The 57,671-nt window shown below is 46.1% G+C and carries 45 protein-coding genes and 1 tRNA gene; 13 read left to right on the top strand and 33 right to left on the bottom strand.

The window, feature by feature from the left end:
* Positions 1 to 136 precede the first annotated feature (136 nt).
* Positions 137 to 1,069 (top strand): ribonuclease Z, encoded by a 933-nt coding sequence (locus QUA83_RS13300; protein WP_333293603.1) that lies wholly within the window; start codon positions 137 to 139, stop codon positions 1,067 to 1,069.
* Between the two features lie 550 nt (positions 1,070 to 1,619).
* A complete protein-coding gene (secA, locus tag QUA83_RS13295) occupies positions 1,620 to 4,436 on the top strand; it encodes a preprotein translocase subunit SecA (protein ID WP_333293602.1) in 2,817 nt (938 codons plus the stop codon).
* 79 nt (positions 4,437 to 4,515) lie between these two features.
* Here the strand turns inward: secA and QUA83_RS13290 are convergent, their stop codons facing one another.
* From QUA83_RS13290 to QUA83_RS13275, 4 genes are all read right to left on the bottom strand, one after another.
* Positions 4,516 to 4,809, bottom strand: coding sequence for a DUF3288 family protein (locus QUA83_RS13290; RefSeq protein ID WP_333293601.1), 294 nt, complete (start codon positions 4,807 to 4,809; stop codon positions 4,516 to 4,518).
* Positions 4,810 to 4,960: 151 nt separating this feature from the next.
* Positions 4,961 to 5,869, bottom strand: a complete 909-nt coding sequence (locus QUA83_RS13285; protein WP_333293600.1) for a hypothetical protein — start codon at positions 5,867 to 5,869, stop codon at positions 4,961 to 4,963.
* Between the two features lie 55 nt (positions 5,870 to 5,924).
* Positions 5,925 to 6,494 carry a tetratricopeptide repeat protein gene (locus tag QUA83_RS13280; RefSeq protein WP_333293599.1) on the bottom strand — a complete coding sequence of 190 codons (570 nt, stop codon included), beginning with the start codon at positions 6,492 to 6,494 and terminating at the stop codon, positions 5,925 to 5,927.
* Positions 6,495 to 6,881: 387 nt separating this feature from the next.
* Positions 6,882 to 8,951 (bottom strand): serine/threonine-protein kinase, encoded by a 2,070-nt coding sequence (locus QUA83_RS13275; RefSeq protein WP_333293598.1) that lies wholly within the window; start codon positions 8,949 to 8,951, stop codon positions 6,882 to 6,884.
* A gap of 501 nt (positions 8,952 to 9,452) precedes the next feature.
* Between QUA83_RS13275 and msrP the strand changes: the two genes are divergently transcribed.
* Together msrP and QUA83_RS13265 are read left to right on the top strand one after the other, a co-directional pair.
* Positions 9,453 to 10,436, top strand: a complete 984-nt coding sequence (gene msrP, locus QUA83_RS13270; protein ID WP_333293597.1) for a protein-methionine-sulfoxide reductase catalytic subunit MsrP — start codon at positions 9,453 to 9,455, stop codon at positions 10,434 to 10,436.
* A 189-nt stretch (positions 10,437 to 10,625) separates the two neighbouring features.
* Positions 10,626 to 11,267: a Uma2 family endonuclease gene (locus tag QUA83_RS13265; protein WP_333293596.1), complete on the top strand. Its 642-nt coding sequence runs from the start codon at positions 10,626 to 10,628 to the stop codon at positions 11,265 to 11,267.
* A 121-nt stretch (positions 11,268 to 11,388) separates the two neighbouring features.
* On the opposite strand, the gene miaA is transcribed toward QUA83_RS13265, so the two are convergent.
* Positions 11,389 to 12,291, bottom strand: coding sequence for a tRNA (adenosine(37)-N6)-dimethylallyltransferase MiaA (gene miaA / locus QUA83_RS13260; protein ID WP_333293595.1), 903 nt, complete (start codon positions 12,289 to 12,291; stop codon positions 11,389 to 11,391).
* A 258-nt stretch (positions 12,292 to 12,549) separates the two neighbouring features.
* On the opposite strand from miaA, the gene gyrB reads away from it, so the two are divergent.
* Together gyrB and QUA83_RS13250 are read left to right on the top strand one after the other, a co-directional pair.
* On the top strand, positions 12,550 to 14,490 hold the full coding sequence (gyrB, locus tag QUA83_RS13255; RefSeq protein WP_333293594.1) for a DNA topoisomerase (ATP-hydrolyzing) subunit B: 1,941 nt from the start codon (positions 12,550 to 12,552) through the stop codon (positions 14,488 to 14,490).
* A 232-nt stretch (positions 14,491 to 14,722) separates the two neighbouring features.
* Positions 14,723 to 15,439: a heme oxygenase (biliverdin-producing) gene (locus tag QUA83_RS13250; RefSeq protein WP_333293593.1), complete on the top strand. Its 717-nt coding sequence runs from the start codon at positions 14,723 to 14,725 to the stop codon at positions 15,437 to 15,439.
* 259 nt (positions 15,440 to 15,698) lie between these two features.
* Here the strand turns inward: QUA83_RS13250 and QUA83_RS13245 are convergent, their stop codons facing one another.
* Entirely contained in the window at positions 15,699 to 16,352 is a 654-nt protein-coding gene (locus QUA83_RS13245) for an S-layer homology domain-containing protein (protein ID WP_333293592.1), read from the bottom strand.
* A gap of 232 nt (positions 16,353 to 16,584) precedes the next feature.
* Complete coding sequence (mfd, locus tag QUA83_RS13240; protein ID WP_333293591.1) at positions 16,585 to 20,154, bottom strand: transcription-repair coupling factor; 3,570 nt, start codon at positions 20,152 to 20,154, stop codon at positions 16,585 to 16,587.
* 423 nt (positions 20,155 to 20,577) lie between these two features.
* Between mfd and QUA83_RS13235 the strand changes: the two genes are divergently transcribed.
* Complete coding sequence (locus QUA83_RS13235) at positions 20,578 to 21,906, top strand: hemolysin family protein (protein WP_333293590.1); 1,329 nt, start codon at positions 20,578 to 20,580, stop codon at positions 21,904 to 21,906.
* A gap of 67 nt (positions 21,907 to 21,973) precedes the next feature.
* On the opposite strand, the gene QUA83_RS13230 is transcribed toward QUA83_RS13235, so the two are convergent.
* The 13 genes from QUA83_RS13230 to QUA83_RS13170 all read right to left on the bottom strand — a co-directional run bounded on the left by QUA83_RS13230 (position 21,974) and on the right by QUA83_RS13170 (position 39,193).
* Complete coding sequence (locus QUA83_RS13230) at positions 21,974 to 23,308, bottom strand: hypothetical protein (protein WP_333293589.1); 1,335 nt, start codon at positions 23,306 to 23,308, stop codon at positions 21,974 to 21,976.
* Between the two features lie 6 nt (positions 23,309 to 23,314).
* Complete coding sequence (locus tag QUA83_RS13225; protein ID WP_333293588.1) at positions 23,315 to 24,640, bottom strand: hypothetical protein; 1,326 nt, start codon at positions 24,638 to 24,640, stop codon at positions 23,315 to 23,317.
* Between the two features lie 13 nt (positions 24,641 to 24,653).
* Positions 24,654 to 25,886, bottom strand: coding sequence for an SGNH/GDSL hydrolase family protein (locus tag QUA83_RS13220; RefSeq protein WP_333293587.1), 1,233 nt, complete (start codon positions 25,884 to 25,886; stop codon positions 24,654 to 24,656).
* 4 nt (positions 25,887 to 25,890) lie between these two features.
* Complete coding sequence (locus QUA83_RS13215; protein WP_333293586.1) at positions 25,891 to 26,055, bottom strand: DUF5989 family protein; 165 nt, start codon at positions 26,053 to 26,055, stop codon at positions 25,891 to 25,893.
* Complete coding sequence (locus QUA83_RS13210; protein WP_333293585.1) at positions 26,056 to 26,463, bottom strand: SxtJ family membrane protein; 408 nt, start codon at positions 26,461 to 26,463, stop codon at positions 26,056 to 26,058.
* Between the two features lie 86 nt (positions 26,464 to 26,549).
* Entirely contained in the window at positions 26,550 to 28,580 is a 2,031-nt protein-coding gene (locus tag QUA83_RS13205) for a carbamoyltransferase (protein ID WP_333293584.1), read from the bottom strand.
* A 169-nt stretch (positions 28,581 to 28,749) separates the two neighbouring features.
* Positions 28,750 to 29,235: a hypothetical protein gene (locus QUA83_RS13200; RefSeq protein ID WP_333293583.1), complete on the bottom strand. Its 486-nt coding sequence runs from the start codon at positions 29,233 to 29,235 to the stop codon at positions 28,750 to 28,752.
* A 237-nt stretch (positions 29,236 to 29,472) separates the two neighbouring features.
* Positions 29,473 to 30,393: an NAD(+) kinase gene (locus QUA83_RS13195; RefSeq protein WP_333293582.1), complete on the bottom strand. Its 921-nt coding sequence runs from the start codon at positions 30,391 to 30,393 to the stop codon at positions 29,473 to 29,475.
* 350 nt (positions 30,394 to 30,743) lie between these two features.
* On the bottom strand, positions 30,744 to 32,339 hold the full coding sequence (locus QUA83_RS13190) for a hypothetical protein (protein WP_333293581.1): 1,596 nt from the start codon (positions 32,337 to 32,339) through the stop codon (positions 30,744 to 30,746).
* Positions 32,340 to 32,424: 85 nt separating this feature from the next.
* The gene (cobN, locus tag QUA83_RS13185; RefSeq protein WP_333293580.1) at positions 32,425 to 36,330 is read right to left on the bottom strand and encodes a cobaltochelatase subunit CobN; all 3,906 of its coding nucleotides are present in this window, start codon (positions 36,328 to 36,330) and stop codon (positions 32,425 to 32,427) included.
* Between the two features lie 191 nt (positions 36,331 to 36,521).
* Complete coding sequence (locus tag QUA83_RS13180) at positions 36,522 to 37,382, bottom strand: EamA family transporter (protein ID WP_333293579.1); 861 nt, start codon at positions 37,380 to 37,382, stop codon at positions 36,522 to 36,524.
* Entirely contained in the window at positions 37,379 to 38,116 is a 738-nt protein-coding gene (locus tag QUA83_RS13175; protein ID WP_333293578.1) for an ABC transporter ATP-binding protein, read from the bottom strand. The genes QUA83_RS13180 and QUA83_RS13175 overlap by 4 nt, the downstream gene beginning before the upstream one ends.
* Positions 38,117 to 38,380: 264 nt before the next feature.
* Positions 38,381 to 39,193 carry an ABC transporter ATP-binding protein gene (locus QUA83_RS13170; RefSeq protein WP_333293577.1) on the bottom strand — a complete coding sequence of 271 codons (813 nt, stop codon included), beginning with the start codon at positions 39,191 to 39,193 and terminating at the stop codon, positions 38,381 to 38,383.
* A 202-nt stretch (positions 39,194 to 39,395) separates the two neighbouring features.
* Between QUA83_RS13170 and QUA83_RS13165 the strand changes: the two genes are divergently transcribed.
* Positions 39,396 to 40,190: a Uma2 family endonuclease gene (locus tag QUA83_RS13165; RefSeq protein WP_333293576.1), complete on the top strand. Its 795-nt coding sequence runs from the start codon at positions 39,396 to 39,398 to the stop codon at positions 40,188 to 40,190.
* Positions 40,191 to 40,255: 65 nt separating this feature from the next.
* Entirely contained in the window at positions 40,256 to 42,124 is a 1,869-nt protein-coding gene (locus QUA83_RS13160) for a tetratricopeptide repeat protein (RefSeq protein ID WP_333293575.1), read from the top strand.
* Positions 42,125 to 42,318: 194 nt separating this feature from the next.
* Here QUA83_RS13160 and QUA83_RS13155 read toward each other — a convergent pair whose 3' ends face one another.
* Entirely contained in the window at positions 42,319 to 42,954 is a 636-nt protein-coding gene (locus QUA83_RS13155; protein ID WP_333293574.1) for a L,D-transpeptidase, read from the bottom strand.
* A gap of 670 nt (positions 42,955 to 43,624) precedes the next feature.
* On the opposite strand from QUA83_RS13155, the gene QUA83_RS13150 reads away from it, so the two are divergent.
* Positions 43,625 to 44,125: an autotransporter gene (locus tag QUA83_RS13150; protein WP_333293573.1), complete on the top strand. Its 501-nt coding sequence runs from the start codon at positions 43,625 to 43,627 to the stop codon at positions 44,123 to 44,125.
* 312 nt (positions 44,126 to 44,437) lie between these two features.
* Positions 44,438 to 45,784, top strand: a complete 1,347-nt coding sequence (locus QUA83_RS13145) for a PQQ-dependent sugar dehydrogenase (protein WP_333293572.1) — start codon at positions 44,438 to 44,440, stop codon at positions 45,782 to 45,784.
* 211 nt (positions 45,785 to 45,995) lie between these two features.
* On the opposite strand, the gene QUA83_RS13140 is transcribed toward QUA83_RS13145, so the two are convergent.
* From QUA83_RS13140 to QUA83_RS13125, 4 genes are all read right to left on the bottom strand, one after another.
* Positions 45,996 to 46,562 (bottom strand): DUF924 family protein, encoded by a 567-nt coding sequence (locus tag QUA83_RS13140; RefSeq protein ID WP_333293571.1) that lies wholly within the window; start codon positions 46,560 to 46,562, stop codon positions 45,996 to 45,998.
* 282 nt (positions 46,563 to 46,844) lie between these two features.
* The gene (locus tag QUA83_RS13135) at positions 46,845 to 47,201 is read right to left on the bottom strand and encodes a peptidoglycan-binding domain-containing protein (protein ID WP_333293570.1); all 357 of its coding nucleotides are present in this window, start codon (positions 47,199 to 47,201) and stop codon (positions 46,845 to 46,847) included.
* 130 nt (positions 47,202 to 47,331) lie between these two features.
* A complete protein-coding gene (locus QUA83_RS13130) occupies positions 47,332 to 47,970 on the bottom strand; it encodes a ThiF family adenylyltransferase (RefSeq protein WP_333293569.1) in 639 nt (212 codons plus the stop codon).
* 154 nt (positions 47,971 to 48,124) lie between these two features.
* On the bottom strand, positions 48,125 to 48,970 hold the full coding sequence (locus QUA83_RS13125; RefSeq protein WP_333293568.1) for a hypothetical protein: 846 nt from the start codon (positions 48,968 to 48,970) through the stop codon (positions 48,125 to 48,127).
* A 135-nt stretch (positions 48,971 to 49,105) separates the two neighbouring features.
* Here QUA83_RS13125 and QUA83_RS13120 point away from each other — a divergent pair, with 135 nt between their 5' ends.
* Positions 49,106 to 49,498, top strand: a complete 393-nt coding sequence (locus tag QUA83_RS13120) for a DUF4189 domain-containing protein (protein ID WP_333293567.1) — start codon at positions 49,106 to 49,108, stop codon at positions 49,496 to 49,498.
* A 144-nt stretch (positions 49,499 to 49,642) separates the two neighbouring features.
* Here the strand turns inward: QUA83_RS13120 and QUA83_RS13115 are convergent, their stop codons facing one another.
* Positions 49,643 to 49,984, bottom strand: coding sequence for a hypothetical protein (locus QUA83_RS13115; RefSeq protein WP_015174354.1), 342 nt, complete (start codon positions 49,982 to 49,984; stop codon positions 49,643 to 49,645).
* 472 nt (positions 49,985 to 50,456) lie between these two features.
* Between QUA83_RS13115 and QUA83_RS13110 the strand changes: the two genes are divergently transcribed.
* On the top strand, positions 50,457 to 50,711 hold the full coding sequence (locus tag QUA83_RS13110; protein ID WP_333053568.1) for a DUF433 domain-containing protein: 255 nt from the start codon (positions 50,457 to 50,459) through the stop codon (positions 50,709 to 50,711).
* Positions 50,712 to 50,784: 73 nt separating this feature from the next.
* On the opposite strand, the gene QUA83_RS13105 is transcribed toward QUA83_RS13110, so the two are convergent.
* The 7 genes from QUA83_RS13105 to QUA83_RS13075 form a co-directional block, all read right to left on the bottom strand.
* A complete protein-coding gene (locus QUA83_RS13105) occupies positions 50,785 to 51,978 on the bottom strand; it encodes a hypothetical protein (RefSeq protein ID WP_333053567.1) in 1,194 nt (397 codons plus the stop codon).
* Between the two features lie 63 nt (positions 51,979 to 52,041).
* Positions 52,042 to 53,481, bottom strand: a complete 1,440-nt coding sequence (locus QUA83_RS13100) for a hypothetical protein (RefSeq protein WP_333293616.1) — start codon at positions 53,479 to 53,481, stop codon at positions 52,042 to 52,044.
* 166 nt (positions 53,482 to 53,647) lie between these two features.
* Positions 53,648 to 54,130, bottom strand: coding sequence for a hypothetical protein (locus QUA83_RS13095; protein ID WP_333293566.1), 483 nt, complete (start codon positions 54,128 to 54,130; stop codon positions 53,648 to 53,650).
* A gap of 588 nt (positions 54,131 to 54,718) precedes the next feature.
* Positions 54,719 to 54,919 carry a hypothetical protein gene (locus tag QUA83_RS13090; RefSeq protein ID WP_333209070.1) on the bottom strand — a complete coding sequence of 67 codons (201 nt, stop codon included), beginning with the start codon at positions 54,917 to 54,919 and terminating at the stop codon, positions 54,719 to 54,721.
* A 669-nt stretch (positions 54,920 to 55,588) separates the two neighbouring features.
* Entirely contained in the window at positions 55,589 to 56,551 is a 963-nt protein-coding gene (locus QUA83_RS13085; RefSeq protein WP_333293565.1) for a GNAT family N-acetyltransferase, read from the bottom strand.
* A gap of 227 nt (positions 56,552 to 56,778) precedes the next feature.
* Positions 56,779 to 56,852 (bottom strand) — tRNA-Lys (locus tag QUA83_RS13080).
* A 178-nt stretch (positions 56,853 to 57,030) separates the two neighbouring features.
* Positions 57,031 to 57,561 carry a Uma2 family endonuclease gene (locus tag QUA83_RS13075; protein WP_333293564.1) on the bottom strand — a complete coding sequence of 177 codons (531 nt, stop codon included), beginning with the start codon at positions 57,559 to 57,561 and terminating at the stop codon, positions 57,031 to 57,033.
* Between the last annotated feature and the right edge of the window lie 110 nt (positions 57,562 to 57,671).

The following is a 57,671-nucleotide window of genomic DNA, read 5'->3' as shown; positions in this document are numbered from 1 at the left end:
ATTTTAGCGAAGAGATGTTCGCAGGAACAGCGATTTATCCCGGTTCCTGCCTGCGACTATTTCCTATATGTCGGATTTGTCGCACTCTGGATATATGTAACATATTTTTTAAGACTTAATTGAGGTGATTTGACTCTTGCAGATTACATTTCTCGGAACTAGCTCCGGCGTACCCACGCGATCGCGCAACGTTTCCAGCATCGCCCTCCGCTTGCCCCAGCGAGCCGAACTCTGGCTGTTTGACTGCGGCGAAGGAACTCAGCACCAGTTTCTCCGCAGCGATCTCAAAGTCAGCCAACTAAGCCGCATTTTCATCACTCACCTGCACGGCGACCACATTTTCGGCTTAATGGGTTTGCTGGCTAGCTGCGGTTTGGCGGGGAATGTCAAGCGCATCGATCTTTACGGGCCTCCGGGACTTGAAGAATATTTGCAAGCTGGCGTTCGCTATTCTCAAACTCATTTTTCTTACCCGGTTAAGGTACACAAAATTCACGAGGGAGTTATCTATGAAGATGACGAATATATTGTTAGTTGTGGCCCTTTGAAGCACCGAGTTACTGCTTTTGGTTATCGAGTAACTGAGAAAGATCGTCCGGGACATTTTGATGTAGAAAAAGCGAAGGCTGTGGGTATTCCTTCGGGGCCGGTTTACGGTCAATTAAAACAAGGAAAGACGGTAAAGTTAGACGACGGGCGACAGTTTAAAGGTAGTGATTTTTGCGGCCCGGATCAAATCGGGCGCAAGTTTGTGTATTGTACGGACACGGTTTTTTGTGACGGGGCAGTGGAATTAGCGAAGGACGCTGATTTGTTGGTTCATGAAGCTACTTTTGCTCATCAAGATGCTCAAATGGCCTTCGATCGCCTGCATTCAACTTCCACAATGGCGGCTCAAGTTGCTTTGATAGCTGGGGCGAAACAGCTAATTATGACGCATTTTAGCCCGCGTTATGCTCCGGGGAATGCGATCGTCCTGGATGATTTACTCAAGGAAGCCCAGGCAATTTTTCCGAATACGAAAATGGCCTATGACTTTTTGACTTACGAAGTGCCGCGCCCTGTTTAAAACTAGGGTTAATTTGGTCTGAGATGTGACAGCTTTTTTAATAAGCTTTTTATGAACAGGCAAGATGCCTGTTCCACAAGAAAATTCACTCTTTGTGGAACAGGCATCTTGCCTGTTCTTGAGAATGGTGCAAGATGTGAGATGAATCTGAACTGAGATGTGACAGGATTTTCAATAAGGGCGATCGGGGCGGGCTCTGGCACACCCCACAAAAACATTAATCTTTGGTGGAACAGGCATCTTGCCTGTTGCGGAAATTAATCCTACAAAAACATTAATCTCTTGTGGAACAGGCCGGAAAGCCTATTACGCCCTGCAATTGTCAATAAGCACATATACCTGAGCTGCGATCGCGGCCCACCTTCACCAACTTCAATCCAAAATCTAAAATCTAAAATCCCAAATCGGTCGATCGCCCCCAAAGACGCCTTCGACGGCCCAGGAGAGCCAATGGTTGCTACAATCGGGGAGGGTATATGTTGTGGCTAACACTACAGCCCCTAACCCTGAAAGCTAATAGCTAAATTATTAAAAATCTGCCTCTCCTGCCATGTTTAAAAATCTGCTAGGCGATCCCAACGCGCGCAAACTGAGAAAATTTCAGCCTTGGGTAGCTGATATCAATATTTTGGAAGAAGACATCCGCGCACTCTCAGACGACGGCCTCAGAGGCAAAACGGCGGAGTTTCAAGACCGTCTGGCAAAAGCTAAATCTCTCAACGAGGAGAAAGAGATCCTAGACGAAATCTTGCCGGAAGCTTTTGCAGTGGTGCGGGAAGCGGGACAACGGGTGTTAGGAATGCGCCACTTTGATGTCCAACTCCTCGGGGGCATCATCCTCCACAAAGGCCAAATTGCCGAAATGAAAACCGGTGAGGGAAAAACTTTGGTGGCGACGCTACCGGCTTACCTCAACGCCCTCAACGGTAAAGGGGTACACATCATCACCGTCAACGATTATCTCGCAAGACGGGACGCGGAATGGATGGGACAAGTGCACCGCTTCCTGGGATTGACTGTGGGACTGATTCAGCAGGGCATGGATCAGGTGGAACGAAAGAAAAATTATAGCTGCGATATTACCTACGCGACTAACAGCGAAGTCGGCTTTGATTATTTGCGCGACAACATGGCTACTGTCATGGAAGATGTCGTGCAGCGTCCTTTTAATTTCTGCGTGATTGACGAGGTTGACTCGGTGCTGATTGATGAAGCACGGACGCCTTTAATTATTTCCGGCCAGGTGGAACGCCCCAGTGAGAAGTATATACGGGCGGCTGAGGTAGCTGCTGCTCTGAGAAAGGAAAATGAAGAACATTACGAGGTTGACGAAAAGGCTCGGAATGTGCTATTGACCGATGAAGGGTTTGGTGAAGCTGAGCGGTTGTTGGGTGTTACGGATTTGTACGACCCGGCGGACCCTTGGGCGCATTACATTTTTAATGCGATTAAGGCGAAGGAATTGTTTATTAAGGATATTAACTACATCGTCACTCCCGATCGCGAAGTGGTGATTGTGGATGAGTTTACGGGGCGGGTGATGCCGGGACGGCGCTGGAGTGACGGTTTGCACCAGGCGATCGAAGCCAAGGAACGGGCGGAAATTCAGCCGGAAACTCAGACGCTGGCGACGATTACCTATCAGAATTTCTTTTTACTTTATCCGAAGCTGTCGGGGATGACTGGGACGGCAAAGACTGAGGAGACGGAATTTGAGAAGATTTACAATCTGGAAGTGACGCTGATTCCCACTAACCGGATTACCAGCCGTACTGACCTTTCGGATATGGTGTACAAGGCGGAGGCTGGGAAGTGGAATGCCATCTCCCAAGAATGCGCGGAAATGCACGATATCGGTCGGCCGGTGCTGGTGGGTACTACGAGTGTGGAAAAGTCAGAGTTGCTGTCGCGGCTGCTGCAGGAGAGGAAAATTCCTCACAATTTGCTTAATGCTAAACCGGAAAATGTGGAGCGGGAATCAGAAATTATCGCTCAAGCCGGACGTAAAGGCGCTGTGACGATCGCCACAAACATGGCGGGACGCGGTACTGATATTATTTTGGGCGGTAATTCTGAGTACATGGCGCGCCTCAAGTTGCGGGAGTATTTTATGCCCCGAATCGTGAAACCCGAGGATGACGACGACTTTTCGGTGGTGCAAGTGCCTGGTATTGGTGGCCGCCCCGCACCTCAAGGTTTTGATATGACTAAGAAAAAGGTAAAGTCTTGGAAAGCTTCAGCACAGATTTTCCCCACGGAACTATCGAAAGATGCCAAAGAAATGCTGGTGGCGGCGGTGGAATTGGCGGTGAAGGAGTACGGCGCGCGATCGCTCACGGAATTGCAAGCCGATGATATCGTGGCTATAGCTTCGGAAAAAGCGCCGACAAAAGACCCGGTAATTCAAAAATTGCGGGAAGCTTACAATTTAACTCGCAGAGAATACGATGCTTTTACCAGCACCGAACACGATGAAGTCGTGCAGTTGGGAGGCTTGCACGTCATCGGTACCGAACGCCACGAATCGCGCCGGATCGACAATCAGTTGCGCGGCCGGGCGGGACGCCAAGGAGACCCTGGTTCTACACGGTTTTTCTTGAGTTTGGAAGACAATTTGCTCAGGATTTTCGGCGGCGAACGGGTGGCAGGTTTGATGAAGGCTTTCGGTGTTGAGGAAGATATGCCGATCGAATCTGGAATGCTGACTCGTTCCCTCGAAGGCGCTCAGAAAAAAGTCGAAACCTACTATTACGATATCCGCAAGCAGGTATTTGAATACGACGAAGTGATGAACAATCAGCGTCGAGCAATCTATGCGGAACGTCGCCGAGTATTGGAAGGTTTGGACTCCAAAGAACAGGTAATTAGGTATGCCGAACAGACGATGGACGACATCGTGGGAGCATACATCAATCCCGATTTACCTTCGGAAGAATGGGAACTCGACAAACTTGTGAGCAAGGTGAAGGAATTTGTTTATCTGCTCGCTGACATGACACCGGATCAGCTAGAAGATTTGTCTGTTGAGGAAATTAAAACATTCCTGCACGAACAAGTCCGCAATGCTTACGACATTAAAGAAGCGGAAGTTAATGCAATCCGAGCTGAATTAATGCGAGATGCGGAACGGTTCTTTATTTTGCAGCAAATTGATACTTTGTGGCGGGAACACTTGCAACAAATGGATGCTTTGCGTGAGTCTGTAGGGCTGCGTGGTTACGGCCAGAAAGACCCGTTAATCGAGTACAAAACTGAAGGTTACGAGCTGTTTTTGGACATGATGACGGATATCCGCCGCAATGTGGTTTATTCGCTGTTTCAGTTTCAGCCGCAGCCGGCAATGCAAGTTTCGCCAGAGATGGTTTGAAAATAGTTAACAGTTGACAGTTGACTGTTGACTGTTGACTGCAACTTCCAGGAAGAGCCTGGAAGTTGCAGATTTGAGATTAAACCCAATCTTCTTGATCGCTTTTTTGTCGCCTGTAAACCTCACCTGTAGCGTGAATTTTGCGGGTTTGTTCATAAAGAGTTTCTTCGGTATGATTCCATTTTTGCAGGACTTTTTTTAAGTCGGATTGGATATCTCTAGCGCCGGGAAAGCCTCGGTAGCGAATTATTAATCTTGCTAATTCCGATAAATTGTATTCGGTTGCTTCTCCTGCTAATAAAGTATTGACACTGGCTCGATCGCGCTTGTATTGCGGATGTTGCTGATCTTGAGTTTTTTCTACTGAATCCATACTATTTTATGTTTCCCAATCATTTAAAAATGTTGCTAAAAGCAACCGCCAACCAAAAGCGCGGACATAAATAACTATCATGAATAGAGTCTTAAATCCGCCCTTCATAAACGGTTTGATTCGGGTATCATAACTGTCAACTGTCAACTGTTTAAGTTGTCGCTTCTGTCAGCCCCAGAAATTTTTGTGTTTGTTCAGTAATACCAAATAGTCGATCGCCGTGACAAAAGATTTCCCAGGCGCGAATTCCCATAAAACCAATACCTGCAACCGCCAAGGGCATCGCAGCGGCACCTAAAAGCGCGGCAATGGGGGGAAATATGATGCACAGTGTTAACAGAATGCCAGTAATAACACCGCCAGCAAGGCCAGCTTTGGCGGTGGCGGTGGCGACTTGTTCCACTAACTCTGACTGGCTAATTTTGCCTTCCACGCACAATAGGGAATTTTCTAAGATAGAAAATATTAACTCAATTACTGCTGCGGCGATCGCCCCTTTCATTGCAGCCCCAACGATTTCCGCAACTGCTGCTTTAAACGCTGCATCCGCTAAAACTTGCTTAGCGACTGCTAATTCGGCAGCAGTCATGTCTACACCACCGCGAGCACGATTAACCCAAAAATATTCAAAAATCCCGTTAGCAGCTTCGCTTCCGCCTCCATTGACGTGCGCTTGGATGTGACTCCAATCTTTATCTTGACAGAAGTTGCGAATTGCTTCTGGGCCTTGGGCACGAATTTGGGCGGGTATGGATTCAAATACTTTTGCTGCTTCTTGCACATCTCGGATGCCGTCACGTACCCCAGCCCTCGCAAATTTCCATTGCAGGTTTGTTGGCAGGTTCTCAAAACGGATGTTGTGTGCTATTTTAAAAGCTTCTTGAGTGGCGATCGCCCCGGCACTAACAATGGAACTTGGCGCTGATTGTACCCACGCCGTTAATCCAGTTGCACTTTCCTCAACTTTAGCAACGATTTCGGTGGCTAAGTTTTGGGTATCGGCAACAGTTTCTTGTACTTTAGCCGTTAGGAATTCGAGCGGATTCTGGTTAATTTCCATTTCGATCCAGCTTGCATCGTTAATGATTGAATTATTTTGACTATAACATTCCTCTTCAGTAAGTGTGATTTTTTACTGAATTGCTTCTCGCTTCTAACTCCGGCTGTAAATTTAGAGCTTTTTTTTGATAAAATAAACCTTCATTGATTCGACCTTGCTCTTCCAAACTTTTGCCTAAATTCCAATAAGCGACGGCTAAATCTGGTTGAATAACGATAGATTTTTGATAGTAAGTTATGGCGTCATCGAGCTGGCCTTGTTTGTAAAACATACTGCCCAAATTAACATAGGCTTCGACAAAATTAGGATCAAATTCGATCGCCTTGGAGTAGGCGCGAATTGCCGCGTCTATTTTGCCTTGGGCTTGCAGGATATTGCCTAGAGTTTTGTAGGCGGTGGCGAAATTCGGTTGGTGGCGAAGTGCTTGGTAACAGGAGGCGATCGCCTCTACATATTTCTGTTGCGTATAATAAACTTCAGCGATCTTGTTGAGTGCGATCGCATTATCTGCTGGAATGGCTAGTAATTTTTGATATTGAGCGATCGCCTCCTCAAGTTTTCCTGATTTCTGGAGGGTCTCGCCCGCTGACAAATACTGCTCTGCTAACTCGGAATTTGCGGTCATAGATTTTAGTTTAACAGCCAAAACTACTTTACCACAACTGTTAGTTAGCAACCGCGATTTCTAGGGATATTCTGACTATTTTCAATTTTAAATTTGTTTTTGTACCAACAGTTCGGACAGTTTTTGATTACCAACCGTAGCATAGAGGTTTTAGGGAACTCCGATTAAAGCGAGATAAAAGTCAGCAAAGTTCTGGACGCACTCTTGACGATCTGAAACCCGGTTGCTGACTATATTTCTCGTTCCTGTTAGCAAAACTCATAGAAAGCGGGTTTCTAACACCCCATGCGTGGGCCTTGAAACTGTCCGAAGTGTTGATATATCAATTAACTGAATGTTCGATCGCCCTAGCTGTTCAAAAATTGATCGAACGGGCGATCGAAAAAATTAAGGAGACAGTCGCCACACCTTAATCGTGTCGTCAAAACTGCCACTGATCAGAGTTTTGTCTTGAGGATTAAAAGCCAAATCCACCCAGGTAGAATGACCCTTCAGCGTGCCCACCGTGTCGGCGGGACTCATCTGCCACCGCTGGCCGGGACTCATCCGCCACAGCTTGATAGTGCCGCTCAAATCGGCGCTGGCCAGCTTGTCTCCGTCGGGACTGAAAGCCAAGGACTTAACCTTGTCGGAATGGCCGATTAAAGTCCGCAGCAGAGAACCGTTGGACTGCTGGGACTGATTATTTGCGCTGATATCCCACAACTTCACCGTCTTGTCCCAACTGCCACTGGCGAGAGTTTGACCGTCCGGGCTGATGGCCAGAGACCAAACCGCCTCGGAATGACCCCAAAGAGTTTCTTTGAATTCCCCAGTCTGCCAGTTCCACAGGCTGATCTTACCGTCGCTGCTGCCGATCGCCACAGTTTCTTGATCGGGACTGAAAGCCACCGCCTGCACCTCGTCAAAAACCCGGTTGAGAGTTTCCAACTCGGCCCCGCCTTGGACTTCCCACAGCTTCAAAGTTTTGTCCTTACCGACACTGGCCACAGTCCGGCTATCGGGACTGAAAACCACCGAGAACACGCCGTCTGTGTGCCCATCCAAAGTCCGAATTAACTTGCCAGAATAGAAACTCCACAATTTAATCGTACCGTCAACGCCGCCGCTGGCGATCGTCCTGCCGTCGGGACTGACAGCCACCGACCACACAGGCCCCAAATGTCCTGCTAAAACCTTGAGCAGCTTGCCGTGACGCTTGTGCCGCAAGTGAATTGTGCCGTCGTTGTTCCCGCTGACGATCACGCGGCCCTGGGGAGCAACTGCTACCGCCCAAACCGGGTTTTTGTCTTGATCCGCCAGAGTCCGCACTGCGGGCCGGGACGGCGATGCATCACCATTGAAATCCTGCATCGGGGGCGGATTGAACCGAATTTCGGGAATGCTAGAAACAGGCTCAGAAGAAGTGAAAGCCTGCGGTGCAGGAGATGGCAAGCGAGAACCCAGCACTACGGACAGCAGGGCAACCGTACTTGCTCCCCACATGGCTAAACTCCACTTGGGTTTGCTGAGAATCACTTGTGCCGATGCCGGCCCGTAATTCATGTCTGTGAGAATTGCCTCGGTCGATCGATAGCGTTTTGATGGTTCTCGCTGCACCATTTTATCCAGAATGCGGCCGAGTCGCGCCGAAACTGGTACTTTCAAATAATGTCTCCAAGTCCAACTTTCGGCTTTGATGTCAAACAAATCAAAGGGCGACATTCCCGTTAACAAGTGAATGCAAGTGACGCCCAAACTGTAGATATCGCTGCTCTTAATCGCTTTGCCTTTAATTTGTTCCGGGGCCGCGTATTCCGCAGAACCTGTCACCGTTTCGGTTTTGAGCGGCCCGCTATTAGCCCGAATTGCCGCGCCGAAATCGACTAAAACTAGCCCAGAGGAACTTTCCTGAGACACGGAATGTAAATCCTCTTTCCCTGCCCAAGCTGGGGATGCTTGGGGATTTTTGCGGTGAATAATATTCGACGGTTTGATATCTCCGTGAATCAGTTGATTTTCGTGAACAAATTGCAGGACTGGCAACAATTCGCTCAGCAGATACCAAATTTGAATTTCTTTAACAACACCTTTTTCTGAAAGCCGATCGGCTAAATTGCGGCCTTCGATGTATTCTTGCACTAAATACTGGCAGCCTTCGAGTTCAAAAGATGCCAGCAGTTTCGGTATTTGGGGATGTTGGCCCAACTTGTCGATAACTGAGGCCGAGCGGCGAAATGCCCAGTTTTCCTGTGTGCAACCTGCAGCAGGCGCGCAGAACTGTTGAATGACGCAGCGGGGTTGCGAAGGTTGGTCTTCATCGACTGCTAAGAAGGTGCGGCAAGTGAGACTTTGACCGAGGGTGTGAAAAACTCGGTAGCGGCCTTTTAGCAGCAAGTTCGACTCGCAACTTTTGCATACTGTCGCGCGATCGAGATTTTGGGGATTCTGGCAATGGGGATTGGTGCAGTAACTCATTTGTCTTTCCGCTGGAGACCCCCGTCCGACATTATTGCTGGTGGGGGAGGAAAGCGGGGCGGTGCGTGCCGCTTCCTGTGGACAAATTAAATAATTGGAATCTTTGCTTGATCATAATTGTTTCCCAGATTTTCGCCACAATTGCTTCGGTCGATCGCGCGTAAATTATTGCTGACTTTCCTGCGAGCGAGGTTTAATAGGTCGATCGTACGGGCGGGCAGGATGCCCACCCCACAAGAAAATCATTCTAAAGAACAGGCCGGAAAGCCTGTTCTTTAGAATGGTGCAATATCTCAGTTGTTACCGTATTAAGCTATACTGTCATTGCGAATATTTTCAGTGCGATCGCACTGAAAGTATTAGTGAAGCCTTGCCAAATATCGACGATTCTTTGTTCTATGGAGGGCCTCTAAAATTTCCCATTTCCCATTTCAAATCGACTAACCGATTAAAACTTAGGCAAATTTTGCCAAACTAGCTATTAACTTTTAACTATTACTTATGCCATTAATTCGCATACCCAAATCTTGGGAAATTCTCAACCCACAAATTACCCCAGAAACAGCCTTTCTCAACCGCCGCCGCTTCATGACAAATTTAATTGGCGCCGGCGTGACAGCTTCGCTGCTGCCGCTGACCGGCTGCCAAAGCAATCCTAGCTCAAAAACTGCTCTGGATTCCGGCTCAACCCAAGCATACTCGGAATTAAGCCGGAATCCCGCCTTTGCGAAAGTCGATCGAGCGATTACCGACGAAGGGTTAGCTACAAAATACAACAATTTTTACGAATACGGCGGCACAAAATCTATTTGGCAAGCCGCTCAAGCTTTGCCAACAGAAAACTGGAAAGTAGAAGTAGGCGGTTTAGTAAAAAATCCCCGCACTTATGATATTGACGACCTCTACAAAAAATTTCCCATCGAAGAACGAGTTTATCGATTTCGCTGTGTAGAAGCGTGGGCGATGGTAGTTCCTTGGGTCGGATTTCCCATGAAATTGCTGATGGCTGATGTCGAACCGCAATCGAAGGCTAAATTCGTTCGCTTCACCTCATTTTACGACCCCAAAATAACCCCCGGACCCGGTTTGATGTCGCAATTTTATCCTTGGCCTTATACCGAAGGTCTGCGAATTGAAGAAATGGCCAACGATTTAGCATTTTTTGCCACAGGCTTGTATGGACGAAGGCTACCAAAACAAAATGGTGCGCCGCTGCGGCAAGTGATTCCTTGGAAATACGGTTTTAAGGGCGCAAAGTCAATTGTAAAAATTGAATTTGTCGAACAACAGCCCGCCACTTTTTGGAATACAATCGGCCCCAACGAATACGCCTTTGAAGCAAATGTCGAACCCGACAAACCACACCCCAGATGGTCGCAGGCCAGCGAACGGATAGTCGGCCCCGGTAACAGTTGGTCGTGGGAAACTCGCCCGACTTTGCCCTATAACGGTTACGGCGAATATGTAGCTAGCTTGTACAGTTAATTGACGGATTTCCCCTCGTTTCCCTCGTTTCTAGGCTCTGCCTAGGAACGCAGATCCGGAGGCTCTGCCTCCCTCTTCCCGCGAGGCAGAGCCTCGGATTCAGGCATTCCCAGGCTCTGCCTGGGAACGAGAAAAACATCCTATTACCCTCTATAATAAAAATTGATGAAGCTACCAAGGAATTGTTAAATGGTAACAACAACATCAACTCCCGTAGAGCAGAAAACTACCCCAGAAAACCGAGTTATTTTAAAAGGTGTCAGTTGGCAAACTTTTAAAGCATTGCTGGCCGATGTTGGGGACGATAGAGCTTGGAGAATTGCTTACGATAGAGGATTATTAGAAATCAGGATGCCGCATTTAGAACATGAAGTTCCGAAAGGATTGATAGAAAGCTTTATTGAAGCTATAGCAGATGAGCTAGAAATCGAAGTCATGAAAGCTGGTTCTCTGACTCTGGAACGGGAAGATTTAACTCGTGCTGTCGAACCTGATAGTTGTTTCTACATTCAAAATGAAGCCAGCGTCAGAGGTAAAAGAGATATCAACCTCCCAGAGGATTTGCCGCCTGATTTAGCATTAGAGTCGGATTACACGAATTCTTCAGTTAATAAAGATTCCATATATGCTGCTCTTGGTGTTGCCGAACTTTGGAGGTATCGCCGAGAATCTCTGCAAGTTTATCAAATTGTAGATGGAAAATATGAAAAGTGCGATCGCAGTTTAGCATTTCCCTCTTTACCCGTTGCCGAAATCCCCGGTTTCATCGAACAAAGCAGAACAATCGGACAGCGTGCGGCGGTGCGTTTGTTTCGGCAAAGAATTAGATAAATTTTACCGAGTCAAAGTTAACGCCAAAATCCGACTTACTTTAGTTGGGAAACTAACAAATCAATTTAAATTACATCAGCGTTCATCAGCGGTTAAAAGGATCTTTAATTTCGATATAAAATTACTTGAGAAATTCCTCCACTCTCTGCCAAACTCTTTCTAGCAAATCGGGTGCGCTAACATCAAACCATTCAATTTCAGGATAAGCTCGAAACCAAGTCCGCTGTCTCTTCGCAAATTGCCGCGTGTGCAAAATTGTTAATTCTTTGGCTTCTTCAAGCTTAATGTCGCCAGCCAAATATTGTTTTATTTCCTGATAGCCCAGCGTGTTCAACAATGGCAAGTCGCAGCCGTATTTTTTACACAAATATTCTACTTCAGCAATCCAACCGCGTTCTAACATTTGTTCGGTGCGCTGTTTAATCCGATCGACCAAAACATCGATCGCGCAATCCAACCCAATTTGTAAAATAGGATAATTGGGAGGATTTTCGCCCTGCTGTTCGGAAATAGGGCGACCGGTCGCATAAAATACTTCCAGTGCTCTTAAAGTTCTTACTGGGTCATTGAGGTGAATTTTCTCAGCGGCTAAGCGATCGACTTGCTGCAACATCGCGTAACATTGAGATTGTCCGAGTTCCGCAAGTTGCGATCGCAATTCGGGCATCGGCCCTACCCTCGGAATTTTTAAACCGCGCACGATCGATTTAATATATAAGCCCGTCCCTCCCACCAACAACAGGGGGGGAGACAGGGGAAAATCGACAGCAGCAATTAAATTTTGAGCTTGTTGCTGGTAATCTGCTAGTGTCAGAGTTTCTGTCGGATCGCAGATGTCAATTAAGTGATGCGGTACACAAGTGCGATCGACCGCCGTCGGTTTTGCGGTTCCGATGTCAAATTCGCGGTACACTTGACGCGAGTCCGCACTCAGAATCGAGGATTGCAGTCGCCCCGCCAAAGCCAAAGCCACTCCCGACTTCCCCGTCGCCGTCGCCCCGCAAATCGTAATTAATCTAGGCATAAGCTGTCGCACATTTCCCTATAAAAACTCTCAAACCCTCTCCTCTCAATGCTTTCCCCTCTCTCCCTTCACTGATTCACCGCGATCTCCCTGGGCAGTCCTCAAGCAATCTCAAAACTATTCCCCTCCCTCCCCCCGATAAATTTCCCTTCAGAAAGCCCTAGCATCGCCTTTAACGGTTTTGTGCTATAATTTTAGGAGTTTTCCCATTTTAGAAGCTTTCGGGGCTTTAGGCCTCATTATTGGAGCTATTTTTGTATGACCAGCAGCTACAGCGCCGACCAGATTCAAGTTCTCGAAGGTCTCGAAGCAGTCCGTAAACGACCGGGGATGTACATCGGTACTACCGGCCCGCGAGGACTCCACCATCTAGTTTACGAGGTTGTGGACAATTCCATAGATGAGGCGCTGGCTGGCCACTGCACTCACATCGAGATTGACATCAACGCCGACGGTTCCGTTACCGTGACAGACGACGGCCGGGGTATTCCGACCGGCATCGTTGCCAAGACTGGCAAATCGGGAATAGAAACAGTAATGACTGTACTTCACGCCGGCGGTAAATTTGGCGGTGGTGGCTACAAGGTTTCTGGAGGATTGCACGGTGTAGGTATTTCTGTTGTTAACGCGCTGTCCGAGTGGGTAGAAGTGACAGTTTGGCGCGACCAAAAAGAACATTTACAGCGCTACGAAAGAGGCAATCCCGTTACTGAACTTACTGCCAAGCCCAACAAAGGCACTCGCACCGGCACTTCAGTTTCTTTCTTGCCAGATACTCAAATATTTAGCACTGGCATTGAATTTGATTACACTATACTCGCGGGGCGCTTGCGAGAATTGGGTTACTTGAATGCGGGCGTGAGAATTACGTTTAGCGACCACCGTTTGGAACTGCTTAAAAGTAGCGAACCTCGCATCGAAACATACTGTTATGAGGGCGGAATCAAGGAATATATCGCCTACATGAACCGCGACAAGCAGCCTCTGCATGAAGAAGTGATATACGTGCAAGGAGAACGCAACAATGTGCAGATAGAAGTGGCTTTGCAGTGGTGCGTCGATGCTTTTAGCGACAACGTTCTCGGTTTTGCTAACAACATTCGGACGATCGACGGTGGCACGCACTTAGAAGGTTTGAAGGCTGTTTTGACGCGGACGATGAATTCGATCGCCCGCAAGCGCAACAAAATCAAAGAAAACGAGCCCAACCTCGCTGGCGAAAACGTTCGCGAAGGTTTGACAGCAGTGATTTCGGTCAAAGTCCCAGACCCGGAATTTGAAGGCCAAACTAAAACTAAGCTAGGAAATACAGAAGTTCGGGGAATTGTTGATTCCTTGGTAGGCGAAGTATTGACAGAATATTTAGAGTTTCGCCCCCAAGTAGCGGACGCTATTTTGGAAAAAGCAATTCAGGCATTTAAGGCCGCTGAAGCCGCCCGCCGTGCCCGCGATTTAGTGCGCCGAAAATCAGTCTTAGAATCGTCTCCTTTGCCTGGAAAATTAGCGGACTGTAGTTCCAGAGACCCTGCCCTATCTGAGATCTACCTGGTGGAGGGGGATTCTGCAGGCGGATCGGCAAAACAAGGGCGCGATCGCCAATTCCAAGCAATCCTGCCTTTGCGCGGTAAAATTCTCAATATTGAGAAAACAGACGATGCCAAAATCTACAAAAATAACGAAATTCAGTCGTTAATTACAGCCCTGGGTTTGGGCATCAAAGGCGAAGAATTCGATCCGGGTCAATTGCGGTATCACCACATCGTAATTATGACTGACGCTGACGTAGATGGTGCTCACATCCGCACGCTATTGCTGACTTTCTTCTACCGCTATCAGCGCGCCCTTGTAGACCAAGGTTACATCTATATTGCTTGTCCTCCTCTCTATAAAGTGGAACGGGGACGCAATCATTACTACTGTTACAGCGATCGCGAAATGAACAATCTCATCCGCAATGAATTTCCGGCGAATGCTAACTACACCATTCAGCGGTTCAAAGGTTTGGGTGAAATGATGCCGACACAGTTGTGGGATACAACGATGAACCCAGAAACTCGGACGCTGAAACGAGTAGAGATTGAAGACGCTGCTGAGGCCGATCGCATCTTTACGATCTTAATGGGCGATCGTGTCGCCCCCCGCCGCGAATTCATCGAAACCTACGGCCCCAAACTCAACCTCCTCGACTTGGACATCTAAATTAGCCATTAGTCATTAGTCAGTAGTCATTCGCTAACAACCAATGACTAAGGACTAATGACTAAACTGTTTGTGCCTTCTACCTTCCGATGCCTTCTGCTGAGTCTAGGTTTTGTTATAAAAATTAATACAATCTCTCATCAAATCGATCTAAGGTAAATGCTTAGGTAATTTTGAGATTTTTGGCGCATCCATCAGCTACCACAAAAATAGAAGGTTGGACAAATATAGCATGAGCATCAATTTAGCGACCAAATTGCGTGAGGGAACCAAAAAGTCCCACACAATGGCAGAAAACGTCGGTTTTGTCAAGTGTTTTTTAAAAGGCGTTGTAGAAAAAACTTCTTACCGGAAGTTAGTAGGAAACCTCTACTTTGTCTACTCGGCAATCGAAGAGGAAATGGAACGCCAAAAGCAGCATCCGGTTGTTTCAAAAATTTACTTTTCTGAGTTGAATCGCAAACAAAGCTTAGAGCAAGATTTATTTTACTACTACGGTGCGAATTGGCGCGAACAAGTAGCTCCGTCAGCCGCAGCTAAAGCTTATGTGCAGCGCATTCACGAGATTTCGGCGACCGCACCAGAACTGTTAGTAGCTCACTCTTACACTCGCTACTTGGGCGATTTATCCGGCGGACAAATCCTGAAGGGAATTGCCCAGCGCGGGATGAATCTTACCGAGGGAGAAGGCACTGCTTTCTATGAATTCCAGGATATTCCTGATGAAAAAGAGTTCAAAGCTAACTACCGTCAGGCAATGAATGAATTGCCTATTGACGAAGCAACAGCAGAGCGAATTGTTGACGAAGCTAATGCAGCTTTTGGCATGAACATGAAGATGTTCATGGAGTTAGAAGGTAATTTGATTAAAGCAGTCGGTCAGATGCTTTTCAATACCCTGACGCGTAAGCGTGGTGGTGGCAGTACCGAATTGGTTACTGCTGATTGAGTTAAAGCTCACTGGGAATAATTTGAGCCTCGTTTAAGAGGAAAAACTTAAATCCTGGGGGTTTGATGGCTGCTTTTACAGTCACCAAATCTCCGGGATTTTGCATGGTGTTTGAATGGCGGGCGATCGACTTTTTATAGAAGAAGGAAGAAGGAAGAAGGAATAATGCTTTTCGGCCCAATGCTTTTCGGCCCAATGCTTTTCGGCCCAATGCCCAATTACCAATTACCCATTCTCATGCAAAGGAAACTTACTATATTTACCTTCCCACGCCGCGATCAGGAGGCTCCTCGTCCGGGACAGGCAAAGAACCGGGCCTTACTTGCCGCTCTAAATACTTACTCAAAGCGTAAGCGATATCCCCACGAGTCATCGGCTTCAAAGGATTAATTTTATTAGTTGCGACATCAATATTAACAAAGCCTTCATAAAGTGCAGTAGCCAAAGACTTTCTAGCCCAATTAGGAATTTCGCCTGCATCTGGATACTTAGCTAAAATTTCCGAAATGCTGGGTTCGGGAAACTGAAAAACCCCGTAAGCTTGAGCAAAAATCGCCAAAGCTTCAGCGCGAGTCACCCTTTGATTTGGGAAAAACATTCCGTCGCGATATCCACTCATCGTTCCCGTTTTCAAAGCAGTTTGAATCGCACTGTAAGCCCAGTAACTCTTCGGTACGTCCGGCAATTCCCTATCCGGTTTCTGAGCGGTTTTCCGCCGTTCCAAACCAAAAGTTTTCACTAAAATCATCGCCAAATCGGCGCGACTGACAAGGCCATCAGCATTAAAATTACCACTAGCATCTTTATTCATCAATCCTGCACTCACAACCCGATCGATCGGGTCAATTATTTGTTGAGATTGAACCGCCATTGGGACTCCTTGCACTAGCGCGATCGCCAAAAAAATACTCACTAACTTTTTCACGATTTTAATCCTTTCTGTCGCTAAAACCATCATGAAAACAGCAGTAATATTTTTTATGGTTCCATCGGTATTATTCTGTGGTTTCGGCGGTGCGCGAGATTTGGGGATTATATAGCAATTCTCGCATCATTTGTGAATTTCTTACTCCCTCCCCTTGGCAAGGGGAGGGTTGGGGTGGTAAAAAAATTATGACTCCTGCAAGGATTGCTATATATTAAAATCAAACATTTGCTTCCGGCAAAGCGCCCTGCATTTTACCCAGCCACTCAATCAAATTATCCAATTGCTTTTGGGCCGTCAAAACCGCCATACCTCGAATAGTAACCTTCCCCTTGCTGTAGACAAAACGAGAGCGCAAATGTTCCGGCAAATTAGCCTTGAGCAAATTCCAAGCAGGCTCTTCCATCGCAGTTTCCAAAACTATGTTCTGCTTATTCTCCGGTTTTATCCGAGAAAAACCGATTTTTTTAGCAATTTGTTTGAGTTCGACAACACGGATAAGTTGCTGGGCTGGCAGAGGAATTGGCCCATAACGATCGCACCAATCAGCCTGAATCTGCTGTAATTCTTCAGGGGTATTAGCAGAAGCCACAGACCGGTAAGCGCTCATCTTTTGATCCAAATCTGCGATGTAATCGGCAGGAATAAACGCCGTCAAAGTTAGGTCAATTTGCGCGTCCTCAACTTTCGGAATTTCCTGACCCTTAATTTCCCGAATAGCCTCCTCTAACATTTCAGCATACAAATCAAAACCGATCGCCTCCATTTGACCAGATTGTTCAGTACCCAAAACATCACCCGAACCGCGAATTTCCATATCTCGGACGGCTAACTGATAGCCCGAACCCAACTGGGCAAACTCTTGAATTGCCCGCAGCCGCTGCCTTGCAGCATCAGAAAGTTGGTTCTGCTTCGGATAAAACAGCCAAGCATGAGCTTGAATCCCCGCGCGTCCCACCCGTCCCCGCAACTGGTAAAGCTGACCCAAACCAAACTTCTGCGCGTCTTCAATTAAAATAGTATTGACTCGTGGAATATCCAAACCCGACTCAATAATCGTCGTGCACACCAAAATATCAAACTCCGCCGCACTGAAAGTCAGCATGATTGATTCTAATTCCGAAGCATCCATTTGACCGTGGGCGATCGCAATTCTGGCAGACGGAACCATCTCCTGCAACTGAACGGCCAACTCATCAATCCCCTCAATCCGCGGCACCACGTAAAAAACCTGACCGCCCCTATCCAATTCTTGACGAATTGCCGATCGCACCACTTCCGGGTTATAGGGAGCCAAATGCGTCTGAATCGGGCGCCTGCTGGGAGGCGGAGTCGAAATCAAACTCATCTCGCGAATCCCCGACAGCGACATATACAAAGTCCGGGGAATCGGCGTTGCTGTCAAAGTCAGAACATCTACCTCTGTTTTGAGAGATTTAATTGCTTCCTTTTGCTTAACCCCAAACCGCTGTTCTTCATCCACCACCAACAAGCCCAAGTCCCGAAATTTAATCGCTTTGCTCAAAACAGCTTGAGTACCGACAATCACATCTAATTCCCCAGTTGCCAAACGCTTGTGAATCTCCCGGCGCTCGGTTTCAGTGCGAAAGCGATTGAGCAAACCAACTTCGATCGGATAAGGGGAAAAACGCTCTGAGAGCGTGTGATAGTGCTGTTGGGTCAAAATCGTCGTCGGCGCGAGCAAAGCCACCTGCTTGCCCGCCGTAACCGCCTTAAAAATCGCTCTCAGAGCCACTTCTGTCTTACCAAAACCGACATCGCCGCACACCAAGCGATCCATCGGTCGATCGCCCTCCATATCGCGTTTCACATCCTGAGTTGCCTTCAACTGATCCGGCGTTGGCTGGTAAGGAAAAGAATCCTCTAATTCTTGTTGCCAAGGCATATCAGGAGGAAAAGCGTAACCTGTTTGTTTAGCTCTTTTAGCATACAGATTCAGCAAATCCACTGCCAATTTCTTAACAGCTTTGCGAACCTTTGTCTTAGTTTTTTCCCAAGTTTGACCTGTCAGCTTGTTGAGATCCGGTACTTTATCGCCTACAGTCCGAAACCTCGACAAAGCGCCCAATTGATCGGCCGCCACCCTCAGAGTACCGTCAGCGTATTGAATCAATAAATATTCGCGAGTTTCTCGATCGATCGTCAAACGTTCCAACTTGATAAATTTACCCACTCCATGCTGGCGGTGAACCACATAATCACCAGGGCTTAATTTATTCGGGTCTACTTGCTTAGAAGCAGCGCGGCGGCGCTTGCGGACGTAGCTAAAAGTAGCGAGAGAATGCTGACCGTAAAATTCCCGATCGGTAATTAACACAATCCGAAAAGTCGGCAGAATAAAACCTTCCAATTCTGCCAGTCCGCTGTACTTCAAAGCCACTGGAATGTGCTGCAATTGCAACTTGTCGATCGCCAAATAATCGCGCGGATTCACCACAAACTGAGCCGGACAGTCGTGTTCCGAAAGCAGGGAAACCGATCGACTCGGTTGAGCCGAAACCAGAAAAATGGTAAAACCCCGATCGCGCTCTTCCCTGAGCATTTGAGACAGCTTCGCAAATTGGTGAGGCATCACCGGCACAGGGCGAGAAGCCAAATTAATCGCAGACGGTAGCTGGTCGCCCTCCGCAGAGCTTTGAAGTTTTTTAGCCGTAGAATCTTCTGCCAATTCAGAAAGTTCTAGCCTCTCGAAAGCTGCGACATCTGCCATAGATTCAGCAAAAGTGCGGTGAATTTTCGGAACTTTCAAATTAGCAATTGGCAATTTTTCGGTTTCCTCACCAGCAACTGCCGATTCCCGATTGCAATTATTCCACTGTTCCTGTGCATTTTCATACCAGCGGTCGCTGTGACCTTCGCACCCTTGGGGTTCGTCAATAACAACTAAAGTATTTTCAGTCAAATAATCCAACAAAGATGCAGGTTGCTCGAACGCTAAACCCAACAGCCGGCGCACAAATTTTTCGCCTTCATTTGCTGCTTCATTTTCGGGATCAAAAGAGCCTAGGTGGTTGATTTCGTCAAGCTTTTTTTCAGATAAAACTGCTTTAATAATTGTGTTAAAATTGGTAGGAGTTAAAACTAATCGATCGACCTTATCGAGCGATCGCTGGGAAGACGGATCGAACTCCCGAATTTGCTCCAAATCATCTCCGAACCATTCCAGCCGCACTGGCAACTCCGCCGCTACCGGAAAGACATCGACAATATCACCCCGGCGACTCCACTGGCCCTCCATTTCTACCAGAGTCACCCGATCGTACCCCATCGACACCAATTGGCGGTCAAGTATTTTCGAGTCTTGAACCGCACCTCGCTTCAGCGTCAGACAGTAGGGTTCAAAAGCAGCAGGCGGCGGCAAGTGACACTGAAGAGCTCTTTCGGTAGCTACAATCGCGATCGGCTTAGAATTAGCGTTTGTTTCTTGTTTCTCCACCAAATCCGCCAGCACCTGCATTTGCCCCCAAGTCATTTCGTTCTCGTCGGAGTAAGATAGCTCGTAGGGCGAAGCCTCGGAAGTTGGGTAAAAATGCACAGTCTGCCAGCCCATAGCCTCTAGCCCTGCCACCCAACGGCCGGCTTCTTCTAGAGTTGCCGTCACTACCAGTAAATTCCGCCCTTCTTGCTGTGCGAGGGCGGAAGCTACTAAACCTTTAGGCAAACGGGCTACGCCGGACAGTTGCACGTAGCGATGGCGCTTGAGCTTGTTGAGGAGTTCTGTTGCTAGGGGCGATCGCCCCAGGGTACGAATTATTGAAGAGAAAGTCATGCGCTTTTAATTTTAATCCCTGATCGGCGAAGGCTCTTTCCCTTTGCCTGTTAAGGAGATTGTACGACAAACATCCATGATTGTGCCGCTCTGCTGTTGACGCCTGGGAACTTAACTGGAGATAGATTTCTGCTTTAATATGTCGATCCTGCGATCGTGATCGAGCCAGTTCCGTTAATCTAGTGACAGGTTTAGAAAAAATTTCGATTTTGCGATCGAGATTGACAGCTTCCAGACCTCTCCTGTGACTGCACCCAAAGACGGATACAAGCCCCCGACTCAAGTTGTGAAGATCGAAGAATTTTAGACATTAGGGAAATCCCCCAGATACTGCCTGCGGAGTCAATCTAAAATCTAAAATCTAAAATCTAAAATCTACTAACCGGGCAGAGCGCTTCGCCTTTACCACCGATAATTTGAGAAATGTCCCCAAGTACCGATATTCTGATTGTTCTCCTGCTGGTTTTCCTCAATGGCTTGTTTGTGATGTCAGAGATGGCCATCATCTCTGTACGGAAGGTGAGACTGCAACAGATGGCCAACCAAGGTTCGATCAATGCCCGTGTAGCCTTGGATCTGGCTAATGCCCCCAATCAGTTCTTGCCGACAGTTCAAATCGGGATTACGATGCTGGCCATTCTGTCGGGCGCTTTCGGAGAAACGACAATTGCTAAAAGGGTAGAGCCTTTGTTGCGGCTGATTCCTGCCCTCGCGCCCTATTCTCAGACGATCGCCTCAGTAGTAGCAGTTTTAACCATCACTTATCTGACCTTAATTATCGGGGAACTCGTGCCGAAGCGGCTGGCGCTCAACAACCCAGAGCCGATCGCTTCAAGCGTAGCAATTCCTATGCGAATGCTCTCAAAAATTGGGGCTCCTGCGGTTTATCTGTTAAGTCATTCCACTGACTTAGTGATGCGGATCATGGGGATTGTGCCTTCTACAGAACCGCAAGTTACAGAGGAAGAAATTAAAGTTTTAATCGAGCAAGGAACAGAAGCCGGAACCTTTGAAGAAGCCGAACAAGATATGGTGGAAAGAGTGTTTCGTTTGGGCGATCGGCGAGTCAGCGCCTTAATGACTCCGCGTCCCGATCTTACCTGGCTCGATCTAGATGATTCAGTGGAAGAAAACCGCCAAAAAATGCTCGGCAGTGGTCATTCTCGGTTTCCCGTGTGTCAGGGAGGACTCGACAACGTTGTCGGTTTAGTACACGTTACTGATATGCTGTCTCGGACTTTAACTGGTCAACCCCTAGATTTAAGCGCTTCTTTACGACGACCGTTATTTGTACCGGAAAGCACGCGGGGTTTAAAAGTATTAGAACTTTTCAAACAATCGAGCAATCAAATTGCCTTGGTAGTAGACGAATACGGCGTCATTCAAGGATTGGTTACAGTGAACGACATTTTAGTTGAACTCGTTGGCGACTTTCCCTCGATTGAAGATGCTGACGAGCCGGAAGCCGTGCAGCGCGAAGATGGTTCTTGGCTGTTAGACGGAATGCTAGCAGTCGAAGATTTTTTTGAGCTGTTTGGAATCGAAGAGTCAGCAGAACACAAAGGAAGTTATCACACAATGGGCGGTTTTGTGATTACAAATTTGGGCAAAATTCCCACAGCAGCCGAGCATTTTGAGTGGAACGGTTTGCGCGTGGAAGTAGTCGATATGGACGGCAACCGAGTTGATAAAATCTTGGTAATGCCGATCGACTCCACGGGCGATCGAGCTAGAACCGAACCAAAAACCTAAAATTTTAACTCAGCGGTAAGGTGCGCTAGGCGCACCCTACATCAACCATCCAGCGGATATTTCAGACCTAATTTTTCTTGCTCCTCGGCTGATCTTTCCGCAAAGATTCCAAAATAGAACGGCCCACATAATTGCTGAAAACTACCTCTCCAGCTTGATTGTAGTGGCAGCAGCTATCTACATAAACAGCATCTTTAGTCTTGTCAAAAACATTGACAGCATTCACTAAATTGATATTATTTTTTTCCAAATTAGGAAACTTCTTAAAAAGAGCCGGATATCCAATTTCCACAGCTTTAGCATAAGGAGTATCCTTGTTAAAAGCAATCTGCTTTTCGGCTTCACCAAACACCCTTTTTGTCTGATAATATTGATTAGGCTGAAGAACATGAAAATATGGCACATTACTAGCAGACAACACTTTCTGCATAAAAATTGAACTTTTTACCCAATTCTGGGCCATTTGTTCAAAAGCGACTGAATCCGGTAAAACTGACTTATTAGTATTGATATAAATAACGCTGCCACTGTCATCTTTTTTTTGTTTAGTCCGTTCTTTTTCAAACTTAATGACATCGGTTTTATAGTTATTAACTAAATTTTGAACGTAAACAGAAGTCAAAGCATCGCACGCAGCTAAAGAGCAGTTTTGCAAACGTTCCAAACCCTGACTAATCCTCGCTTTATTTTCTTGGATTCTGATAGTTGCTTTCATCGCTTTGGTAGAAAGGCTATTATTCGCCAAGCTAGTCAGCGGCAAAATATGCTGAATGCTTGGCATTGCCAAATCGACTTGATTTTTATTGTTTAAGTTAGAAAGTGCTACTTCATTAAAACCATCTATATTGACGACCAGATCCAGTTCTTGCCCTAAAGCCAAAAAATAGTTTAGAATTAATAATTGCTGGGGTTGTTTGTAGCCTCCAGTAGCAAAAGACAAAATTACAAATTCTTTATCTTTCAAACCCGGAAGCTGCTTGAGGTATTTAGGTAAAATTTTGTTTTGAACTTCAAATACTCCATAATTAGAAGCCACAGAACCGCCAAAAACTCCGATAATAAATTGATTGGATTTAGTTTTTTTGAAAGGGTAATCGTAAGGTGAGATAAACCCATAGTTGTTATTTTTAAAACCGGGGCGAAAATCGGGGCCGGGTTGTTGAATAAAGCCCAAAAAAGGATGAAACCTTTCAACAATAGACTGATTCAGCCGCACTCCTTCTAAATTAATTCCTAAATCCGACTTATTTTGCACCTTTTCCCTAGTATAGAAAAATTGCTTGTGCTTGACAAAATACCATGCCAAGGAGCCAACTTCCAGGAAAACCAGTAAAAGCGCTAAGTTAATCAAAGCTATTTTTAGAAATCCTGATCCTTTTTTGAGAAATTTTAAATCTTTCATAAACCTCTATTTCGACTCTCTTACTACTTTAATAATAGAACTAGAAACATAGTTTGCCAATAGTTCGTCTCCGACTGAATTATAGTGGCAGCAAGCATCTTTGTAAACCGTCTCTTTGGTATTGTCTAAAATATTCACTGCGCTAAAAACATTAACCCCAGCTTGTTGCAAATCATCGACTTTGGACAACAATACTGGATAACCTTTTTTCACACCTTCAATGTAAGGACTCTTCTGGTCGATCGCGATTTCGTTTTCCTTGGCGGTAAACGCTCGCTTAGTGGGATAATACTGGTTGGGCTGGATAAAGTGAAAATACTTAATTTTTCTACTTGATAAAATTTGATTCATCCCGATCGACGATTCGTACCACATCGATGCCATTTTGTCAAAAGCAGCGGCATCCTGCAAAACAAAGTCAGCTTTGGGAATGTATACTATACCGCTATTTGCCGTGTCTGGGTTGGATGGTTTGACTTGCGAATCGTACTTGACAACTGCTTGCTGATAATTGTTGACTAATTGTTTCACCTGTAGCGATGTGACAGCGTGACACAAAGCAAGTTGACAAGTTTGCAATTTGTCAATACCTGCTTTCAATTGTTTTTTGTTTTCGTTAATTTGCACGATCGAGCTCATCGCTTCCGGTGACAAGTTATTGTTTGCTAAACCAGTCAGAGGCTGTATGTGCTGAACGCTGGGCATTCCTATTTCTACTTGGGCTTTGTTGTTTAAATTTGACAGTGCTACTTCATTAAAACCGTCAATATTAATGACTAAATCTAACTCTTGACCCAAAGCCAGAAAGTAATTTAAAACTAATAATTGTTGGGGCTGTTTGTAGCCACCATTCCCAAAATTTAAAACAATAATTTCCTTGTTTGCAAATTCTGGATAAGTCTTCAATTTGTTAGACAATCTGCGAGTTACGTATTCATCGACTGCAAAATTATTCGCAACTGAACCTCCAAAAACTCCGATAATAACTTGATTATTATTGCTTTTAATAAACGGATATTCGTAAAGTGAAAAAAAGCCGTGTTTGTTGACTTTTAACTTTAATTTTTCATTAGTGAAAGCACCTTGTTTGAGTACATATCCAAAAAGTGGGTGCAGTCTTTCTACGATAGATTCATCAAGTCTAATGCCGATCCTTTCAATATCTTCTACTACTTTTTCTTTAGCTTTAGTTCGGGTATAAAAAAACTGCTTTTGATTGATAAAATAAAAAGCTAGCGATAAAGCTTCCAGACAAATAAAGGCGATCGCCAAATTAACCGCGATTAGAATTAATATATTTTTGCCTTTTTTCAGCGCCGTTGAATCTTTCATGAAATTTGACTGATTACGGTTGTTTGTTGGGGACTTGAGACTGCTTCAATGTTTCGCACAAATTTCGGTTAATCAGGATACTAGCCAGCCGGTGTCCGAGTTCATTCCAGTGACCCCCACAGGGTACAGAATTCTCAAAACCGTGGGCGCAGACTTGATATTTTTCCGTGTAACCTTGGATTTGTTCGGATAAATTCAGTACCCGAAAACCCTCGCGCGCGCCCAAATTTTCCAGCCGCCTATCGGGATAAAACAAATCCTGAATGTTGTTCTTTCTCATGAAATTTTTTCGCCTCTCGGCATCGGGTCCAACTTGCATCGGATCGCCGATCGTCACAAGCAAGAAATCAGCATTTTTCTGCACGACTTCATTCCGCATCGTCACAATCAAACCCTCTGTCACCCTCCAAGCCTCTTCCCAAGCTGCATTTTGAGGTTCCTTGAGGTTTTTGGTACTTAAAGTGGTAAAATGCCCGGATAACTCCCGCTTTTTCCGATCTAAGTCTACCTTTTTAATGACTTGCAAAATTCGCGAATTGTTGACGATCAAACTGGGCATTCGGTCAACAAAGGAAACTGCTCTTTCGTTGCGGTCGATCGGCGCCAGATTGCGAAAAGACATATCCGGTACTAACTTGCCACTAGCATCATAAGCAAAAAATGGTCGGTAGCGATCGTATTCCAATTGCGGCGAGTTGTTAATTATATCATTGCCAATAAAAAAAGCAAGAATTACAATATCAGGACTGTAATCCCACACTTTTTTTCGCAGCATTATCAATTCTTGAGCAGTACCGTAGCCCTGCACCCCGAAATTCATTACCTCAACATTTTTGCGTCCTTTAACAGCTTCGCAGTTGCCTAACTTTCGTTCCAATTTAGACCAGAAAGTTTGTTCGACAGGTACGTGAATTGCTTCGGTGAAAGAATCGCCCAAAACCGCAACGCGCAAAGTATTTGGAGGTTTTGCTTTTGTATGTTCGCGATCGCGCAAACCCTCGCTATTCACCTGCACAAAACTCGCACCTTCCCCATTCCACTCCCCCGACGCACCCGGTTTCAGCTTCCAACCCAAATTCGGATCGGAAGTGTGGAAACGAGTTGGCGCCGAGTCTACGAAATCTCCTATTTTTGGATAGCCCTCGACTTTAGCAACTCGCAATCCAATTTCGCCAATTACCACCCCCATCAATAAACCGCCGAGTGTCAAGCCCAAATTGACACCCAAATTTTTCAACTTGCTCATTATTTCAAAACAGCGTGTAAATAAATGGAGCAATCACAGAACCCTGACTCAATACAATCAAAGCTCCTAAAAAGACTAAAGTCACAATTAACGGCAACATCCAATACTTTTTGCGTTCTCTCATAAACGCCCACAAATCTTTGAGAAAGTCTAAAGTTGCTTCAAACACTTAAAAAGGACGCTCCATACTAACTTTTGTTCTTGCTTTACTTGGGATGCGGTAAGTATCCATTTTAGGATTGAGTTTTCGCCGCATTGCATCTTCGCCGAAAATGTTTTTGAGCACTCCCATCGGCCAAATTATCAGGTAAAAAACTATCCCTAGGACGATCGGCGTTTGGATTTTGTGGAGGAGGAATCCAAAGCGCATCCACCCGTGATAAACGGGATTCAGCGATTTTGGCGCAACCAATGCTAGCAGCACTAGCACTCCGCAGATTGCCCAAGGCCACCAAGGTAGAGAATGCCGCCGCAGTAAAGGTACTGCTAAACCGAAGATCACTGCAATCAAGCCGCCAATTAGCAGCCCGAAATCGCGCAAGCCTTTTTTGTCTAGTTTTTTAATTTCGTCGCTCATTAGAAATGGGGAATGGGGAATGGGGAATGGGGAATTAGTTATTAGTTATTCGTCCCAACTAATAACTAATAACTAATAACTAATGACTAATCTAGTTCAAATTCATTTTTCCAAGCATCATCTTGTTTCCAAGGAATTTGTTCGGACTTGGGAAGCAAGTAATTTTCCAAAACCAGATAGTCCATTTCGGTTCGCATGAAACAGCGGTAAGCATCTTCGGGAGTGCAAACAATGGGTTCGCCTCGGACGTTGAAAGACGTATTTACCACAATTGAACAGCCCGATCGCTTTTCAAAATGGCTGATTAAGTCATAGTAGCGAGGATTGGTTTCTTTGTGAACAGTTTGGATGCGAGCCGAGTAATCGACGTGGGTGACAGCCGGAATTTCCGATCGGGGAATGTTGAGCTTTTCAATGCCAAACAACTGCTCTTGTTCGGGAGTCATCGGAATGCGGAGACTGGCTTTGACAGGTGCTACTAATAGCATATAAGGGCTAGAATGGTCAATCTCGAAATAATCCGCAACTCGTTCGGCTAAGATTGACGGCGCAAAAGGTCGAAAAGATTCCCGATATTTAATTTTCAGGTTCATCACGGACTGCATTTTAGCACTGCGGGGATCGCCAATGATCGATCGACCGCCCAGAGCCCGCGGCCCAAATTCCATGCGCCCTTGGAACCATCCCACCACATTTCCCTGTTCCAAAATTTCCGCCAACTGTGGCATTAATTCGGCATCGTCCAATCGGTGATAGCTAGCTTTGACAGCATCCAAATATTCGAGAATTTCTGCGTCAGTAAACCTTGGGCCCAAATATGAGCCGCGCATTTGATCGTGACAAGTTAAATGAGCAACAGACTTCGCCACAGTTGCCACCGCTTCGTTTGTGGTGAGTTCAGTCCTCTTCTCAACCGCTGCCACAGTTGCCACCGCTGGTTTTGCAGTGAGAACTTCAGTCCTCTCCTCAACCGCTGCGTTTGTAGTGATAAGTTCAGTTTTGAGGGATTCTATACTATTTGCTGTCGAGTTCGCGCTCACAGTGCGAGTTTGTTCGCAATACTGATACCAAATCGCCAAAGCCGCGCCCAAAGCACCGCCAGCATCTCCCGCCGCCGGCTGAATCCAAATATCTTTGAAAATACCTTCGCGCAAGAGTCGGCCGTTAGCAACACAGTTGAGAGCAACGCCGCCAGCAAGACAAAGATAATCGACATCCAATTCTTTTTTAACTGTTCTGCAAAGCCGCAAAACAACTTCTTCGGTAACAACTTGAATGGAAGCGGCAATGTCCATTTCTCGCTGAGTCAATTTTCCTTCAGCTTGACGTGGTGGCCCTTCAAACAGTTCGTCAAACTTCTTGTTTGTCATGGTTAAGCCAACTGTATAGTTGAAATAATCCATGTTCAAACGGAAAGTTCCGTCATCTTTGAGGTCGATTAAATAATTGAGAATCTTGTCTACATACTTGGGTTCACCATAAGGTGCTAAACCCATGAGTTTGTATTCGCCAGAGTTGACTTTGAAGCCAGTGTAATAGGTGAAAGCTGAATAAAGCAAACCCAAAGAGTGGGGAAAATCGATTTCCCACTGAGGTGTCAGTTGGTTCCCGTCTCCCAACCAAACCGATGTTGTTGCCCACTCGCCCACGCCGTCGAGGCACAAAACGGCTGCTTTTTGAAACGGGCTGGGGAAAAATGCCGATGCTGCGTGGGATTGGTGGTGTTCGGTAAATAGCAGAGATGGCAGTTTATTCGTTTTGCAGTTTGCTATTGCTGCCAAATCTCTTTTGAGCATGGTTTTGAGGTAAAGCTTTTCTTTGAGCCATATCGGCATGGCGGCTAGGAAAGAGCGAAAACCTTGGGGTGCGTAGGCTAAATAGGTTTCGAGAAGGCGCTCGAATTTGACTAAAGGTTTGTCGTAAAAGACTATTCGATCGAGTTCCCGCAAATCTATGTTCGCTTCTTTCAAGCAATAAGCGATCGCATTCTTAGGGAATCTGGCGTCATGCTTTTTTCGGGAAAATCTTTCTTCCTGCGCTGCTGCTATAATTTCTCCGTCGCGAATTAAGGCTGCGGCGCTGTCGTGATAGTACGCCGAGATTCCAAGTATGTTCATCGCTCTCCTCACAAATCGCAATGCGTTTGCTTTTGACTATTTAGAATAGCTAACGATTATAGCTGCTTAAGTGCTGATTGGGAATTGAATTTTGCGATCGCCTCTAATTTTACCTGGATCGATGTCGGTGCAACGTCCTCGGACGATCGGCTGTTAGAGACCATTTAAGCTAGCGCCGGCTTATCCTGCGCCCCCAAGCTCTGAAGTAAGTGACCACCGGAAATTGATAAAATTCACCTACTAACCACAGCACAATGCCTAAATGCGACAAAAAAGCTAAGCCTGTCCAAGCTACGGGCAGCCAGGACAACCTGCTGCCGGGAACCGGGGGAAAATAGTAAGCTGAAAGTCCCAGCAAGGTAGTGGGAAGGAAAATTAGACCCAGAGCCGCTGCCACGTAGGGCCATCCGAATTCTACGCCTTCGAGGTGCGCTCCTATCCACTGTTTGCCGTTCCAGTGCCAAGTTACGGGCGGTTGGCGATCTGCCATTTGGAGCGATTGTCTTTCAACGCTTGCGGTATAAATGTGCTGGCAGAAGTTGCAAGCTAGGGCGTCCATCAGCGCTAGGGTGGAAATTTGACCGGTGCGGCACACGGGACAGGGATATGTATCTTGAGGGTTGAAAGGTCGGGTTGATTTTTTGAAAATCTGCATAGCTCAGGCTGTTTGTCAAGAGATTGAGCGATCTTAACAAAGTACAGAGATTATGGGTTGGCTGAGGGCGGTTTTTGTATCTAGATTGTTGGTGATTTAACAGGTTTTTTCACGCCTACTCGCCCCTACAGGTTAATGCGGCTTGATATTAGACCTCTTCAATAATTATTATTGTGGAACAGGCATCCTGCCTGTTCAAGACTGGCAATTCTTGCGATGTCTATTGAATGATTCGGATTAATTGCGGTGATTGTTGCTGTACCGAATTCTGGCTCCTGCCCAGTGAAGTTTTTCCCTCAAAGTGTTGAAATAAGAATAGTTTTCCCGCAAAATGATAAACTTGGCTTCGCAGTCTGCCCTCCGCACGTCTACGCGCTGTCCTGGCCAAATGGCAGTACCCAAAATGCCGTCAGTCCAGAGTTTGGTACTGAGTTCGTAATCTGCTAAAGGCCAAATGCTGACGACTGAACCGGGCGGGAGTACGATCGCCCGACTGGATAAACTCAAAGGGCAAATCGGAGTAACTGCGATCGCCTCCATTCCCGAGTGCATAATCGGCCCGTTGGCAGATGCGGTGTAGCAAGTCGAACCGGTGGGAGTTGCCACAATTAAACCATCGCCTTGATATTGATCGACTACTTCGCCGTCAACTTCCATTTCTAGAATACAGCTCGGCATTCGATCGGCTGAAGCAGGTTTGACACACATTTCATTTAGTGCCAAAAATCGATCGCTTTGGGGTTCAAGATTAGTTCTGTTTCCCTCAAAAACTGTTGCCTGCAACATCATCCGCTTCTGCACAGCATACCTATCTTCCGAAAGTCTGTCCCAAATCTCCTCAGTATTTTGGAAATCCTCAAAAGACTCGGTTAAAAAACCCAGATGTCCCCCCACATTCGCTGCCAAAATCGGGATGCCGTCAGCCGCCAAATTCCGCGCCGCAGCTAGGGCCGTACCGTCGCCGCCCAGCACCACCGCTAAATCAATTGGGCTGTTAATGGAAGCTAAAAACACCGGATACGGGTTATCTTTCGGGCCACTGGGGCCCATTAAAACCTGACACCCGCGACTTTCTAATTGGCGGGCACACTGTTCTGCCCACCGCTGGCTGAGGGTATCTCTGGCTTTGTGGGCGATAATTACTTGTTTTAGTTGCACAACCTATCGATTTTAGATTTTAGATTTTGGATTTTGGATTGTTAGATTTTAGAGTGAGCTCACAATCTATCGATTTTGGATTTTTGATTGTTAGATTTTAGGCTGAGTGAAATATCTTAAAATGTTCGATCGCACAAATTGGTTTTGGACATCAGGTTAGATTTTAAACTATTTTTGAGCATTGCGAGGTAGAGCCTGTGGATCTTCGTTACCAGGATTTGCCTGGTAAAAAGAAAGCCGGGAATAAGAAATATTATTATGACTCCATTTCCACATCTTCCTTCTTCCTGACATCCGTTACATCCGCTACATCCGCTACATCCGTTACAGAATCCGTTGCCGAACTTCCTTCACCCCTCGCTGCGGCTGGATTTGGGCCGTGGCCAGATAATGCTCGAATCAGCCGCGAGTAGGCTAGAAACTGCGCTGGCCCCAAAGCGGTTGAGGTGGCTGGGGTCAACAAAATAGTCATTGCGGCCAGGCCACCGCTGCGACAAGTCGCGGAAAGCGAAGCCTTTTTGCCGGGAGAGTTGCTGCATTCGCTGCCGGAACTGCTGTTCTGCCCGCAGGCGAGTTCCGTCTAAGTAGTCGTTGGTGAGGGGCAAATTAACGAAAATTAGGGGAATTTTGCGAGCTTTGGTAAATGCTACAACTGAATTAAAGGCTGTTGCTTGTTTGCCTCCGAGGTTGAAGTTTTCGTAGTCGCGATCGTACTGGCCTGAAACGTAAGCGCGTTGTCGATAATAAGTGTTGGGGTTGTAAGTGCCCGACATAGCCATGAATCCGTTGGAGTCGATCGAATCTGCCAATTGGTTAAGTTGTCTGATGGCTACTGTCGTCCGTCGTGAGACTGGAATCAATTGTGCTTTTTGAGTTGCTGCATTCGCTGCGATCGGTTTTAACTCATATCTTGCAGCATTCTCAGCAACGGGCCAGATGCCCGTTCCACTAGACAGGAATTTGATTGTGGGGTGGGCATCTTGCCCGCCCCTGAAACGTTGATCGACAGATGCCAATGCTTTGCGGAAATTGTTGTTAGCGCAGGGCTGCGGGAATCTGTAACACATCGGAATCTCGTTGAATTCATCGGACAACAGTTCGGGACGAATGCCTGCTGCTAAAAGTTGGCTGCCTTCAGAATCGACGATCGAATTAAAAGTGCGATCGTCCCGGCCGCTGTTAAATGCCCGCACCCCGTCTGCCCAGATAATCATTTGAGGCAAATGACCGGGCTTCAAAAGCCGCCGCAGTTGAAAGTCAACTACTTGTGCAGTTGCGCCATTGACTGAAAAGTTAAATACTTTTAAGCCCGGACGGCCCCTTTGGGCCAAAGATTGTTTTAGCTGTCTGGGATCGACGCCCTGCAATGCCCGAGAACTACCGACAATCAAAACATCTGGTGGCCCGACTGCAGCAACGTAGGAGAGGTAAAGTGCGAGTTGTTCGTTGAGTAAATCGCTGCTGAAGCTGACTGTACTGGCTTGCGATCGGGTTGCGCCCGCTTGCTGCTGGGAATAAACGAGGTTTCTCATGTACTCGATTACTTTTTTCTCCGCAAACGCCCGTCTGGGACTGCCGGGGGGAACGGCTTGCATCCAAGCGACGGCCTGCACCCACAGGGCGGCTACTTCGTCCCAGTCTTGTTTTGAATTGGCTGATTGAGCCAAATTAGAAGCTTGGGTGGCAAAGTTAACTGACTCCGTGAAGGGGTCGTTTTGCGGGCATGAGGGAAGGCTGAGAGATTTTCTGGTTTTGTTGGGGTTTTGAGCTAACAGAGACGTTGGGGACTGCGCTAGGACGGCGGATTCGTCGATCGAACTCGATGGCGCTGCGGTGTCGGGAGGCTTCGTTGACGAACATCCCAAAGTTACGGCTAATACAGCGGCTGCGGCGCAGGTACGTTTGAGGATGCTGGTGCTGATGCTAGCAATGTAGCGGCGAATCATAAAGCTTTCAGCGATCGCGAAACATTAATAGATATTACCGCAAACTGCCCATTCGTCTGCCGCCGCGATCGTGACTTTTGAGTATTTATGTATGGGATTCGATGACGGCTTCGGCTTGCAGGGCGATCGACCTCAATTTATCCAATGTATCCTGGTTCGCACTCTGCCACAACCCCCGCTGACGAGCTTCTAGCAATCTTTCCGCCATATCTCGAAGTGCCCAAGGATTGTTTTCTTGAATAAATGTCTGCACTTTCTCATCAAAAATGTAAGCCTCTGCCATTCCTTCATACATAAAATCCTCTACACAATTTGCCGTAGCATCGTAAGCAAACAAAAAATCAACAGTTGCTGCAATTTCAAAAGCACCTTTATAACCGTGTCGCATCGCACCTTCTATCCATTTGGGATTCACAGCCCTACTGCGATAAACCCGCGCAATTTCTTCCCGCAGTTGCCGCACTTTCGGATTTTCTGGAATTGAATTATCTCCGAAATAGGTTTCAGGATTTTTGCCTTGCAAATTGCGAATTGCGGCCGTCATTCCCCCTTGGAATTGATAATAATCATCCGAGTCGAGGATGTCGTGTTCGCGGTTGTCTTGGTTTTGCAGAACTATTTGCATTTGGCCGAGGCGTTGTTCAAATGCTTCGGGTGCAGAACATCCCCATTCACTCTGTTTAACTCCTGCTAAATCTCCCGGCAAATTTGAGGAACTAGAGGAGGTATAGGCGTAACTGCTCCAATTAATGTAAGCTTTTGCTAAATCGCTGTCGTCTGTCCAGTTTTGAGCTTCAATTATGCCTTGAAGTCCTGCGCCGTAAGCACCGGGTTTTGAGCCAAAGACTCGAAAGTGCGATCGCCCTTGCGCCTCTTCTCGACTCAAACCTGTAGATTCCCAATACAGAATCTCTTCCTTAACTTGTGCTGCTAAAGGGTTGTCTTCTGCCGATTCTTCTAAATCTGCCACAGCTTTTACCGCACTATCAAACAAATCAATTAAATTAAAAAAAGCATCGCGGAAAAAGCCAGAAATTCGCAAAGTAACATCAACGCGCGGCCGCCCCAAAACAGAAACTGGCAAGATTTCAAAATCTACAACCCGGCGCGAAGGGCCATCCCAAACTGGTTGAACTCCTATCAACGCCAAGGCTTCGGCGATGTCGTCTCCCCCCGTCCGCATGGTGGATGTTCCCCACACTGACAAACCCAAAGTTTTCGGATATTCGCCGTTTTCTTGGGTGTATCTTTCGATTAAAGTTTCTGCCGCAACTCTGCCAACTCTCCAGGCGGTTTCTGTGGGAATGGCGCGGATATCTACTGAGTAAAAATTGCGACCTGTGGGCAATACGTCTGGTCGGCCGCGAGTGGGCGCGCCGGATGCACCGCTTGGTATGTGCCGCCCATCTAGTCCGCGCAAAAGATTGCTAATTTCTTGGTTTGTTTGGAGGAGTGATGGTAAAAGATAGTTATTTATCCACTCTAATTCTTGTTGGGTGGCTTCTCCTATTTGGGAATTTGTGACCGCAGATGAACGCGGATTAACGCGGATGTTTTCGATTAATTTATCTACTAATTCAGCGGCTTTTTCTTCGAGTTCTGCTGTTAAATCGCCTGCTGTGCGGTGCTGAATTATCGACGTTGGATCGCAGGTTAAGGGGTCGAAATCGTAGCCTGAGTCTTCTGCTAGGGCGCGGGTTATGCCCGATCGCCCGTTGGTGGGATGGCGGGCGATCGCAATTATCAAATCGCGCAACTGTCTACCTTCGGGACACTGCCCGAAAATGTGCAATCCGTCGCGGATTTGGGATTCTTTGAGTTCGCAAAGATAGCCGTCTGTGCGGGTGATAAATTCTGTAAATTCCGATTTATTTAGTTGTATTCCTAAGTCTTTGTCTAAGTTTTCTTTGTTGGTGAGGGCGAGAATGCGATCGCGAATCATGGGCAATCTGGACGGATCTAAACTTTGGGCTTCGCAATACTCATCAATTAAGGTTTCCAACTGCTGCAAAGGCCCGTAGAGTTCGGCGCGAGTCATCGGCGGTGTCAGGTGGTCGATAATCACAGCTTGCGATCGTCTTTTTGCTTGGGAACCTTCCCCCGGATCGTTGACAATGAAGGGATAGAAATTCGGCATCGCCCCTAATGCTACTTCTGGATAACACTTGTTAGACAATGCTATACTTTTACCGGGAAGCCATTCTAAATTGCCGTGTTTTCCAGCATGAATTATAGCGTCAATTCCCCACTTTTCTCGCAGCCAATAATAGTAAGCCAGATAATTGTGAGTTGGTTCTAAGTCTGGGGCGTGATAATTTAACGCGGGGTCAAGTTCATATCCCCGCGATGGTTGAATTCCTACAAATACATTACCGAACTGAATCCCTGGAATCGGAAAAGACGTATTGTTACTTATAAAATCTTGTGCATAGCTTCCCGGAAGCCCCCATCTTTTACAAATCCCATCTTGCACTTCTTGCGGCAAACTAGCAAAATATCCTTCATATTCTGCTAAATCCAAAAATTGATGAACAGGCCGCAATTCGCGTCCTTCCGGGTCATTTGTCACGCCCGAAGTCAGGAGTTCAATTAACTCGTTGCCGCTAGCTGGGATGTTTTCAATTTGATAGCCAGCTTGCTGCATAGCTTTGAGGATTTCGACACAGCTAGCGGGCGTATCTAAGCCGACACCGTTGGCTAAGCGGGCGTTGCGGGTGGGGTAATTTGCCAGAATTATGGCGATGCGTCTGTTGGCGGCTGGGGTTTGTTTCATCTTCACCCAATTCGCGGTTAAATCTGCTACAAATGAAATGCGATCGCCCGCAGCGACATAACCCACTACATCTGTTTCTAATTCGCTGTTCCAAGTCTGTACCGCTTTAAAAGAAACAGCCCTAGTAATGATTTTTCCGTCTACTTCTGGCAATGCTACATTCATCGCCACATCGCGGGGCGAAAGTCCCTGAAGTTCCGTTTCCCACTGTTCCAAACCGCCGCCGCTGAAGATGGCTTGCAATACGGGAACGTCTAAGGATTTTAAGCTGTTTTGTTCCGGTTCTTGACTGCTGAAACCGGAGACTGCAAAACTTGTGGTGTTGAGCAATAATTGAATTGGTTCTGATTCTTTGGGCTGGAAATATTCCAGCAATTCTATTTGCAAATCTGGTTCCCGCAAAGAAGACACAAAGACGGGAACTGGTACTAAATTTCGCTCTGCTAGAGCTTGACAAAGTGCATCAATTGGTGCTAGGTTTCCTGATAAATAATGAGCGCGATAAAATAAGATTCCGACTTTAGCTAGAGCTGGTAAACCCGGAGATCCCCCCCAGCCCCCCTTAATAAGGGGGGAGCAAGAAGTTGTCAAAGTCCCCCTTCTTAAGGGGGATTTAGGGGGATCGGAATCTGGTTGGAAATTTTCAAAACACGCCCCCGCGCGTCCTCCCCATTCGTAAATTCCGACGCGGGAAACTGTTTGAGGTAGGGGCGGATTATAAGCAGTTTTCAGGCAAGTATCGGCAGCAAATTTGAGTGCGTTAACAAAGTTTTGGACTCCGCCTTCTGTAAAGTACCGCCAAAGTTGATTTACTGCTGATAGGGATACATTTGAATGGCTAATTAAATCGGGATCTGGACTGTCTTCTCCCGGCATTACAATCAGTGATGCGTTAGTTTTCTGCACAGTTTCTCGCAGGATTTCTAAGCCGTAAGACCAATAAGAACGCCCTCCTAACAGTCTTAAGATTATGACCTCTGCGCGCTCTAAAACTTCCTCGGCATAGGTGTCAATTGTTAATTGTTGCTGCAACTGAAGCAGGTTTACTGCGCGCACTTTGGGAAATTTTGTCGGCATTTTGGAGGCGGCGGCTGCGAGAGTTTGAATGTCGGTGTCAGCAGCACTAATAAATACTATTGGTGCGGGGGTTTGCTGAATAAAAATTACTCCTTCTGCTTGAGGGTTCCAACCTCCCGGTGTGGCGGCTATTTTGTGCATTAATTTTTTTTATGTTAATAAATAGTGAGAGAAAGTGCGATCGCCCTTACTATAACATGACTTATACATCAATAGAGGCGAGGGCCTGTTTCCCACCCGGACATTCCCGCCCAACCGAGAGAGAGCGGGCACGGGGGCACCGCCCCTACATTCAGGGGGAGAATGAGCGTCAAAGTCCCGGAAATCTCAACCTATAAACTGATAAATAAAACTCCCAAAATCATTATTCCCACCCCTAATAATCTTTCTTGAATATCTTTTTCCTTAAAAATGAAATGACCGAACAATACACCCATTAACAGGCTAGTACGCTTAATCGCGATCACTCGCACTACGAAAGTTAATGTCAAAGCTTGCATTTGAAAAATTATTCCAGTAGCATTGATAAACCCCATAGCAGCTAGCATTGGTAATTGTTTGAGAATTTGTCGCCCTGGATTTGGGGTTTTGTGCAATAAAACTGGTAGTAGCAAGACACTCATTGTACCAAACAAAGAGAATACCCAAAAAATAGGGTAGGAATTTGTAACTCCTATTTTGTCAAAATTTGCGGCAATACTCCATAGAAATGCGACGATTAACATCAATTTTGGCCCTGGTTCATGCACAAGTGCTTTGAATGGAGCTAAATATCCTTTAGATTTCTCTTTGATATTTAATAAATAAGAGCCTGCTACGATTAGTAAAATGCCAAGATAATCAAAAAGTGTGGGATATTCACCGACAATTAACGGTGAAGTTACCAACATGAATAATGGTGTCAAAGCTAGCAGCGGTAGTGTCAGGGATAAATCTGATACTTTGATGGCTTTGATGTAGAGGAGGGCTGTGACAGCGTTGATGCTACCTCCGATTAATAGGGCGAGCCAAAATTGAGAGTTTAATGGCGGAATTCCTGTATATAATACCCAGGGAAGCAAACAGATGACTGAAAAAAATGAGAGAGACCAAGCGACGACATATTCGTCACTTTTTTTGAGGTTTTGTTTGCCAAAAACGTCTTTGACGGCTTCAAAGAAAGCGGTCAAGATTCCAAAAATTAACCAAGTCAACCTAAATATGCGCTCCTGACTCGCTCGTCGTTTAGCAAATCCGCTCCTATACCTGTGAGGGTAACATTACCAGCTTCTAGTACGTAACCCCGATCGGCAATTTGCAGTGCTAAACTGGCGTTTTGTTCGACTAAGAGGATTGTAACGCCTGTGGAGCGGAGGTTTTGAATAATTGCAAAAATTTCTTTGACGATCGCAGGTGCTAAGCCTAAACTAGGCTCGTCTAATAATAGCAGCTTCGGGCGACTCATCAGAGCGCGGGCGATCGCCAACATTTGCTGTTCCCCGCCGCTGAGGGTTCCTGCTAGCTGGCGGCGTCTTTCTGCTAGGCGCGGAAATATCTCAAATTGGCGCTCTAAATCGGCTTTTACTGCCGCCGAGTCCGATCGAATATAGGCCCCCAATTCCAAGTTAGTTAACACCGTTTGCTGCGCCAAAACCCGCCGCCCTTCTGGGCTGTGGGCGATTCCCAATTTCACAACTTCGTGAGCTTGGCGGCGACTAATGTCGCGCCCGTTATAAATAATTTGTCCTTGTCGCAAATTAACTATTTTAGAAATAGCTCTCAATGTGGTACTTTTGCCCGCACCGTTGGCGCCGATGAGACTGACAACCTCGCCTGCATTAATCGTGAGATTAATATTTTGGATGGCTTGAATTCCGCCATAATTTACAGAAACATTTTTAAGTTCTAAGAGGATGTTTTGGGTGTTTTTGGATGGGCTGTCGTGCATTTTCTGTGACTTGATTGTTGATAACAAAACTGTCTCTTTTATAGCAGTCCGCCAGGAGTTGAAACCCCGGACTCATAGTTAAATTCATCTTAAGAGGACTGGCAGATTCATTTAAGGGTAACTATTAATTTTACTCGTTAATCGCTCCCAGGCAGAGCCTGGGAACGCATAGCGAGAGGCTCTGCCTCGATTTTTCCTGTTGCCAAACGAGGCCGACCCTGTAGATATCGCTTCCCCGCCCCAGCCGGGGAACATTTAGAATTTCTAAGTTTCATCTCCCAAATAAGCCTCAATTACCGCCGGGTCATTCCTCACAACAGCAGGTTCTCCCAAAGCAATAAGCTGACCGAAATGCAAGACAGCAATGCGATCGCACAATCCCATAACGAGCGGTACATGATGCTCGATCAATATTACAGTTAAATTGAATTGTTGGCGCACTTCGCGGATAAATTCGCTTAATTTGTGCTTTTCATTGGGATTCATCCCCGCAGCCGGTTCATCTAACAAGAGTATTTGCGGTTCTAAGGCTAAAGCGCGGGCAATTTCTAAGCGCCTCTGGTCGCCGTAGGGCAAGTTTTTCGCTTGTTCGCCCGCGCGATCGCCCAATCCGACTAAATCCAACAATTCTAAGGCTTTTCGCTGGGTTTTGCGTTCCATTGCGTTAGACGCTGGCAAGCCGAAAATCCCCGCCAGCAGCGATAAAGCTGGATTGCCCGATCGACTGTGGATGTGTCGGGCGATCGCCACATTTTCCACAGCAGAAAGTTCCCCAAACAACCGAATATTTTGAAATGTTCGGGCTATACCTTTATTAGCAATTTGATAAGGCTTCAATTGGGAAATATTTTCATTGTGATAAATCAGGTTGCCACTAGAAGCAGGTATCAGTCCAGTCATGAGATTAAATAGAGTTGTCTTGCCTGCGCCGTTAGGCCCGATTAATCCAAAAATTTCGTGTTTTTCAACTGTAAAAGATACGTTGTTTACAGCAATTAAACCGCCAAAGCGACGGGTTAATCCTTGTGCTTCTAAGATGGAATTGCTTTGGGAGAGGGGAACCGTTTCTAAAATCACAAAAAACTAGATAAAATCTGCAATACAATTATGCCTCACATTTGTATTTTAATAAATAGCCTCCTGCTTTAAAATCCTTTACTGATTACCAATTACCCATTATTAATTACTAGGCATCTAGCTGATTCAACGGAAAACCGCTATAATATTACAATTGCCGTACCGCTTCAATCTCCTCAAGCCGTCTCGCCTGGGTAATCTTATGACGATGTACGTACCGGATTCGCAGCCTTCGCAAACAAAAGTCCTCCCTACGATGTATGATTTACCCAGTGAAGACCCGGAGGAACCCGGTTTGCCTGACGAATTCCACGAGTTTCAACCCGAACTGCTGCGTTTAACCTGCCGCCCCGCCAACCATCCACCAGAACAAATATTTATAGCGACAGACCTCAATCTCTACTACGATTCTAGCCATCTCAATTGGTACAAAAGACCTGATTGGTTTGTCGTATTGGGGGCTCCGAGATTTTATCGAGGTGACGAATTGCGCCTCAGCTACGTGATGTGGCAAGAAAATGTCAGTCCTCTGGTAGTAGTGGAACTGCTGTCACCTGGAACTGAAGAGGAGGATTTAGGAATCACAGAAGAAGCACGAAATAAACCCCCTACTAAGTGGCGAGTTTACGAACAGATTTTGGAGATTCCTTACTACTTTGTTTTCAGTCGGTACAACAATCAACTGAGAGTATTTCATTTGATTGGCAATCGTTACCGCGAACAAGTTTTAACCGAGCCGCGATTCTGGATACCGGAATTAGAATTAGGTATAGGTTTGTGGGAAGGTTGTTATCAAGGTTGTTCGAGATTGTGGCTGCGTTGGTACGATGTCAGTGGCGATTGGGTTCTGACTCCAGAGGAGTTTGAAAGGCAGCGAGCTGAATTAGAAAGTCAGCGAGCCGAATTAGAAAGTCAGCGAGCTGAATTAGAAAGTCAGCGAGCAAACCGATTAGCCGATCGCCTCAGAGCAATGGGCATTAATCCAGATGAGCTGTAAAATTAAGTAGCAGCGCAAAATACTGTCTGCGGTGTCAATAAAAACTTATTAACTAAAAATAAATTATGCCAGAATCTACTTCATTGCGCGATCGCTACCTAGCCCTAATCGACAAAATTGTCGAAATCACCCTCAAAGGTCAAATTCGCTCCAAAGAACAAGTTTATCAAATGCTGGTGCAAGACATTAGTACCGGTACTGGCGAAATCTTTGAACGCTGTTTCGGCGAACGCCTTGATGCCGCCGAAAATCAACTCAGAAATGAAAAAGACGAAATCAAACAAGCAAAGGCAAATCGCAGCCTCAGAGCTCTCAAAACCATCCAAGGAGAATGGGAACGCTGGCAGAAAGATAACCGCGTCGATCGCGCAATTGCCTCCTCAATCCAACAAATAGTTAGTGCCGAATCTAACGCCCGCCTCTTGGCATTATTGCAAGTAATCGATCCGAATAAAGAACATCCGCTGACTCTGGCTCAATTGCAGCAATTGGCAAAATCTCTGCACCAACAAATGCTGCAAACTGCCAATCCCGAAACCGAACAAGATTTGCAGCAAATCACCGCCGGCATCGCTAAAGGTTTAGAATCTTGGCAGCGTTTGGAACCGGAACTTGTGGGCTGGATTTATCAGCCGCAGCAGCTAGGATTTGCTGGTAGTCCAGAACAAAATGGGCCTTGGGCTTTTTGGGCCAAAAAAGTTAACAGTCCCTTTCCCCATGCTCTTTTGAATACTATTGCGCTCGGTGAATCTCTAGTTCAATTCGCAGCCCAGCAATCGAGTTTAGATTTAGGCATATTGGTGGAAGTGGCGATTATTTTGCAGTGCTTGCAGCGGGCGTTGGCGACATGGTTTGACAAGCAAGTTTACGATTCCAAAGTGTCAACAAAAGCTTCAATTTCTACTTACATTACTTTTGCGGTAATTTGGAGTCAGCTAGCTAGTGGGTTTAATAATTCTACCAAGAGCGGAGAGCAGTTGGCAAATGCTTGTTTTCAAGTAACTTTGCAAATTTTGCGCGCTTTTTCTCAGCGAGAATATTTTCCGCTTTACGGGGGAATTTTTGCTTCGTTTGATGGTAAAGCTCTGCGGCATACTTTGGATTATTTAGATGAACCGCTGCGGCGAGTTGAAGGCACTCAAGCGAAAGCTCGGATTCTGACGCTTTTGGGTTATTCGATGCAGGCGGCTGGGGCCTACGAGCGATCGCTCTTGCTGCACAAACAAGCGCTGGAAATTGCCCGTACCGAAGGAGACAAAGCTTGCGAAGTTGCCAATCTCAATCACATCAGCCGCAACTATGTTGCTCAAAAAAATTATCAGGAAGCGATTAATTACAGCCAGCGGGCTTTAATTATGGCACGACAAGCGGGAGAGCGACAAGGCGAGGCAAATGCTCTGGCTAATTTGGGTTACAGTGAAGTGTTTCAAGCGCGGCAGTTGGAGGAGGTGGAACCGGAGGTTTACGAGAGTGCGATCGGTTATTTGGAACAAGGTTTGTTGCTATCGGAAAAATTGGGCGATCGCCAAAGTCAAGCTTTTTGTTCCAGCAGTCTTGGTATTGCTAAAATCGCCCTGGAAAATGCTGAAGGTGCGATCGAATATTTGCTCAAAGGTTGGCAAGCGGCTCAATTCTCAGGGGATTTATATTTGCAAGGTCTGAATTTGGCTTACTTGGCTCAAGCTTATTACAGAATCAACTCACTAGAAAAAGCGATATTTGCGGGCAGTTTGGGGATGTATACTTTGGAGCAAATTGGTGCGATGGAGTGGCGTCAATCGGCTGGCTTGTTGACTATTTTGCGGGGTCAAATGGGGGCTGAATCTTTTAAACAAGCTTTGGCTAAAAGTCGAGCGAATATCATTCCGGCGATCGGTGTTGATGGCTACGATTACATCCCGGAGTTGCTGGAAAAATATCAGCAATCTATTTAACTCTTTGTGGAACAGGCCGAAAAGCCTGTTGCTGAGAGGGGTGCAAAATGTAAGTTTTAACTCACCCAATAGCTGCATTATCAATAAGTCTTTCAGGGGCGGGCATGATGCCCAGCCCACAACCAAATTTAAGTCTTTGTGGAACAGGCATCTTGCCTGTTCATTTGTTTTTATGCACCCCAACCTCCAAATAACTAATGCTCAACTATCACCGGTGTGCCAACTGCGACTTTCTCAAATAAAGCCTGTGCGTCTTTGTCAAACATTCTGACACAACCGTGAGAAGCCGCCCCCCCGATCGACTCTGGATTCGGAGTACCATGAAAACCAATCACATTCTTGCCATCCGTCCAAAATCCCATCCACCTACTCCCTAATGGATTGTCTGGCCCAGCAGGAATAAGTTCTCCTGTCCAAGGATTTTGCCAAACAGGATCTTTGATCATTTGCATAACTTTAAAATTGCCAGTAGGAGTTTCCCAGCCGCCTTTTCCCACAGCAACCGGGAAACTGGTTTGCACCTTATTTTGTCGGTAAACATAGACGCGGCGTTCTCGCAATTTCAGGACTAAACGCACTTCCTCAATAGGATTTACTGGAGGCTTTGGTTCCTGGGGAATATAACGAAATGGTTCTCCCAAGGGTGGTAGTTCTGGGGTTCCGAGATTCGGCAATTGTGTCTCGGATGTGGGCCGCTGCGCTGCGATCGCACTATTACTTGAATTAGCCACCAATTCGGCAGTCGCCTGCTGCTGTAGGCCGACCGACAGCGCGGCTGCACTCAAGCTCAGTACAATTAACTTGTTAAACAACAATTTGCTCTTCACCATTGTTTTGTTCGCTAAACTCCTCACCAGCATTTCCTACAAAGTTCCTACCTAATTATCCGCCAACCGCACCCGATGAGCAAAATTTTGAGATGGCTTTTTGACGGCAACTGCGCTACACAGTTTTTAGTTGAAATTCCACCACTGGTAACTTGTAACTCAACACAAAGCTTAGGCAATAATACTAAAACCACAAGGTTTTTATAAGTGGCTCAGTGGAGTTACGCAATAGAATGTCGTGAGAAAACCCGGTTTATGCGTAAATATTGCCAGAAAATGATTAAATTTGACCTCCGACTAATTTGATTTTTTAGCAATGGCCGACTGGCGATCGAGTATTCAAACTATGGCGCTGCTGTATCCGGCAAGCACAATCTGTCTTTGGGTAGAGTTGCCCCCAGCAACAGTTAGGTGGGCGGAAAAAAACTGCAACGGTCGATCGAATAAACTCAATATATCACGGCAACACTCTAGAGATGCAAACCGCTGAACTTGTTGTAAATCGGGAACTTATGATGTAAAATTTAGTCTTTCAATACTTGTTCGATAATCTTTTTTTGAGATTGTCATAAATTTCCTACTCTGGGGATTAAACTGGATTAGGTATAGAAGTTGGGACTTTCGTGCAGCGGAAGCAAACCCGACCCTGAATAGCAGTTAATGTGAGGTTTCAATGCGTCTTCAGAACATCAAATTATTGACAGGTGCAACACTGTCGGTGGTAATTTCGGCGGTCTCAGTAAATCCTGCGATGGCTAACCCTGCAACTCAAATAGCCCAAACGCAGACCACCACAACAGCAAACTCTACAACCATTGTCGGTTTTGTCAAAAGTATTGTCGGCGATGTAGTAACTATTCGCGAAGAAAGCGCGCCGTACAGGACTCTCAGGGTTCAAAGATGCGTCCTGAGAATTATTGGCTTAGTACCGGGAATGAAAGTCAGAGCCACCGTCGCCGGATCTCAGATCCAAAATATCGCGGTGATCCCCGATTATAAGGTTGTAGCCACACCGGTTGCTCGTCCCGCAACCCCAGCACCTGCACCGCGTCCGGCTCCAGAACCGCCACCGCGTCCGGCTCCTCGTCCGGCTCCAGCTCCGGCTCCGATTCCGGCTCCCCGTCCAATTCCGGCTCCGGCTCCCCGTCCGGCTCCTGTGAGAGGACTTTGGTAGACCTAGGTTATACGATTTTAGATTTGAGATTTGAGATTTTCGATTGAAAATTGGCAATGACAATCAAGCAATTTGAGCCGGGGCCCCCGGAGTTATCAGTGGGGTCGCTTTCTTCAATCTAAATTCTACAATCTCAAATCTAAAATCGATTGACTGATCAAGCTCAAGGTTTGGATCACAGGTCTACAGTTGCATTGTTTTGTACAACTGGTATCAGTAAATGGAATTAAGCCACCGCGCCGGCGGTGGCTTAGCTGTTTAATAGCAGTTAGAATAATAGAATTGTCCAGCAATTGTGGAGAAATCGCTGCTATGTATTACCTGCGTTTCTTGCTGCTAATTCTGCTGTTGCCGATGATTGCGTGCGATCGAGCTACAGATGCGATCGCCCCGGCTGTGGGCGACAACGACCCCCTGTCGCAAATTCCCTCCCGTGCACCGCAGGCAAATGTTGGGACAAATCAAATTGTACCGACCAAACCGCTGTCGCCGCAGCCAATCCGCATTGTTGCAACTACTTTGCCACAGCCAGGAGCCAGCGAAAGCGCCTCAAAACCTCCTCAAGTAATACCGATTCCCGCATCGCCAGTGCTGCGAGTGCCTCCTGGCTTTGTCGTCAACGTTTTTGCTGACAATTTAGACGCTCCCCGATGGCTGGCTTTGACGCCGACAGGTGATGTTTTGGTAACAGAAACCAGGCAAAATCGGATTACACTGTTGCGAGATGCCAACGGCGATGGGGTTGCTGAGGTTCGCAAGACTTTTGCCAGTGCCCAAAACGGGTTAAATATTCCCTTTGGCATGGGTTTTGCCGATCGCTATTTTTTCCTCGGAAATACCGCTGAAGTCCGCCGATTTCCCTACACAAAAGGGCAGGAACAATTAACTGGTACTGGTCAAAAAATTGCCGATTTACCGGGCGGTGGCTACAACCAACACTGGACGCGAAATGTTGTGGTTTCCCCCGACAAGAGCAAGCTTTTCGTCTCAGTTGGATCGCAGTCTAATGCCGATGTCGAACCCCTGCCGAGGGCATCTGTTCAAGTGATGAATTTGGACGGCAAGAACCAGCAAATTTTTGCTTCCGGTTTGCGAAATCCGGTGGGATTGGATTTTCACCCAAAAACCAATCAACTGTACACCACAGTCAACGAACGCGACGGTTTGGGAGATGATTTGGTACCGGATTACTTGACCAGAATTCGTCAAGGCGAGTTTTACGGCTGGCCTTACACTTATTTTAAGCCGAATTTGCTCGACCCGCGCCACGCCAGAAATGGCAATAGCGATCGACCTGATTTAGCGGCTAAAACATTAATGCCAGACGTGCTGTTTCAGGCGCACTCGGCGGCTTTGGGACTTCAGTTTTACGACGGGAAAACGTTTCCCAAAAGATTCCTGAACGGGGCATTTGTGGCGTTTCGCGGCAGTTGGAACCGGAACGCTGGAACTGGTTATAAAATCGTGTTTGTACCTTTTAATGCGGCGAACGGACGCCCTCAAGGTTATTATGAGGATTTTCTGACTGGTTTTCTCACAGATCCGTCTGGCCCGAAAACTTGGGGGAGGCCGGTTGGTTTGCTGGTTTTACCTGATGGGAGTTTGCTGTTTACTGAGGAAGCGAACAACCGGATTTATCGGGTGCAGTATCGCCGCTGACGATTGGGCGATGGATAAATTCTTCACCCCCGTATACTTTTTGTTGAATCAAGAATTTATCTTCTTTTCTAATTTCAGGATTCAATTTGAGATGCGCTGGGTTGGGGCGGATTTTGTAGAGAGATTGTCTGCTGTTGGTTCTGATTGCGGCCTAAAACTGCCTCTACAAGCCTCCAATATATCAAAACGATCGAGATTGTGCGATCGCGCGTTAAAATCCCGAACCAGGTTGTTTGAGAAACTCCGCTTCTTCGGGGGTTGTTTCGCGTCCGAGAATTTGATTGCGGTGGGGAAATCTCCCAAAACGCTGGATTATTTCCAAATGCTGCATCGCGTATTCAATGAGTGAATCGCTGTCAGGTTCGCCGCTGAGTTGGCGAAATAGTTCGACTGATTTTTGCTGGTTTTCTAAGTTTTCGCTGTGTTGAAAAGGGAGATAAATAAACAATTTTTGTACAGTTAGCAATTCGCGATCGAAGTTATGATTAACAGCGTATTCGGCGGTGGCTAAAGCTTTGCTGTCTGTGGCGAATGCTTGGGGCGTTCCGCGAAACATATTGCGCGGAAATTGATCGAGCAGTATAATTAATGCTAGGCAGTTGTCGGGGGAATCTTGCCATGAGTCGAGTTGACCGGAGGCGGCTAGTTCGTATTGCTGCAGAAAGCCCGATCGCACTTGGGCATCAAAATCCGCATCTTTTTCAAACCATTTCTTGTGGACTTTGCCAAACTCAGGAGAGTGCGATCGACCAAACCAAAAATCTAAAATTTCATTCATTACCAATCTAGTTAGCCATTGATTATTGATGGCTATTTAGGTATCTGTAGTTGCACAAAATCTACTTGATGTGCAACTACAAATCCCAAGGATTAATTATTACCAAAGATGACTCCACCCAAACACAGGTACTTGCTTTCCGACGCTATCGAGGGTCGAGAAAAAAAATTAGATTACAGAGTTTAAGCTTCCAGATTCATCTGTTATCGAGTAAATCTAAAATCTAAAATCTAAAATCTAAAATCGACTGACTTAGGAACCTTTGTTGTCCGGTGCTTAAAGTTACAAACTAGCAAACAGTCTGTCCCAAGTTTTGCCTCCCACAACTCCGTCTACAGGAATATGAGCTTGCCGCTGAAATCTTTTAACTGCATCTTCGGTTGTCGGGCCGAAAACGCCATCAATTACGATCGGGTGTGCGGACAAGCCCCGCGCGTTCAACAACTTTTGCAGTTTCTTCACATCGTGCCCTTTCGAGCCACATTTTAAAATCCTTTTATGGTGTCTTACTACTGGTCGATGGCAATCATCAGTGTGGCAAACTGCGGAGCTCGCTGCATAGTTGGCTCTACTTGTGCCCGTCAGAACTAATAGACCGAGAATTGCTAGTAAATAATAAAAAGTCTGTGTTCCCGCCATACTTTCCCTGTTAATTTTCTCAAGCGTTTTTTGCAAGTTTGACGATTGTTTGAGAGTGAGAAACCGGGTTTCTGGGATGGGGGTATCCAATCTCGATTCACCGGGTTTCTGGCAACAGTCAACCGACATTCTACAATATAAGTGGCTTTACTGCAAAATCTCCGATCGTGCAAGTTAAATTTTGTTGCTGTTTGGTAGCAGCAAAGGTAACAATTACTTCGCAGGCAACTGCAACTGTCAGCATTACCAAGTTTCGCGCCAGCGGGTAATCGCAAACGTCATCATTCACCGCTGAAGGAACCCGATAGTGTTGGTTCCAAATTATTTCCGAGTAATCGGCAGCTAATCCGACGTGCACGCAGGGAAGGGAGGCACTCGCACAGTAATCCTTGACTGCTTGTCGCCCGACACTGTTATCAAAAGTATCGATGACTGTGGCGCTTTTGGCTAGCAGCCGATCGGCATTTGCGGGTGTCAATTCTTTTGAGTGCGCGTCAATGCTGACTCCCAAAGCGCGGTAGAGGTGGTTGGCGAGAATTTTGGCTTTGAATGCGCCGATGTCCGATCGATAATAGGGTTGAGTGGAAAGGTTGCGTTCCTCGATGCGATCGCGATCGATGACTTTTAACTGACAAAAGCCCGATCGCGCCAGACTTTCTGTAATATTCGCACCCAAAGCGCCCGCCCCGCAAACCGTTACCGGGAAATTTTTGATCTGCGACATCACGGCGGCACTTCTGTAAAGTTGTTCGTGAAAAAATATACTCATGGGCATTGGGCATTGGGCATTGGTTATTTCTTGATTATTTTTCATTATAAAAACCAGGCTCAACTAACAACTAACAACTAACAACTGACAACTGACAACTAACTATTAGATATTCCTTGATGCCCCATGCCCCATTCCCAATTCCCCATTCCCATTATCGATTTTCGACGACTCCAACCAATGATTGCAAGTCGAAGTCTTTGTCCAATCCGCTGAGACAAATCCCCGCACTCATAACTGTCAAGTCATTTTTGGCGATCGCAGAAGTGTGATGTTCTCCTGTTCCGCTAGTCCATTCAACCAACCAATAATTTTCGCGATCGAAAAAATCCCGCAATTCACCGCCGCCCATTTTTAACGCCCGCTGCAAGCGCTTTTCTTCCCGCACTTTCGGATCGAAATCTTTAATATTTCGGGACACCAATTCGTAAACTGTTCGCATTTCCGGCGTCATCCCTTTAAAGCGAACTTCTTGAGGCAAAATCACCTTTTTCAAAGCTGCTTTCAATTCCTCTGACGGCAGCGGATCGGCGCGCCTGTCAATCTCTTCAAACCACAAACAATGACCGTCCCAGCGCGCAACAATCGGCTCAAACTGCGAACCTTCTGTTACTAAATGCACTGGTACTGGTTTCGCAACACCCGTGCGCTGTTTAGCATCAGATTCGTTAACAGGATAAGCCAGCCACGTTTGCCCTTGCAGCACGTAAGCCAAGTGCAAGCGAACGGATACGAGCAGTTGCAAATACTCGGTCACTTGCGGCAAACTCGGCTCCTCAATTACCGCAGCAATTTTCTCATTAATCGGCCTAAAAATAGCCCATCCTTCAAATTTGCGCGGCTGCGGTTGAAAAGTATAAAGCATTGAGCTAACTCTTATCCGCACGCTTCCCCCGCGCACGCAGGGAGCCAGGAATTGGGTATCGAGTAGCTGCCCTTCTTGGGCAGCGAGTTGGCTGAGGATTTTGCGGATATCTGCCACTGAATTGACCTCCATCATCTTACTTTTTGTTACCGAAGACACTTTTAATTTAAGAAAATATAAAGATTCCTCAACACTATTGACAGAAATAAATCTCCTAATCTAATATTGAGCGAACCTCGCAACTTAACCTTGTAAATATCTTAAGTAAATATGCTGCAAAAGCTTTTTTCTAAGTGGGTTGTAGTCACAGCTTTGACACTCCCTCTTTTTGGCTCAGTCCAGGTTGCTAAAGCTCAGGACAGCTATGGAGCTACTGCTTATTCTCCGACTTCTGACGCCACTGGTATTAGTTGGGATCATGCTACAGAGCAAGAAGCACTAAACGCAGCAGTAGCCGTCTGCAATGAACAAAGCGGAGGTGCGAACGACTGCGAAGCGCTGACATCTAATAGTAATAATTGTGGAGCGATCGCAGTAGGCAAAGGAGGAGCCGGTGCGGGCTGGGGCGACGATAAAGCCGCAGCAGAAGCTCAAGCTCTCGCCGGTTGCAGCGAACTAGAGGGCGGCAGTTGTAAAGTGCAGCTTTCTGCTTGCAACAACTAATTAAACTGATAAAAATCGCTGGAACAGGTGTATATGTTGGCTGCTAAAACAGCTTAAAAAATAGTAAATGTATGGTGTGCAATGCACACCATACCAAATACAACTAAGCTAAAATTAGGGTACGCAATTCATACCCCTACGTAGTTAATCTCCTACTTCGGAAGTAACTGCATCAGGTGGCAGCAAACTTTCTAATCTATCTTTAGACCAGTATTCAGTAGGGTAAGCAAGTGCAATAATATCAGAGAGTCGAATCAGCCACGTAACTTGTCCGTAAGCATCGATATTTTCCGCCTGTTCGTTAGGGGGAACTATCACCAAAAGTTCCGCAAACTCCCCGAACAAATTAATCGGGATGCCACCGAAACTGCTATTATTTGTTTTAATCCAAACTTTGCTGCCTCGATCGAGAGCTTCTTGGAGTCGCTGGCAGAGCAAACTGGATTTTTTGACCTGGGATTTTTTGGCTTTCGACTTTTTTCCCATAGTTTTAAGAAGTTAAAGTAGTTGTATTGTGGGTTGCACAGTTCGTTAGACAGTGGATTGAGATTTAGTGCGATCCTCTTCGTTGGCGTAGCCCCCGTAGGGGAGGGCTTTCCTTCGGATCGCGAAAGCTAACGCTAAGGCGGTTTGGTATTGAAACGGACAAAACGAAAAAGGGATCTCGCCCCGTCGCTACCCCATTACTCTAGTCTATAAGAAAGTGCTGTACTGCGATCGTAATAACAATTTAATCGCAAAATCGCGAAATGACACCAGTTCCCAAAAAATGCGACTCTAGCCAAGCTTCAAACCCTTAATTCATCAGTGATTCCCAATCTAAAATCTAAAATCTAAAATCTAAAATGGTATGACCTACGGTGGCACTGTTACAAAGTCAGTCAACGATGCCCGTGTTTCTACTGTGTCCAAATGCAGTATAATCGGCGGAATCTTCCCCAATCGTTTAAGTAAAACAATGGACTGGCGAAACCTCCTTCATCCAAACCCGAAAGCTTCAACAAATCAACCAGCAGCACCAGAAACTCGATTATCTGTAGAATTTTTGCTAGGGATCTTTGCTGCGGGATGGACACAACAGCAAGTGTTAGAGAAATATCCTGCACTGACTTCGGAAAAGTTACGCGCTGCTTTGGCTGGTGCGGATTCCCAGTTAGTCTCATCCATCGCTAATCCAGAATTACAAGAAATTATTGCTCAAATTAGAGAATAATTTACAATGCTAACACCTGAAGGATGGCGGGTTTTTTTTCGTTTGCTGCTGAATGTCTGCGTATATAAAAGTTCTACTTGACACGATAATTCCAGGTTTTGATAGCTAAATCTATGAACCATCCTAAATTAAAGTCTGTCTCCTTTTGGTAAATTTCCCACCATTCCCTAGTAGTGCTATCAATAGGTGGAGTAATTCCTTTAAGGAGATACAAAAGTAAGAAAAAAGTATTATGATTATAACCTAGTGCAGCTTGCGTCAAGTACATATTAGGTTTACACCATTTTAACATTCCATGCCTAGTCATGCCTGAATATGTATTAGGTTGAGGTTGCTCTTTTAAGTTGATAGTATCTTTGGTACAAACAACCCATTCTATAGAAGAATTTGGAGAAAAAGGGTTGACTACTTTTTTCAAAACAAATCCAAATCGAGTTATCGGTGTTTTGGTATTTTTATTAACGGCTGTTGGCAACCAAAGAAATAAAACGATTCCGTTAGTAGTGTTAGTTATTTCTGCCACTTTTTTGTGATTCACTCCATCCCCTGTTCCATACAATATTTTTCTGTAAGTGGTACTAACCATTTCTTTTACTTTTGGCTGAGACAAAAGCAAAGTTCGCAACTTAAGAAAATCTGTATGATAGTCTGGTGGGAGCCTACCTACAAAATTGCGAGTAAAAGCAGGTAAACTGCTAAGATCTAAATTATGAGAGATTTCTGGCAACCCAAATACAGGGTAAGAAATTTCATAAATTTGACTTAATAGTTTAAATTGACCTGAATTATGGTGATTTTGTACAGCAAATTCCCAAAAACAAAAATCTTCTTCAAATTTTGAAGCTTCTTTGTCTGTGTAATTATCAGCGTGAAAACTAGGTGCGATTGCTATCATTTTCACTGGTAATGAATAGTCAATTTTATCCTCAAAGCATTTGTTGGTGATAATAGCTTTACGATACCGAGTGAGCTGGGAAACTAATCCTCGATCTTCTTCATTTTTCAACTCAATAATTATCGGCTGCTTTTCGGATTTGGTACAGCACAATAAATCGCATCGCTGCATTTTTACAGTATGCTGTCTTTTGATTTTAATTAGCGAGGGAAATATTTCATCAAATTTCTCATCTATATAATCTTCTAAATCCATCTCGGATTGAAACCTGATTTCACCACCAATATAAATTAACTTGCGATTAGCAGTTTTTACCCTCTCATTAAACCTTTTACCTTGGGTTGATAGATGTTTTGCTTTCAGGTATGGCACAGTAGCTATTCCATAAAGTGAGCATTGCCCGCCAGCTTAACTGACGAGCCATGCCCAATTATATCACTTGTCATCCCTCACAGGTAGCGACGTGTCGAGAATTTCCATCAACAATTCCAGCCGCGAAGGACGACTCAACATCGGCACTAAATTCGGCAACGAGTAATAATCCCCGGCAAACGTAAAGGTTTCCACCGATACTTGTTTGTCCTTCAATTGCTTCTGGACATATTGGCACCAAGAACCAACTCGCACAATCACAACATCAGGATTTACCCCCAAACTGCGGCAGTAATTCTGATAAGCATCTGCAAAATAAGGTGCAGCGTTTTCGCCTTCATCTGTCACCAGAATGAATTGCTCGACAACCTGCTTTTTAATTCGCATTGCTTCCACCGCGCAACCGCAACTTGTGCCGCCGCCACTGCGAATGTGCTTGAAAGCGCGTTCCCAGTCTGTCAATTCGCTGCCGTTTGCTTGCACTGGATACGGCATCGTGTCAAAGGCATAAACGAACAGTGCAGCGTCGGAAATGCCGGAAATCAAAGCAGCGAGACGCTTCCCGACTTCGATCGCACTTTCCATCGAACCAGACTTGTCAATCAACAAACCAGTTGCTTTCGCAATCTTGCCGCGCTTCTTCACCTGTTCGTTTGTCACCGCTTCCAGCTTCGCCGCCGTTGCTGCGTCGAAGTTCGCGCCCGCGCCCGCAACACTCGCTTTGTAAGCAGAAACCCGATCGCACTTTGCCGCTTCATCCAGCTTCGAGTCAATCAACTGCTTGACTTCCGGGTGATCCATCGCGCCGCGCGACTGAATCGATTTCAAATTGTTGATGACTTCCTGCGGCGACATCGAGTTAATCAGCGCGGCCAAAACTGTTGGCGTTAGCTGTCTGATCGCACCAACTGCGATCGTATACGGAATCTTGTACTCAACAATCAAATTCGCCTGTTCCGCAGGTGTCGCGGCCTTCGCCAACTGCTTCAAAACGAATGCCAGAGAGTCTTCCGGCGGCTTGTCTTTAAACAGGATAGCGTTAGCGCGATCGCTCGGCTTGACGTGCAGCGTTGCGTACAAATGCTTCATCGCCTTCCGGTTGCGGATGGCGGCGCGATCGAAAAACTGCGGATTCTTTTCCCGCGATTTCAGATAGCGAGTGACAGCAGTGCGCGCGCTGCGGGGCACCTTATTCTGGTGCCGCTTCATAAAGTCCACAATCCGCGAAACCTCGTAGGGAGGGAACTCTTGCAGCATCATAAAACCGGCATCTCGGTGTTCCGTCAGCGCCGAAGTTAGCAAGTTTCCGGCAAAAACTTCCTTGTGATCGCGCACGTCGCCGTGACGCTGATACCACACTGCTAAATGACCGTAAAAAATGGGGTCTAATTCGATAATTAACTTGTGAATTTCTGCTACTTTTTCTAATTGACGGTGCGGAGTTGTGAGCAGACTGTTGAGCATTTCCAAACGCAAATCGCGTTCTGCTGTATTCATATTCATTGGTGTCACCTAATATTTTGCACCTTGCGCCTTAGTCCGCCAGGGATTGAAATCCCTGGCTCAAAGCTTAAGTCCTCTTAAGAGGACTGAAATGCGTGTTTACAAATGTATTTTTTGTGATTAAAAACCAACAAAAACAAATATTTTTAGTCCTCTTTAGAGGACTTTAGCTATTAGATAGGGATTTCAATCCCTGGCGGACTATTTCGGAGTCGAGTGACTTCAAATCGGGTTCCATCCAGCTATTTCTGGCTTCCCATGACATCAGGCGATCCTGGGTGTAGTAGCGAAATGGTAAAGTGCGATCGGCATATTGTTTAATCAAACCGTTAGCCAGATGTACGATCGATTGATTTTGGCTTTCATCGGCGAGATACCGGCGAATAGTTCGCACCCAAAACAGTGTTAGCGTTTCGTGATACCCGCTGTTTTGTGTGGTTTCAATTCCTTGAACCGAGTTGTAACGTTGAATCCCATTGCGAATCGCATTGATTGCTTCTTGCTCCGAGTCATACAACAGATACCACAGAGCAACCGTTAAATGTGCTTCGTGCGTCCATTGACTTCGCGGCAAGCTGCCTTCTTGGAAGGCATGAATCAGACTGTCTATCTCCTTGGGCGATCGGTAAATTAGAGTTGTATTTTTCATAATTTAATTCTCCTCACCACTTTTATATCTAATATTTATAAATATGAGATGTTCCGCACAAGTTAGCAAAGCGTTTTGACTGTCCGATCGCTCTACCCCTGAGCTACAGCCCCTTAAACGGGGCTGGCAGGATTTGAACCTGCGACCAATCGATTAAAATGTGTGTATTCGCTTCACTCGTTAGGGTGCGGAACAAAATTTTTATAATCTCTAAACTAGAAATTTTTGACTTGTGATTATTCTAAATTGCTCAATTATTTTTGCTGTTTATAGCATTAAAAGTCACTCCACGCAAGTTAAGAAAGCCGTTGTTCATACGCAGGAGTAGAACCTACGACTTCTATTTTCAGAGAAATGCCCAATCAAGAGCTAGTATGTAGGCTTCCTTTGTTGGGGCGCGAAGTGGAACTTTTAAGCGCCGGATAGATATAAAAAATTCAGCTATAAAAGGCAGCGCACAAGTCAGAGAAGCTTTAGCCTCGCGGCAAGTAGGAATTGAACCTACAATTCGATTTTAAGTCGAACGTATCCAGTTTGTAAGCTTCTTTTGTTGGGGTGCGCTGCCTAATACGTGCTTTAAGTGAATTTCTAGCCGTAAACGGCTTCTGGGCGAACAATTAAATCGCCGCTGGGACGGCGATCGAGCACGTAAGACTCGAAGCGATCGCCCTTGACATCAAAATGATTTGCCAGACGTTCCTTAATAGCCTTGTCGCTCATTCCTGCCGCGATACCCAGTTGGTCTTCGGCCAGATCGTAGGAACGTCCTTCAAAACGAATGTGAACCATTACCGATACCTCCTAGAGCAATTTTGGATTTTGGATTAGTAGCTTATCTGCTCTCGACTTTGGCTTTTTGTGAGACTTAGCAAATTGCCAGTATCGGTAAAGATTCACGAAATCTGATAATCTTTACTGAAAGAAGCGCCGTTCTAAATGATAAGCTTGTTTGATTTTGCGGATTTCCTCAGCCTTTTTGGTTGATTGAAATCTGGCTGAACTTGTCTGTTCTGAATCCGCATGAAATTCGTTGAAATTAGACTGATTTCGTACAACATCTGACTCGCGCCGAGTCAGTTTGTAACCGAACAGTCTCGTATAAAGTAACAACATGACCATCGAGTCTATGTTACAAGACTTTCAAATTGATGTTCGTTGAAATTTTGAGCAATATTTAGTTGTCAAGGTTCAGAATTTGCACGAAAAATACAGGTTTTTGCTTGTCCTGCGCTTTCCATATTTATATACTACATACATACTACAGAGGTGTCAAGGGGGTAGCAAAAGTTTTTTTAGATCGGATATCTCGCACTATTGTCAGGAGCAGGCAAGATGCCTGTTCCACAAAGAATGAATTTGATTGTGGGGAGTAGGGGTTGGGCATCCTGCCCGCCCATAATTAGATAGGACTTAGGCACGGGTAGCCAGAAACCGGGTTGTTTCACCAAAAAATATCGATTAAACATCCTTAACATAGGAAATGCTGTTGCGAATATTGTGGAACCCAGCAGACTCGTAAAGTCCCATCGCACCTGATGAATTTTCAGCATCGACGCCGAGAATAGCAGTAGCGACACCGGCAGCTTTCAGTCGATGCAAACCAGCGAGCAACATCGCTCGTCCCAATCCCATTTTGCGGAAGCCGCGCCGAGTGCCGAGACAAGCAATCCAGCCTTCATTGCGCCCGGTACGATCGCACTCTTGCACACTAATCTCGCAGTAACAAAAACTGACAAATGTGCCGTCATCAGCAACAGCAATCAAGTCTAAATCATTTCTGTAATCGGGTTTAGCTAACTCGTGCTTAAATTTATCCACCGTTAAATCGTGATGATTCCAGTGATCGATAAACGACTGGTTGAACATTTCTACCCAACCTGCCGCATCCTGTTCGCCGGGGAACTGACGCAGGGCGAAACCTTCGGGGAAATGCGGTTCTGGGATCGGTTCAGAGAGCGATCGCGCCATTCGGCAAAAATAGCGATCAGCCTTAAAACCGCAACTAGCCAGCACAGAAATGCGATCGCAATCCTCAGCGCGCGCGTAGGTTCGCAGCTTCACGCGCCCGCCCCGCATCGCAGACACCTCGCGCATCCGCACTTCACCCCAGGCGATCGCGGCTGCTTCCACATCACCTCCGCGCGCGTCGGGGTGAACGCGAAACCACAGCCAACCGTCAATTACTTCCCCAGGCTCAGAAACCGACAACTGAGCAAAACCGATTAATTTTCCCTCCGCATCTTCCCAAAGGCGGATATCGCGGGCTACATCTAGGGACGGTTGGTTAAATTCTTGTTGTAGTTCCGAGATGGAAGTGCCTTCATCGAGCCGATCGACTTCTTCGCAAGTATTGATTAAATGGGCGATCGCAGTTAAATCGCGATCGCCCGCATAGCAGCGCGCCGAGAGATTGGCCATCATAGCTAATCACCATTTCCTGTGGTTATTCAGTTTAAAAATAGCTTGGGCGATCGCACTTTTATCGATCGGGCGGGTCGATTGACATTAAAAATCCGACCACGCAAACACTCACAGTAATCCAACCGCTACAGCCGTTGACTGCGATCCTGAGCGCCAAATGGGCAAAAAACTACATACTAGAGACAGTTTAAAGTCTCAAAGCCTTGTGAGTAGTATGTTATTTGGGATGGGAGTAGAAGGACTTGAACCTTCGACCTTGAGATTAAGAGTCACCTGCTCTAACCAACTGAGCTATACTCCCGCATCTAGGCTACTATAACACAACTGTTCTGAAAACTCAACTATTTTTGTATAAATTTGTGGCGATCGATCCCAATCACCCGAAAAGTCTCTCAACGGATACGCGAATGTCGGGAAATGCCAGCGGTAAGTAACCACACAAAATTAATTACATAAAGACTCCTTGCTAGGCAAGGGTTTCAGTAGAAATATTGTGTAATTAATTCTGCACACCTACTTATAACCGTTCCGGCCTCGATCTTTTGCTTTGTAGCGTACTCGCCATTCTGACGATAGCGAAACACGATCATTTGCTTAGCAGATAAATTTAAAACCCAATATTCTTGAATTTCGGCCGATGCATAAATGGCAGCTTTCAACTCTAAATCCTTCTTCAAGCTAGTTTGAGCAACCTCTACAATCCAAAAGATATCTTGAGGTTCCGGATGACGATCGTTGTAAGCAGACTCCGGCAATCGCACGATCGCAATATCTGGTTCTGGTTCAGAGTCTGATAGCGTAATCGGCCCGTTGAAGCGGACATCAGCTTTACCTGCGAGTAGTTCTTCGAGGTATTTAGTACCTCGTTTGGTTGTGTTGTAATGAATTGGGGTTTCTGGACTCATCTGGCAAACTTCACCGGCTAGCAACTCCACACGGCGATCGCGTAAAATCCCTGCTTCAATCATGCGGTGATAGTCGCCCACAGACCATTTAGCTAGCGTTTTCATTGCAGAATTGACGCATTTTCTTAAAAGAACAACGGCTCTCCTGAGTTTATGGTGTAAAATGTACCTACTAATACATTTACCGTTATGAGCTTCCATCTAGACTATCTATT

The organism is Microcoleus sp. K1-B1 (assembly GCF_036704705.1).
Classification (GTDB): Bacteria; Cyanobacteriota; Cyanobacteriia; order Cyanobacteriales; family Microcoleaceae; genus Microcoleus.
This window is presented reverse-complemented; position numbering and strand designations above follow the sequence as displayed.

Coding starts and splice junctions, on each gene's coding strand:
- QUA83_RS13275 (WP_333293598.1), bottom strand. CDS start 8,951: ATGAGTTACTGCACCAATCCCCATTGCCAGAATCCCCAAAATCTCGAT.
- QUA83_RS13290 (WP_333293601.1), bottom strand. CDS start 4,809: ATGGATTCAGTAGAAAAAACTCAAGATCAGCAACATCCGCAATACAAG.
- QUA83_RS13130 (WP_333293569.1), bottom strand. CDS start 47,970: ATGAGTATATTTTTTCACGAACAACTTTACAGAAGTGCCGCCGTGATG.
- QUA83_RS13220 (WP_333293587.1), bottom strand. CDS start 25,886: ATGAGCAAGTTGAAAAATTTGGGTGTCAATTTGGGCTTGACACTCGGC.
- QUA83_RS13085 (WP_333293565.1), bottom strand. CDS start 56,551: ATGATGGCCAATCTCTCGGCGCGCTGCTATGCGGGCGATCGCGATTTA.
- QUA83_RS13225 (WP_333293588.1), bottom strand. CDS start 24,640: ATGAAAGATTCAACGGCGCTGAAAAAAGGCAAAAATATATTAATTCTA.
- QUA83_RS13165 (WP_333293576.1), top strand. CDS start 39,396: ATGACGATGTACGTACCGGATTCGCAGCCTTCGCAAACAAAAGTCCTC.
- QUA83_RS13095 (WP_333293566.1), bottom strand. CDS start 54,130: ATGAAAAATACAACTCTAATTTACCGATCGCCCAAGGAGATAGACAGT.
- QUA83_RS13285 (WP_333293600.1), bottom strand. CDS start 5,869: ATGGAAATTAACCAGAATCCGCTCGAATTCCTAACGGCTAAAGTACAA.
- QUA83_RS13110 (WP_333053568.1), top strand. CDS start 50,457: ATGGACTGGCGAAACCTCCTTCATCCAAACCCGAAAGCTTCAACAAAT.
- QUA83_RS13160 (WP_333293575.1), top strand. CDS start 40,256: ATGCCAGAATCTACTTCATTGCGCGATCGCTACCTAGCCCTAATCGAC.
- miaA (WP_333293595.1), bottom strand. CDS start 12,291: ATGCCTAGATTAATTACGATTTGCGGGGCGACGGCGACGGGGAAGTCG.
- QUA83_RS13190 (WP_333293581.1), bottom strand. CDS start 32,339: ATGATTCGCCGCTACATTGCTAGCATCAGCACCAGCATCCTCAAACGT.
- QUA83_RS13235 (WP_333293590.1), top strand. CDS start 20,578: ATGTCCCCAAGTACCGATATTCTGATTGTTCTCCTGCTGGTTTTCCTC.
- QUA83_RS13135 (WP_333293570.1), bottom strand. CDS start 47,201: ATGGCGGGAACACAGACTTTTTATTATTTACTAGCAATTCTCGGTCTA.
- QUA83_RS13265 (WP_333293596.1), top strand. CDS start 10,626: ATGGTAACAACAACATCAACTCCCGTAGAGCAGAAAACTACCCCAGAA.
- QUA83_RS13120 (WP_333293567.1), top strand. CDS start 49,106: ATGCTGCAAAAGCTTTTTTCTAAGTGGGTTGTAGTCACAGCTTTGACA.
- QUA83_RS13145 (WP_333293572.1), top strand. CDS start 44,438: ATGTATTACCTGCGTTTCTTGCTGCTAATTCTGCTGTTGCCGATGATT.
- QUA83_RS13200 (WP_333293583.1), bottom strand. CDS start 29,235: ATGCAGATTTTCAAAAAATCAACCCGACCTTTCAACCCTCAAGATACA.
- QUA83_RS13230 (WP_333293589.1), bottom strand. CDS start 23,308: ATGAAAGATTTAAAATTTCTCAAAAAAGGATCAGGATTTCTAAAAATA.
- gyrB (WP_333293594.1), top strand. CDS start 12,550: ATGACCAGCAGCTACAGCGCCGACCAGATTCAAGTTCTCGAAGGTCTC.
- QUA83_RS13100 (WP_333293616.1), bottom strand. CDS start 53,481: ATGAATATGAATACAGCAGAACGCGATTTGCGTTTGGAAATGCTCAAC.
- QUA83_RS13280 (WP_333293599.1), bottom strand. CDS start 6,494: ATGACCGCAAATTCCGAGTTAGCAGAGCAGTATTTGTCAGCGGGCGAG.
- QUA83_RS13090 (WP_333209070.1), bottom strand. CDS start 54,919: ATGGTTCACATTCGTTTTGAAGGACGTTCCTACGATCTGGCCGAAGAC.
- QUA83_RS13125 (WP_333293568.1), bottom strand. CDS start 48,970: ATGATGGAGGTCAATTCAGTGGCAGATATCCGCAAAATCCTCAGCCAA.
- QUA83_RS13075 (WP_333293564.1), bottom strand. CDS start 57,561: ATGAAAACGCTAGCTAAATGGTCTGTGGGCGACTATCACCGCATGATT.
- QUA83_RS13155 (WP_333293574.1), bottom strand. CDS start 42,954: ATGGTGAAGAGCAAATTGTTGTTTAACAAGTTAATTGTACTGAGCTTG.
- QUA83_RS13210 (WP_333293585.1), bottom strand. CDS start 26,463: ATGAGCGACGAAATTAAAAAACTAGACAAAAAAGGCTTGCGCGATTTC.
- msrP (WP_333293597.1), top strand. CDS start 9,453: ATGCCATTAATTCGCATACCCAAATCTTGGGAAATTCTCAACCCACAA.
- cobN (WP_333293580.1), bottom strand. CDS start 36,330: ATGCACAAAATAGCCGCCACACCGGGAGGTTGGAACCCTCAAGCAGAA.
- QUA83_RS13115 (WP_015174354.1), bottom strand. CDS start 49,984: ATGGGAAAAAAGTCGAAAGCCAAAAAATCCCAGGTCAAAAAATCCAGT.
- QUA83_RS13175 (WP_333293578.1), bottom strand. CDS start 38,116: ATGCACGACAGCCCATCCAAAAACACCCAAAACATCCTCTTAGAACTT.
- QUA83_RS13140 (WP_333293571.1), bottom strand. CDS start 46,562: ATGAATGAAATTTTAGATTTTTGGTTTGGTCGATCGCACTCTCCTGAG.
- QUA83_RS13250 (WP_333293593.1), top strand. CDS start 14,723: ATGAGCATCAATTTAGCGACCAAATTGCGTGAGGGAACCAAAAAGTCC.
- mfd (WP_333293591.1), bottom strand. CDS start 20,154: ATGACTTTCTCTTCAATAATTCGTACCCTGGGGCGATCGCCCCTAGCA.
- secA (WP_333293602.1), top strand. CDS start 1,620: ATGTTTAAAAATCTGCTAGGCGATCCCAACGCGCGCAAACTGAGAAAA.
- QUA83_RS13205 (WP_333293584.1), bottom strand. CDS start 28,580: ATGAACATACTTGGAATCTCGGCGTACTATCACGACAGCGCCGCAGCC.
- QUA83_RS13150 (WP_333293573.1), top strand. CDS start 43,625: ATGCGTCTTCAGAACATCAAATTATTGACAGGTGCAACACTGTCGGTG.